Below are 56816 nucleotides of genomic sequence, written 5' to 3' on the forward strand. Positions count from 1 at the left end.
AGCCCTGGATCTGGTCGCAACCTGCAGCGCGCACCATGTCGGCCTGTTCTTCGGTCTCCACGCCTTCGGCAGTGACGCCCATTTGCATGGCGCGGGCCACCGTGATGCTCGACAGCATCATTGCCCGGCTGGCATCGTCCTCGCCTGCCTGGACGACAAGGCTGCGATCCAGCTTGAGCTTTTCGAACCGGAACTGGCGAAGGAAACCGATCGAGGCATAGCCGGTGCCGAAATCGTCGAGCGCTACGCGCACCCCGAAGCCGCGGATCACGGCCAGGCTGCGTTCCGCCACGATCGGGTCGAGCACGAGGCAAGTCTCGGTAATCTCTAGCTCCAGGCGCTCCGGATCGAAGCCGGTTTCTTCAAGAATATGGCCGAGCTGGATCGGGAATTCGGGGTTGCGCAGCTGCGCAGCCGAAATGTTGACCGACAGAGTGATGTCGTCCCACGCCAGCGCATCCTGACATGCCTTGCGAAGAACCCACAGGCCGATCGGATTGATAAGGCCGGATTCCTCGGCGACCGGGATGAAGATATTCGGACCGACGCGTTTGCCGTCTGGACGCTCCCAGCGCATCAGGCACTCGACTGCGACCACCTTGCGGGTCTGGCTGTCCACCAGCGGCTGGTAGTTCAGCCGGAACTCATCGTTGGCGAGTGCGAAACGCAGCTCGTCGTCCAGTTCCTTGAGCTGTTCGCGGCTCTGGTCGAACGCTTCGGAGAACCAGGTGCAGCGCATTTTGCCGCCACGCTTGGAGGCATACATGGCAACGTCGGCACGGCGCAGCAGTTCGCTGGAAGTGAGGCTGTCGCGCGGGATGCGGCGAACGAGGCCGATGCTGGCGCCGAGCGTCAGGCGCCGGTCCTCCACGGCCACCGGCTTCGCGAGGCGTTCGATGATGCGGCGGCAGATCCCTTCGAGCAGTGTGCCTGCGAGGTTGCCTGACATCATGATGGCGTATTCGTCCCCACCGAGCCTGTGGACCAAGGCATTGCCGTCGCACACTTCATCGAGAATGCGCCCGACCTCCTTGATCGCAGCGTCACCCACGAAATGACCATAGTGGTCGTTGAGAAGCTTGAAACCATCGAGATCGATCATCGCCAGGGCGACTTCCTGATCGTTGCGGATTTCGCGCTGAATGCTGAGGTGCAGGGCCCGACGATTGGGCAATAGCGTCAGGCTGTCGGTATTGCTGAGCGTCTCCAGGTTCTTCATGTGGCGTGCGCCCATGAGCCCGAAGACCGCCGTCGCGACCGTATAGGCGGCTGTTCCGGCGAGGAAGACGAGCGGGATGACCTCAAGCGAATTGTACATCGCCATCGTCGCGCCGATGGCGGTTGCACACACGATACCAGCGAGCACCACCATCGGTGCGAACAGCAAGAATTGCGTGCGGTGACTGGTCTTGTCACTCAGCTTTGCCACGCGGTTCGCCCCCTGAATAAGCGTTGATTCCAAATCAAGTCCTCAAGGCTTAGAGCGCAATGCCTAAGGAAGGGTAAAACAGGTGTTTACCCTGCAGGCGAACCAGGCTTTCCACGTGAGTTCTCAGCCTGTGGCGGCAGCGGGCCGCAAGATACTTTCGATCGACTTCCTCGCCGTCGCTTGCCCGATCTTCGGGCAATAGAGGGCAGAGCCATGACCCGAAGGTTCAAAACGATCGGTTTGGCCGACAACCGTCTCTCCCGCCCCCAACATCAACAACCCGTCCGACGCCAGCCCGCTGGCTAGCTTGTCGAAAGCCGACCTGCGTGTTTCCGGTGCAAAATACAGCAGGACGTTGCGGCACAGCACCAAGTCGAATCTCCCCGGCTTGGGCGGGAAATCGAGAATATTCTGGCGCTCGAAGCGCGTCATGGCCTTGATCTTGTCGCAGACCTTCCAGCCGCCCTGCGCTTCGCTGAAGAAGTTGAGCATCTGGGCGACGGAAATGCCGCGCTGGATTTCGAACTGCGAGTACACGCCGCTTTGCGCCTGCTCGATTGCCTTGCCCGAAATATCCGTGCCGACGATCTCGATCGTCCAGTCCTGCCACCGGCCTGCTTGCTCGGCGAACAGCATGGCGAGGCTCAGGACTTCCTGACCGGTTGAGCAGCCTGCCGACCATATCGTCAGCTTGCGGCTAGAGGCGCGCTTTTCGGCCAGTTCGGGCAGAACCGTGTTTGCCAGTGTGTTGAAGTAGACGTGATCGCGGAAGAAGTAGGTCTCGTTATTCAAGAGCGCTTCGACAACACGCGTCGCGAGCCGATATTCGCCTGGCCGTTCGAGCATGCAGGCGAGCTGGTCGACATTCTCGATCCCGATTTCACGGAATAATCCAGAAAGAGCTGTCGATACCCGCCACCGGCGGTTCTCGGTCAGTTGCTGCCCGGTTCGGGAGGCAAGAAGGTCGGCGATGATACGATGGGAGGCATCGTCTATCGCCATGCTTGCGCTCCTGCCTTTTCGAGGATCGATTGCGCGAGCTCCTCGGGGGGAAGGCAGGCAGTAGCGAGGCCCATTTCCGTGACGGCGCGGGGCATGCCCCAAACGGCACAACTCTGTGCATCCTGCGCGTAGATCGAACCTCCGGCCTTGACGATGATCTCTGCCCCTTCGGTTCCGTCCCGGCCCATGCCGGATAGCAGCACGCCCGTCACTTCGCCGTCATACGCTTCGGCAAGGCTTTCGAACATCGGATCGACAGACGGAGTGCAGCCGCTCTTGACCGGATGGTAAGCAAGTCCGGTCTCGTAACGCGTGCCCCTGCGCCGAACGACCATGTGGCCATGTCCGGGCGCAATGATCAGCTTGCCGCGTTCGATTTCCACGCCCTCATCGGCAAGGATCGCCTGGCGGCCGGAAGCAACTTCCATTTGCCGTGCGAACACCGGGATGAAGCTGCTTGGCAGGTGCTGGGTGATCAGCACCGGCAGCATGAAATCTTTCGGCAACTTGCGCAGGAAGAGATTAAGCGCGTGAATGCCGCCCGTGGAAGCGCCGATGGCGATGACCTGCGGCTGTTTACCTGCGCGGCGGGACACCGGCCGGGCACAAGCGCGCTTGGCAACTTCGGCAGGCAGGCCCTTCAGCGCACGGATCTTGTCCATGAGCTGGTCGCGATAGTCGTCGTCGAAACCTCCGGGGCGGGGCTTCAGCATCGTGTCGGCAGCGCCCATGCGCAGTGCTTCGACAGTATGCTCTGCCCCTTCCGCGGTAAGCGAGGAGATGACCAGGACCTTCGTCGAAGGCGACATCTCCAGGATCTTGGGAAGGGCCTCAAGGCCGCCCATGCCCGGCATTTCGAGGTCGAGCATTACGACATCGACAGTTTGTGAGCGCAGTTCGTCGAGACCGCGTTCGGCTGTGCTGGCCGTGGCGACGACGTTGAAATCGGCTTCCTTCGCGAGCATGCGCGAGAAGACGGTCCGCACGGTCAGCGAATCGTCCACGAGCATGATTTTCACCCGCTTGTCTTCGGTGACCTCAACGGGTTCTTCGGCGGTATCCCGGCGCAGAGCGGCGACCATTTTGCAGTTCCCGATTAAGCCATGCCAACAAGCTGGAGCTTGATCTGCAGCGTTTCGTGATCGAACGGTTTCATGACGTATTCGTCCGCGCCGGCGCTGATTGCTTCGCGAATGTGAGCGACATCATTTTCCGTGGTGCAGAACACCACCTTTGGCTTGTCACCACCCTCGCGCTGGCGCAGTTGGGTGATGAACTCGATGCCGGTCATCACGGGCATGTTCCAGTCGAGCAGGATGACATCAGGCATGCTTTCGGCACACTTGTCGAGGCCCTCCTTGCCGTTCTCGGCTTCTTCCACGGAGAATTCCAGCGACTCCAAAATGTGGCGCGAAACCTTCCGGATCACCCGTGAATCGTCGACGATAAGGCAGCTTTTCATGTTTACGTCCCTTGAATTTCGAGCTGCATCATAAACACAGTCGGTAACCAATCGCTTAAGCAGCGAGCGCGGGTGGTCCCGCTATGATCTTTTCGATATCGACCAGCACAACCGGCCCGGTTTCGGTTTCGACCATGCCGAGCCCGGCTCGTTGCCATCCGTCGCCAAGTCCGCCCGGAATGGCGACGAGATCGCTCCGCGCCTCGGACACGTCCTGTGCGGAATCGACCATCAATGCGTAGAGATGCCCATCGACTTCGACCACGGCAGCGCGGCGGTCGGGAGAGGAGCATGGTTCGTCGAAACCGAGCGCCAGCGCGCAGTCGACTACGGTCAGCGCCTGGCTGCGGAGCGGCGTCAGACCACAGATGAAGTCCGGCGTCCCGGGGATCGGCGTGATATCGTCGATTTCAAGGACTGTCTGGACTCGCAGCGCAGGGATCGCGGCATCGCGCCCGGCGATCGTGCACATAAGAAGCAAATCGTTCATGCCGCCCTCCCGGTGCGCACGCGCTTGAGTTCTGCCAGCAGGCTTTCACGGTCGTAACGATAGATCGAGCCGTCTCCTGCATCTTCGGGATCGGGGCGCAGGCGGATGGTTTCCTTTGCAGGGCCATGCGGAGCTGCGTTCCCGGCGATCTCGATGGCGAGATCGGCGTCGTCGTCATCCTCGTGCGCGATCCGGTAACCGGCCGCCTCGACGAGAGGTTCGAGTATCGTGCGGGCCCAGTCGCTGTCCTGCGGAATACGGCACTTGAGCGGGTGGTCGATCCGCTTCGGCGCCGAATGCTTGAAGAACAGCGTATGGCCATCGACGAGCGGCACGGGTTTGCCTTCCACCAGGGTGACGCCTTCGATCGATGCATCGTTTGCCGAGACAACCAGTTCTTCGGTCATCTCTGCCGCGTCGAGCACCTCGGACACAGTATATACCAGTTCGCTATCGCCATCGCTCAGACGAAGCAGACGGCAGCGACCTTCGGGCAGGGTGCCGTGTTCCAGACCGGCAAGCGGAAGGATGCGGCCATCGATGACTGCCTGCGCGCGCTCGCCGTCGATGTCGAACGCTTCGCAAGACACCGTGTCGATGCGCTTGACGAGTTCCAGTCTGACCGCACGGCGGCGTCCGTCGAGGCCCCGGAATAGCATCAGCGGAACGCCATCCTTGCTCTTCTTGCGGGATTGTTCCTCGGCAAGTGCAGGCTTGGAGCGCATTTCGCCGACCAGTCCGCGCATCTGTGCGATGCTTGGCAAGTCGATCAGCATCATGGGTGTGCCGTCGTCGAGGAGTGTCGTGCCGGCATAGAGCTTGGTCTGCATGATCGCCGGTGCGATCGGTTTGACCACGACATCTTCGTGGTCGTGAACGCGATCGACGGCGAGAGCGAATACGTCATCGCTTGCCAGGCGAACGAGGACGAGAGTCTTGGTTTCCCATTCGCACCGCTCGTTGTCTTCTGTGCCAAGCACGTCGGCGAGCGAGAGGCAGGGCACGCGGCGACCACGGAAGGTGATGAGGCGGCGGGCACCCGCCTGGGCGAATTCGACGCTGTTGGCGCTGCCGAAAACGATTTCTTCGATGTAGCTGCGCGGGATGGCGTAATTCTGCCCGCCGCTGGAAACCGTCAGCGTTGCGATAATCGAAAGGGTGAGAGGCAGGTGCAGATGGAAGCTCGTGCCTTCACCGGGCTTGCTCGAAACCGTGATGGAACCGCCCACGCGCTCGAGGTTCGCGCGCACGACGTCCATGCCGACCCCGCGACCGGAGACGGCGCTGACTTCATCCGCGGTCGAGAGACCGGGTTCGAAGATCAGCTGGTGCTTTTGCGCATCGGACATGCGCTCGATTTCGGACTGGGAGTAGATACCGGCCGCGACTGCTTTCTGGCCAAGCCGCTCCGTATCGATCCCGCCACCATCGTCGCTAATGAGCAGGCTGATCTGGTTGCCCGACTGGCGAGCCGCAAAACGGAGCAGGCCAATTTCGCGCTTGCCCTTCTTCAGTCGCTCCGCCGGTGTTTCCACTCCGTGGTCAATGGCGTTGCGGATGATGTGGGTGAGCGGATCGCGGATCATCTCGATCATCTCTCGGTCGAGTTCCACCTCGCCGCCTTCGAAATCCACCATGACCTGCTTGCCCAATTCGCTGGACAGGTCGCGCACCAGGCGAGGCAGGGAGGTGAAGAGGTGTTCCAGCCGCTGCATTCGCATGCGTGTGATCGAGGTGCGAACATCGGCAAGGATGGCGGAAAGGCGCTCGAACGGGCCGTCGATCGTCGGCTGCTCGCCTGCTTCGCGCAAGCGCCGGGCCAGATCGTTGCGGGCCAGGACCATGTCGGAGACGCCCTTCATGACCTCGTCAAGGAGATCGACTGGCAGGCGGATTGAGCGCTGTACCGTATTGCGCTTCGCAGCTGTCGGTGCCGCGTCGTCCTGTTCGTCGGAAACGGGTTCGACGGGAGAGACATCGCTCTGCACTTCAATGGCGGCATCGGTCTCGAGAGCAGCGATAAGCGCTATGTCGTTCTGGTCTTCGACCAGGTCTTCACCCGCTTCGATCATGTCGGCAAGCTCGCCGATACGGTCGATGATCGCGAGGACAGCAGTTACAAGGGCGGGATCTGCTTCACGGCGGCCGGCCCTGCATTCTGCAAGGGCGTCCTCGGCTGCGTGGCTCAGCTTTTCGAGCAGGGGAAAGTCGAAGAAGCCGCAATTGCCCTTAACAGTATGGACGAAACGGAAGATCGTATCGATGCGCGCCGTGTCGGAAGGATCGGCCTCCCACGCGACGAGCTCTGTGCCGCTCTGTTCGAGCATTTCGCGTGTTTCGGCGACGAAATCGGCCAGCAACTCATCCATGACGTCAACGGATCCCCTGATATTCCGCAGACGCTATGGACGATGATGGTTAACGTTTGGTTGGGATTGCTCTCAATTCTCGGGACCGCTTCTCAGGACACGCCAGACGATCAGGGATGCCAGAATGCCTCCAGCGATATTGGCAACCAGTTCCGCTCCGTAGATCGCTTCGGCACCGAGCGCGGATCGCAGCAGCCAGCCGAAGGGCAACATCACGAGGAACACGCGCGCTGCGCTCTGGGTCAGCGCTAGCCCCGCTCGGTCTACTGCGTTGAGCGCGCCATTCGCCACGATCAGCAGGCCGAAGCCGGCATATCCCCAGACCGCGATTTCCAGATAGCTTTCGAATTCGGCGACCACGGCAGGATCGTCGGTAAAGAATTGCGCGAACCAGCCGCCCGTCAAGTAAAGCAGGATCGCCGTCGCCAATCCGTACACCACGCAGAAGACCGCGGAATAAAGCATGGCGGTGCGGGAGCGGTCGGGCTGGCGTGCACCCCAGTTCTGGCCGACGATCGCGCCGATCGATCCGGACAGGGCCAGCAGGGGAACCGTCGCAAAACTCTGGAGCCTGCCTGCGGCACCGAAGCCTGCAACCGCGGCTTCGCCCTGGCTGGCGAGCAAGGCTGTGAGCACCGACAGGCCGATCGGGTTGATGGCGTTGGAAAAGGCGGCTGGTCCGGCAACGCTAATGATCGCGCGGCTGCTCTCGCCAACGTTGCAGCGTCGGATCGAAGTCGGGTTGATATGCAATTGCGCGCTTTTGATCAGGTAGAGCGCGACCAGGATGGCGATGCCGAACCCGGCGATCGAGGCGTAGGCGGCCCCTGCTATGCCGAAACCGGCAAATCCGAAAGCCCCGGTAATCAGGATCGGGTCGAGGATCCAGTTCGCGACCGAGTAGGTGATCGAGACGTAGCTCGTCTTGCGGGCTTCGCCCTGTCCGCGCAGCACCCCGTTAAGGCCCATTTGGAGCAGCAATACCGGAAGCCCCAGCGAATAGGGCTGCATGTAATCGCGGATCAGCGGCAGGAGCCCATCGCTCGCCTGCATCAGCCGGAAAAGCGGATCGAGCAGCACGAATAGCGCCAGCCCCATCACCACGCCCACGACGAGCGCAAAGACCGCGCCGAAATTGGCACGCCGTTCCGCACGCTCGACATCGCCTTCGCCCAGCGCGCGGGCGATCACGGAATTGATCCCGACCATCACCCCGACGCCGAGGCTGGAGAGCGCAATGGTGATCGGGAAGATGAAGCTGACCGCGGCGAGTTCCTGCGATCCCAGCTGGCCGATGAAATAGGCATCGATGAGGCCGACCGACATGATCGCGGCCACGCCAATGATCATCGGCGCCGTCTGCCCGACGAGATGGCCCGCTATGCTTCCGCGCGTCAGTTTGGCCGTCTCGCTCATTACCGGGCAGCGCTAGCGGGGCGGGGCGCGCAAGGGAAGCGCTCAATTGCTCAGCATAGCTTGCCCGGAAGGGGGGCACCATGCGATAGAGGTTGCAATAAGAGACCCAAGGAGAGCACGCCATGGCAACGCAGATGAAGCCTAAGTTCGAATGCAGCGAAGCGGAATGGAAGGTCCGGCAGGATTTGGCGGCCTGCTATCGCATCTTCGACCACCTCGGCTGGGGCGAGAGCATCTACAACCACATCTCCGTTGCCGTGCCGGGCGAGAAGGACACGTTCCTCATCAATCCCTTCGGCCTGCTCTACGATGAAGTGACCGCCTCGAACCTCGTCAAGATCGACGTCGAGGGCAACAATGTCGGCCAGTCGCAATACATGGTGAACAAGGCCGGCTTCACGCAGCACGCCCACTTCCACAAGCACCTTGGCGAAAAAGCGACGGCGATCTGCCATGTTCATACGACTGCGACCATGGCGGTGTGCAGTCACAAGGACGGCCTGGTGCCGACCAATTTCTACGCCTGCAATTTCCAGGGCCAGATCGGCTATCACGACTTCGAGGGCGTGACCGTGCGCGCCGAAGAGGGTGACCGCCTGGTCGAGAACCTCGGCAACCACTCGATCCTGATGCTGCGCAACCACGGCCCCGTGGTGATGGACAAGACCATCCCCGGGATGTTCGTGAAGATGTGGGCGCTCCAGCGTGCCTGCGAAATCCAGGTCGCGACCCTTTCGCAGGGTGAGGCCAACGTGATTTCGCAAGAGGTGGTCGACGTTCACCAGCGCGACCTTGCCGTGATGGCCAGCCAGGGCGGCGCAGGCGTCCTCGATTTCGAGGCGTGGAAGCGCCGCGTGTCCAAGATCGACGACAGCTGGCAGAGCTGATGGCGGCAGGGAAGACCTGCCCGAAATGCGAAGGGCGGATGGAAGAGGGCTTCACGGTCGATCGCGGTTACGGAGAGGCCCACGTGCCCGGCTGGCACAAGGGCGCCCCTGACAAGAGATGGTGGGGGCTCAAGGTCGACAAGAAGAGCCTGCTCGCTATTGAGAGCTGGCGCTGCAATCGTTGCGGCTATCTCGAACACTACGCCCGATAGGTCCCGCCACCCATGTCACGCATGACTGTGAACGATCGTCCGGTCGAATTCCTGATGGACGACGATACGCCCCTCCTGTGGGCCTTGCGTGACGCCGCCAACCTCACCGGCACCAAATACGGATGCGGCACGGGCGATTGCGGATCGTGCATGGTCCATATCGACGGCGAACCGCTGCGCTCCTGTCTCGTGACCATCGGAGAAGCGGAGGGACGCTTCGTCACGACGATCGAGGGGCTGAGCGGCGACCGCTCGCACCCCGTCCAGCAGGCACTGGTAGCGGAACAGGCAATCCAGTGCGGGTTCTGCACGCCGGGCATCGTCATGGCGGCGGCTGCCCTCATCAACCGCAATCCCGGCGCGTCGGAAGCCGACATCAAGGCTGCCGTGCCAAACCTATGCCGCTGCGGCGTCTATCCCCGACTGGTGAGTGCCATCCAGCGAGCGGGGCGCGTCGCGCGGAGGCAGGAGCGGATCAGCGCGGCACCTGCGCCGGGCATCAGCAGCGAGGACGCTGCGCGCGAAGTGCCTGCGCTTGCCGCGCCCCCGGAAGAAAGCGGGCGACCAGAGCCTGAAGACAGGTGACAAAGGCGACACCGTGTCGCCTTTGGGCGGTCATCTCAACATATTGAAATAGATGAAAAAAAGCCTGCGTATCCCCGTCCCGGGACAGGGTGACACCTCGTTCCGCAAACGCTTGATCGACCTGGAGAAAGAGCGACTTTCCCTCTGCGCAATAACGCGCGTGTAGGAAAGTCGCTCTCTATGCAGGCATTGCCCTAGATTTCGAAGCGGACGCCGATACGCGCGCTGAAGGGATCGGCCGGCTGGATATTGTTGTTGCCGTGCGCGCTCGGATAAAAATCCTCGTCGAACAGGTTCTCGATGTTGAGCTGCACGCTCAGCCTGTCGCTGACGGTGTAGTACGCAGCGGCATCGACGCGCCAGTAGCTGGGCAGGACCACCGTATTGGAGAAGCTTGCGAACTGGTCCGACTGATGGATACCGCCGAAGCCGAAGCCCAGCTGTTCGGTCACGTCGAAGCGGTTCCATGCGCTAATCGAGTGCTTGGGAAGCTGCTGCAGGCGCTGGCCGGCATCGCCGAAAGCGTTGTCGTTCAGCAATTCGCCCTCGAGATAGGTGTAGCCGAGATTGGCTTTCCAGAAATCGGCAATCTCGCCGACCGCGCTGAATTCGAAACCTTCGATACGGCTCTCGCCGGCAAGGACAGTGAGCGTCGGATCGGTGGGCGAGGGCGCCTGGATATTGGTCCGCTCGAGACGGAAGAGCGCCGCGCTCAGGAGGACCTTGTCGAGCGGTGCCCACTTTGCGCCGAGTTCGTAATTGGTGAACTTTTCCGGCTCGAACTGCGCATCGCCCTGCGACAGGATGAAGAACTGGTCGCCCGCCTGGGGCAGGAAGCTTTCCGAATAGGACGCATAGAGCGACAGATCAGGCGTCGGCTTCACGATCAGGCCGAGGCGGGGGCTGAACTTCTCGTCGACACGGTCGCCGGGCTGTCCATTGAGCACGTTCACGGTTTCGAGGTCGAAGCGGTCCCAGCGAACGCCGGCCACCAGTTCGAGATACTCGCCGATCTCGAGCTGTTCCTGGATGTAGAAGGAAAGCGTTTCGAGATTGCTGTCGCGCGAGCGGGACACGGGGTTCAGCTGGAACGGCGGAATGAACAGGACATCGGTCAGCGGCGTCTCGTTCGGCTGCAGCGCATCGGGATCGCTCGCATCCACCGCACGGGTGAAGGAAACCGTCTGGCGCTGGTTGGCCGAATCCTGGCGACCCGCTTCCATGCCGAAGAGCAGGGTGGAGGACAGGTTGTCGCCGAAGTCCGCTTCCCAGACGAGGTTCGCTTGGCCGATCCAGTTGGTGCGCTGCTGCGCATCCAGATAGCCGCCGAGCGTCACGGTCTCGCCGTCGGTGCCCGAGGGAACGATGTTGGAATAGACCTTGTCGTAATCGGCGAACTGGACCGTGGCATTGGCAGTAAGGCCGCTGTTGAAATCGTGTTCGAGGCGGACGCGGCTGATATGCACGTCGACTTCAGAGCGGTTGAACCCGGCATCGCCGAAGAAGGTGCTGTCGAAACCGGTCAGCGGACGATTGTCGAGCGAGGGTACGCCGCGGTCGGTGACGCGCTCGTCATTGTCGTAGGTGTAGCTGGCGATCAGCGTCGTGTCCGCGCCGAGGGCTGCGGTGACCGTCGGCGATACGCCGATGAAGCGACCGTTGTAGAAGTCGCGATCGTTGTCGAATTCCTCGTAGGTCGTGTTGATGCGCAGCGCGACGTCGTTGGACATGGCCTGGTTCACGTCGGCCAGCAGGGCGAACGCACCGAAGGTGTCGACGGAAGCTTCGCCGCTGGTGAAGACATCGCCCAGTTCCGCGCGCTTGGCCACGCGGTTGATCGCACCGCCGCCTGCGCCGCGACCGAAGATCAGCGCATTGGCACCCTTCAGAACTTCGACGCGGTCGATATTGTAGAGCGAGCGGTAATATTGCGCATCATCGCGCAGACCGTCGATGTAGAAGTCCGCAGTGGTCTCCTGGCCGCGAATGAATACCTCGTCGCGGTGGCCTTCGCCCGTTTCCATGCTGATGCCGGGTACATAGCGCAGTGCATCGTTGAGCTGGCGGATCGACTGGTCTTCCAGTTGGTCTTCGGTGATGAAGGATACCGCCTGCGGGACGTCGATCAGCGGCGTCGGCGTCTTGGTAGCGGTGGAGCCATCGTCGTTATCGTAACCGTCCGAACGATCGCCCGTCACGACGATGTCGGTCGGCAGGTAATCGCGTTCAGGCTGCGCCTCTTCCGCTGCAAATGCCGGAGTCGCGAGTGCTGTGGTCGCGGCAAGCAGGGTCAGGGTGGTCGGTTTCATGCAAAGCTTTCTGTTCTTGCGAGAGATTCTCAATTTCTTGACGCCCTGCTATTGCGACCTATTCGCATTAGCAACCCATAATGCCGAAATTGACGATGAAAAAATCGCAAGGGTGCCTTTCACTGATCGCAACAGGCGATTAGATGCTGCGCCAATCACTCAGGAGAACCCCCATGAAAGCGACCATCTGGCACAATCCGAAATGCGGCACTTCGCGAAAGACGCTGGCTATCCTGGAAAACCTGTCGGGGGTCGAAGTGGAGGTTATCGAATACCTTAAGGCGCCGCCCAGCGCCGACAAGCTTGCCCAGCTTTACAAGGATGCGGGCATCTCGCCTGCTGAAGGACTGCGCAAGCGCGGCACCGATGCCGAAGAGCGTGGCCTGCAGGATGCTGCGGACAACGTGGTGCTGGAGGCGATGGCTTCCGAGCCGATCCTGATCGAACGGCCGCTGGTCGAAACGGACAAGGGCGTCCGCCTATGCCGCCCGCAGGACAAGGTGCTCGAAATTCTCTAGGCGCGCTCGCGGGTCAGCTTGCTGTCGGGCTGCAGGCTGAACCACCCGTAGACGAACACGATGGCGCATAGCGCGACGATCAGGCCGAAGCCCAGCCAGTCGGAGTGACCGTACAGCCATACCCCGAGCGCTGGGGCGTAGATGTAGCTGGCACCTGCAACCGAGGCTGTCACGCCGCCCGCCTGCCCCTGTTCCGCGCGTGTCACTGCAAGGGAAGTGCCGGATGTCGATCCCGGCCTGAACAGGCCGAAGCCGAGCGAGGCGATCGCGAAGCTCAGCGCGATCGAATGAATGTCGTCGGCAACGCCCAGCAAGGCCACGCCGAAACCGGCAACGGCGATGCCCGAAAGTGTCGCACCACGTGGTCCGAGATTGAGTCGCGGGATGAGGCCCCACTGTGCAAGCAAGGTTGCGATAGCACCGGCCATCAGGACCAAGCCAACCGGGCCAGTGCCTTCCGCTGGCGTGTCGCGCAGGCCAAGCCGGTCGAGCACCAGGAAGCCGGCAATGCCGAGTACCATGGCCTGTGCATGTCCGCCTAGCAGACCCACGGTAACCCAGGGGCGCAGGCGCGGTTCGAACCAGCGCAATTTGTGCGGCTCGACCTCTTCCTCGTCCTCGTCCTCGTCTAGGTCCGCCGAGTGCGAGGCGCCCGCGTAGGGCGCATCGTAGGCGCTGCCCCTTGCTGCGAATTGCGGTTCGTCATTCGGCAACCTCAGGCGCAGAGCCATGAGAGTGATGATCCCGATGAGGGCAAAGATGATGAAGGGCCCGGTCAGCCCTACGAATGGTAGGACCATCAGGGGCGCGAGTGCAGGGCCGATCACCGTCCCCAGACCGAAGCTCGAGGCGATCAGCGACAGCGCCTGCGTTCGCTGCGCGCGCGGTGTGCGGCTGGCAACATAAGCCTGCACGGCAGGCGGCGCCGCACTGCCGAAACCGCCGTAAAGGCTGCGTGCGGCGGCAAATGCGATGAGGGCCGCCGTTCCGCTCAGCAATCCGATCAGGCCGAACCACAGGGCAAGCCCGCATAGTGCCATCGATATGATAAACCCGATCATTCCCAGGGCCATCATGGCCTTGCGGCCCCGCCGGTCGGAGCGATCGGCCCAGAACGGCGCGCAAACGACCCACAGGAGGGCGGACCAGCTATATGCGAGGCTGATCCAGACATCGTCGATTTTAAGGGCCGTGCCGATCGAGGGCATGACCGACTGCATTGCGGTGTTACCGGCAGCTGTGGTCAGCATTACCGCGAAGAGCAGCGTCATCCGCTCGCGCGAGATGGGTTTTGGTGCCTTGGCAACCGGTGACGTCACGGCGTCGGAAAGATCGGCATCTGCCATAGGCTTTGCGGGCTACGCCGAGCCGCTCTCCCTTGCAATGGCCAAGCGTGCCTGCCACAGCAAGTGCTTGTCTTTTCGATATGTGAAGGGGCCGGACTTGACCGGAGGCAACAATGTCGGCGCGCTCGAAAGGCGCTCTTTAAAACAGAAAGCAGCACGCTTCTTCGGCCAGTGGGGCGTCTTCTTTCGCGGCTTTATCGAACACCCCAAGATGGTCGGTTCGATCATTCCCTCATCGCGTTTCACTATCGAAAAGATGCTCGGCCCGGTCAAATGGGACGAATGCAAGCTGTTCGTCGAATACGGTCCGGGGGTCGGGACATTCTGCCAGGCTGTTCTCGATCGCCTGCCGCGCGATGGCGCGCTGATCGTGATCGACACCAACCCGCTCTATATCGACTACCTGCGCAAGCATTTCATCGACAGCCGCTTTACTGCCGTTCACGGGTCGGCTGCCGATGTCGAAGAGATCGTAAAGGCGCATGGGCACGATCACGCCGATTACGTGCTTTCGGGCCTTCCGTTCTCGACCCTGCCGGCAGGAGTAGGTCCGGCCATTGCCGAGGCCACTTATCGAGTGATCCGTCCCGGCGGCGCGTTTCTCGTGTACCAGTTCTCCGCCAAGGCGCGCGATTACATGGCGCCGTACTTTCAGCGGATCGAACGAGGGTTCGAAGCGCTCAACGTGTTGCCCTGCCAGCTGTTCTGGGGCTGGAAAGAACCGAAAAGCTAAGCTTCGAGGCTATCGCCGGCCACCGACAGGCGCGACAGCTGCGCGTGGATGGCGGCGAAGATACTGACCATGAATACGGAAGCCAGCGCATCTACGGCGCCGGCGAAAAGCGCCGTTCCGAAGCCGATCGTCTGCTCGCCGCCGAACGAGAAAATCAGGCCCACGATCCACCCTGCAATCAGGAACAGGATAAAAGCGGCAACGGCCAGCAGGAGATAGAAGCCGAGCAGCCGGAACGAATTGCCCCTCGTCAGCCTCCACGATCTGCGCAATGCCGCAACGGGATTACGCTCTCCCTCAAGGCCGATGACTGCTGTCGTCAGAGAGAACTTGATCATCAGGTAGATAACCAGCGGGATCATGACCAATGCCCCGACCACGGCGATCGGCGAAAGGCCAGCGAGGGCGGGCAATGCCACAAGCAGCACGTAGGGGGCCATCAACGCCAGGACCTGCAGGATATAGGCGCCGACAAAGCTTGGCAGCAGGCTGGCAGCCGTGCCGAGCGCTTCCCCGACCGTCGGCGAAGCGCGGCGGCGCATGAAGGCAAACATCGCCAATTGGGCAAGGCTGGTCAGCAGGAAGACGATAAGGAACAGCCACCAGTACTCGGCAACGAGTGTCTGCATGGCCTCTTGCAACTGGTCCATGTCGGGCTGTGCCGAATTGCCGCCGGCGATCTGCAGGCTCGCGTCGGGGAACAGGATCGCGGCGAATGCGGACGGCAGGAAGATCAGGACGCCTGCGATCGTCGCCAGCAGTCCGAAATTGCTACGGATCATGGCAATCGCCTCGCTCCAGCCCTTGTCGAAGTCGAATTTCATCGCGTTACCCTCTCTTTCGCACTTGATAAGCGCAGCGAGCATCGCCACGCAATCACGATGGACGATTTGCTCACCGATAGCGTCGAATGGCGTGCCGAAAAGGCGCGAATTCCCTATCGCGAAGCGCTTGAGCATATGGAAAGCCGCAACCGGGCGATTGCCGAGGGCGAAGCGCCAGAGCTGGTCTGGATGCTCGAGCACCCGCCGGTCTACACCGCCGGTACCAGTGCCGACGGGACGGAATTGCTCGACCCAAGGTTCGAAGTGGTCGAGGCAGGACGGGGCGGACGCTATACCTATCACGGTCCGGGCCAGCGGATCGGCTACATCATGCTCGACCTGAAGGAACGCGGGCGCGACGTGCGCTGCTTCGTCCATTCGGTGGAAGGCTGGGTGATTGCGACGCTGGGCGATCTGGGTGTCGAATGCTGGCGCTCCGAAGGGCGTATCGGCATCTGGACCCGCGATGTGGACGGTCGTGAAGCAAAGATCGGCGCCATCGGCGTGCGGGTCAGGCGGTGGGTCACGATGCACGGCTTTTCGGTCAATCTCGATCCGGACCTTTCGCATTTCACAGGGATCGTGCCGTGCGGGATCGACGAATTCGGCGTGACAAGCATGGCACAGCTAGGCCATGCCACTACGCCTGAGGCGTTCGATGAAGCGCTTAGGCAGCGGGCCGGCGATTTCCTCGCCGCGCTGTCGGGAAAGGAATGTGCGTTGCCATGAAGCGGATCGGGATCATTGTTGCTGGCGCGGTGCTGCTCGCGGCCTGCCAAGACGAGGCGAGCGAGGTTGCAACTTCAGACGAGGCTCAGACCGCTGAAGGCGAAGTGCTGGGCGGCACCATCAGCGACGACATGCTTCCGCTTGCCACGAGCACCTCGCAGCCTCCGGCATTGAGGCAACAATCGTCCAACGACAGCTCGACGCCTTCTTCCGGGTCCCCTCCGGCGGAACCTGAAGAGGAAAGCGATGAGGAAGCGCCCGCTGCAGAGCCGGCAGAGCCTGCTGGGGATGCACCCGCCGCCGACGCGGACGGCGAGGAGTCTTAAGCTTCTCCGAGCAGGGCCTTGGCACGGGCGAGTTCGGCCTGCCCAACATAGCGCCCGCGAAATGGCATGACCTCCGCTCCGGGATTGAGGGAGAAAAGGCCGATTAGTTCTCGCGCTTCGGCGGTTTCATCGGTCGAAGGTGCGAATACCCTGTTGATCGCGTCGACCTGTGAAGGGTGGACCGCAACCATTCCCGTGAAACCGTCCGCGCGGGCTGCCTTGATAGCCCGCTCCGCACCTTCTGCATCGCGATGGTCCCGGAAACCGGCCTCGATAGCCTGAAGGCCTCGGGCATGGGCGGCGAGCAGGACTTGGGCGCGCACATGCGCGAGCGGATCGATCCACAACCCGCCGGGCCCGCGCATCCTGCGTGCTCCGATAGATCGGGCAAGAGCCGCAGCATCCCAGCCATAACCTACGATTCGTGGGTGAAGTTCGTGCGCAAATGCGGCCAGATTCAGGGCAGCGGCCGGGGTCCCGCCGAGTTCTGGTACGATACGGATCGAATTGCTGCGCAGCCCCGCTTTGGCTTCGCCTTCATACAGCATGGCAGCGAATTGCTGGATATCCTCGCTGCTCGAACAGCCCGCCAGTACGATACCGTCAGGTGCACCCTCCAGCGCTGCATCGAGGTCATCGCGCCATTGCGGGCTCGAGACCGGGCCGACGCGTGCCCACCGTTCAAAGCGGCGGGCGGCGACCAGCTGCTCGCGGTGGGAAACAAGCCAGTCGCGCGCTGCAAGGCGACTGTGTTGCTTTGCATCGGCGTTGCCCGCGCGGGCCAGGTCCACGACGACAACGTCTGCGCCGCTGCCTGCAACCTGGCCCAAGGCCTTCTCTTTGTCCGCCGGGACCTGGATCCACGAGCGCATACGGCAACCCTCCTTAGCGAGCGAGACGCTCCGGAACGGTGCGAATCACTTTGCGAGAGTGTGCTCCTGTTTGGTTAGCATGGGGTAATCAATGTATCCTGCGGGTCCCGGAAGGTACCAACTTTGCGGCACATTTACATTGGGTTGCAGGTCTGCACCGAGGCGGAAACGCTCCGGCAGGTCGGGATTCGAGATGAAGTCGCGGCCCCAGCTCACTGCATCACAACGACCCGCTTCGATGTCGGCCACCGCATCTTCGGGCGAATAATCGCTGTTGAGCACCAGCGGTCCCGAATAGATCTGGCGGATCAGCGGGCTTTGCTTCGGCACGTCGGTGCTGCCGAACGTGCCTTCCGGCCCCGGCTCGCGCAATTCGAGGAAGGCGAGGCCGAGTTCTTCGACCACCTTCGCGGCGGCGCCGAAGGTTGCGGGCGGATCGCTGTCGTCGCACCCTTGCGTTTCGCCGTTGGGCGACAAGCGCACGCCGACGCGGTCGGCGCCCCACACGTCGATGAGGGCGGTAAGCACTTCGCGCAGGAAACGCGTGCGGTTTTCCGGGCTGCCGCCATATTCGTCATCGCGCTGGTTGGTGCTGTCGCGCAGGAATTGATCGACCAGATAACCATTCGCGCCGTGCAGCTGTACGCCGTCGAATCCGGCCCTTTTCGCATTCTCGGCAGCGTGACGGTAATCTTCGACAACGCGTGCGATCTCGTCCGTGCCGAGCGCGCGGGCAGGCTGGTAATCCTTGCGGCCCTCGAACGTATGGGCATGGCCGGGAGCGCAGGTGGCGCTGGCCGAGACGGGGGGCTTCCCGCCAAGGAAATCAGGATGGACGAGGCGGCCCATGTGCCAGAGCTGGAGCACGATCTTGCCGCCTTCTTCGTGCACGGCCTGCGTCACGGGCTTCCAGCCTTCGACCTGTTCATCGCTCCAGATACCGGGAGCGGCGGGCCACCCCAGCCCTTCCACGCTGATGCCGGTGGCTTCGGAAATGATCAGGCCTGCCCCTGCGCGCTGGCGGTAATAAGTCGCCATCATCTCGTTCGGGATCGAGCCGGGCTGCGTCGAACGGCCACGGGTGAGCGGGGCCATGTAGACGCGGTTCTTCGTTTCGATGGCGCCGAGAGTGAGCGGTTCGAACAGCTTTGCATGCATATGGGACAAGTCCTTTTTTGCTGACTTCCTTGTGACAGGAGAGCTAGGGGGCCGGGATGAGCGAAACAAGCGCCCCGGCCGACAAGAATGGCTTTCAGCCCGGCGCGTGGCACTTCGTCGCGTTACTCGCGGGCAACTTCGCGCTCGCCCTCGGTCCTTGGCTGGTGCGGCTGGCAGATACGGGGCCCGTCTCGTCCGCCTTCTGGCGATTGCTGCTGCCGATCCCCCTTCTTGCGATACTCGCCTGGCGCACCCGGTCACCCGAACCCCTCGACAAGCGGCTTGCGCTGCTTGCCGTTGCGGCTGGTGTGTTCTTCGCCCTCGACCTTGCCAGCTGGCACGTCGGGATCGAGCGCACGCGGCTCGGCAATGCGGTCCTGTTCGGGAACTCCGGCAGCGTGATCCTGATGATCTGGGGGCTGATTGCCCTTCGCCGCGCGCCCTCCGGCAGAGAATTTGCGGGGGTCGCCATGGCATTGGCAGGAGCGGCAATCCTGCTCGGTCGCAGCCTTGAGATTTCCCAGGCAAGCTTCGTCGGCGACCTGTTCTGCCTTGCTGCGGGCCTGTTCTACGCCTTCTACCTCTTACCCGCACAGCGCGCGCGAACGGCGTTGGGACAATGGAGCGTGCTCTTGCTGGTGTCGCTGGCCGCTTCGCCGATCCTGCTCTCCATCGCTCTGGCGAGCGGAGAGCCGATCTGGCCGGGCGCGGCAGGCTGGCAGCCGGTTGTCCTGCTGGCGCTGTCGAGCCAGATCATCGGGCAGGGTCTACTCGTATTCTCGCTTCGCCATTTCCCGCCGCTGATTATCGGCATGGCGCTGCTGCTGCAGCCGGCCATTGGCGCGACGATCGGATGGGCGGTCTTCGAGGAGATGCTCACCTTGCTGAATATCGCAGGCATGGCGCTGGTCGGGACCGCGCTCGTCATCGCCCGCAGTGCGGCGGGCAAGGTCAAGGTGCCGCGAACGCGCTGACGGTCACCAGAACGTGCGGTTGAATTCGCGGTGGTGCTGTTCGAAGCGTTCGAGGTCCGGGCCGACAAGGCTCAGCTTCACCTGTTCCGCCAGTTTGTCCGCTTCGTCCATAAGGCTGGCCTGACGCCCTTCGTGCTTGAGCGGAGTGGCCGCATTAGCAAGCGTGTCTAGCATGACCTCCGATGCGATCGGAGAGGTCGCCACCGCGCTGCGGATCGCGCCGAACCCGCGCTTTACGTAATGATCGAACCCGTCGGGAGCGGGGATCACGGGGCAGTGCTCGGCGTCTTCACCGCACACGTCCTTACGCAGGTCACGGCGTCCGACTTCTGCCGTGGCCGCGCCAAGCCAGTGTAGTGCCGTAATCGCGGTAAAAGGATCGTTGATCCCGGGCGAAAGCGCGCGCAGGCCGATTTCCACCAACTCGTCGATCAGGAATTGAGGGTCCTGTTCCGGCGTGCGCGTGGCCCCGAGCGTGAAACAGTCACGCACGCGGTCTTCGATTTTCTCCGGCTTGCACCCCTTGATGCACATGAGTTCCATTTCACGGTGGACGAAGTCGCCCGTCCGCACGACCAGCGAGAAGGTGCAGCCACACTCCCGCGCGATTTTCTCGAGATCCTCGAAATCGATGAGCTGCACATAGCCGGTGCCCCAGGCGGTAATCGGATCGCCGCCTTCGGGCTGGCGTGCATCGGCGAATTGATCTTCGACCGGATAGGTCTCGCGAATGGCTTGGAGTAGCCGGCCGCCAATCCCTTCGAGCACCTTGTTGATGCGGATGCTCGAGGGAATGTGGTTGAGGAAGAAAACAAGCACCGCAACGCACAGGCCGAGCAGGACGTAAGCGACGAGCAGCGAAAGTTGCGGCGTGAAGCCGGGCAGCGCAGTGGTCGTGGCATCGCTGATCGTGGCCGGTGTCTCGTCCTCGGCGCGGACGGCGCGAAGGACCAGGAGGGAATAGACGAAGCTGCCGATAAAGGTCGCAAGGCTCAGCTGGTTGCCGCGATCCTCCATGAAGTTCGTCAGCAGGCGCGGCCCGTAATTACCGCTGGCATAGGCGACCGCCGCAATCGTGATCGAGAACACCGTCGAAGCGACACCAATCATGCTGCCGGCCATGACGGTCAGCATGTCCGCTGCACCCTTGGGACGGGCAGGGATAACCCAGCTCACATCGTTGAGGAACTCGGCAAAGCCAGAACGATCGAGCCAGACCATTGCAAAGGCAAGAATCGCGGCAAGGATTGAGAAAAGCGCCGGATAGAACCAGTAGTTGGCGTTAAGGCGCGCCCAGAAAAAGCGGATTTCAGCGGTCATGCAGGGCTAAACGCGCATCACCGCTCTCGGTGCCTCAGACTTTGCCCAGATCGCCCTTGCCGATGGTGCCGCTGGCCATTTCGAGCATCTTGTCGAGGCTTTGCTTGGCCTTGAGTCGCAGCCCTTCCTCAATTTCGATACGCGGTTCCAGATCGCGCAGGCAGGCGTACATCTTCTCCATGGTGTTGAGCGCCATGTAAGGACAGATGTTGCAGCTGCAGTTGCCGTCCGCACCCGGTGCGCCGATGAAATTCTTCTCGGGCAGGGCCTTTTCCATCTGGTGGATGATGTGCGGTTCGGTCGCGACGATCAGCGTATCGCCCTCGAATGTCTTGGCGAATTGCAGGATGCCGCTGGTCGAGCCGACATAATCGGCATGGTCGATGATCGTCGGCGGGCACTCGGGGTGCGCGGCGACGGGTGCATCGGGATGCTGGGCCTTCAATTTGAGCAGCTCGGTTTCGCTGAAGGCCTCGTGCACGATGCAGACACCCGGCCACAGCAACATTTCGCGATTAAACTTGCGGCTCATGTAACCGCCAAGGTGACGGTCGGGGCCGAAGATGATCTTCTGGTCTTCGGGGATCTGGCTGATGATCGTTTCCGCGCTGGAGCTGGTGACGATCACGTCCGACAGCGCTTTCACCTCGGTCGAGCAGTTGATGTAGGTCAGCGCGATGTGGTCCGGGTGGGCTTCGCGGAAAGCCTTGAACTTTTCGGGCGGGCAGCTGTCCTCGAGGCTGCAACCGGCGTCCATGTCGGGGAGGACGACGATCTTTTCGGGGCTGAGGATCTTGGCCGTGTCGGCCATGAACTTCACCCCGCAGAACACGATCACATCGGCATCGGTTTCCGCTGCCTTGCGCGACAATTCCAGACTGTCACCGACGAAATCGGCAATGTCCTGGATATCGGCGGTCTGGTAGTAATGCGCCAGAATGATCGCGTTCTTTTCCTTGCGGAGGCGATCGATTTCGCTGAGCAGGTCTTCCCCGGTCGGCAGGCTGGTTTCGGCAGTCATAATCTGTCCCGTCTGATGCGTTTGATGCGCTTATAGACAGAATGGCTGGCGAGGCGAGGAGGTTCCGCGAAGTGCTACATTGTGAAGCCGGGCGGGAGAAACGCTTCCATCGGGCGTTCGGCCCCGGGCGTTCCGGCAATGACCCAATCGGTAATCGCATATCCTACAGGAGAATAGGCGAGCAGCATCGAAGCCACGAAAACACCGGCATAAATGCCGAGGCCCCACCAATAGGCCGGGTGGACATGCCCGAGCTTGCGCTTGTCGGCGATCATGCCGATCACGGGAAAGATCATCGTGACGACGGTGGTGATGACCCACGCATTGGGGATCATCAGCGGCAGGGGGAGCAGGCGCCCGACGCCCGGCCCCAGCAGTATGGCCATGGAACACAGCATCAACCGCCGGTGCCAGCCGGTGTAGCGCTGGCGAAGCAAGGCCCAAAAGGCGAGGAAGCCGAAGCACCAGACCAGCGCGAAATTGCTGATGAGGAATTCGTTCACGTCAAAGAAGAACGGGCCGCCGGTCCGCTGCGCAACGACGACCATGATCAGGGATCCGGCCGCGACCATGAGGGGGACGAGGAAGTAGGCGAATTTGCCCAGCTTGCGGTGCAGTGTCCAATTGCCGGAAGAGGCGGTGAAATGCTGGGCGAGGTAAAGTCCGATCCACGACATGAAGATGATACCATGGACGTGATAGGCCCAGGGCACGTTGAAGCTGGACCGGCCCATCGCGAGGTTAAGCGAAAAGCCTGCGACGATGATCGTCGACATGACGACAGCCATGATGGTGAAAAAGCGGGTATTGCCCCGGTCCGCAGTCGTATTCGGTTGAGCGGCAGTGGATGCCATCGTCGTTCCCTCCCCCAAGTTCACGCGACCAGTCTTGTTTTTCGTTATGGCCTCGAAAGCTATCGGGGGAGCGAAGAACCGTCAATTAGTCCGGCGGCGTTTCCCCATCGAAACGGACATTGACTGCTATGTCCTCATAGCCCGCGACTTGCAGCGGGATGGCGAGATTCTGACGCACCGCCTCTTTGGCAGCACTGCGGGCCATGGCGATGACCTGCGGGTTCTTGGCAAACTCCGCCGCCTTGCGTTCGGCCTGGCGCGAATTGTTGCGGGCAAGATCGCTGCTCGCGTCGCGGCTGACGTATGTGCCCTCGGTGAAGGTGGTCTGCGATCCTTCGTCGAGATTGGGGCGCGAAATCTTGAGCGCAGGCAGGATCACGTCGAGCGTATCGCTGGCCTCGTCCCATTCGAAGCGATCGCGATCCATGTGCGAAAGGTCGAGGCGATATTCGACCGTCGCCGGGATGACTGCCGCCTGCCTGCTTTCAAGCAGGTCGACGCCCAGGACACCGCGCTTGTCGACGCTTTCCGCCACGACTTCGAAGCGCGAGGAGAACACGGTCAGCGAATTCTGCTTCTCGAAAGCCAGCATGGCGCTGGCGACCGGGTCGCCTTCTTCCTGATGGAAGAACGCGCGCCAGCCGAGCCACGCGCAGGCGGCTATGAGGAGGATGACGATAAGCCACGGCACAGCCTGCACCCGCGCGAGCGATTGCTCCTTGCGCGGTTTCGTGACGATGTCGGTCTCTAGGGTGTCTGCTTGTTCGGTGTTGTTTGCCATACCTCTCCAGAACGCTGGACCAGTCCACGGCGTTCCAGATCGATGAGGTGGGCGGTTACCGACATCTTCGCCGCACCATGCAGGCGTGCATCAAGGCCCTTGTACATCCTGGGCACGAAATCGGCTGCTTCCAGCGGGCCTTCCTGCAGGTGTCGCAGGATCTGGTTTTCGCGCTGGCGGCGGTGGCCGATCATCCCCCGGACCATCTGGCGGGGCTTTTCGATCGCCTCACCGTGGGCCGGATAGAAGACACGGTCCTCGCGGGCGTAGAGTTTCTCGAGACTGGCCATGTAATCAGCCATGTCACCGTCGGGCGGCACTACGACGCTGGTGGACCAGCCCATGACATGGTCGCCGGTGAACAGCGCGCCGCTTTCCTCCAGCGCAAAGCACAGGTGGTTCGACACGTGACCGGGCGTCGCCACTGCGCGCAGGGTCCAGCCGGGGCCGGTCATCGCCTCTCCATCGGCCAGCACGCGGTCGGGTTCGTAAGTCCGGTCGAAAGATGCGTCGGCGCGGGGGCCGCTGTCGTCGAGGACTAGTGGGGCGCATCCGACGATCGGCGCGCCCGTACGCGCGGCAAGGGGGCGAGCGGCAGGCGAATGGTCACGGTGCGTGTGCGTGCACATGATCGCGCAGACATGCTCGTCACCGATGGCCGCATCGAGCGCGAGAAGATGTTCGGGATCGTCCGGACCCGGGTCGATCACCGCACAGCCGCCGCCGATGCCCACGACATAGGACTGCGTGCCGGTATAGGTATAGGGCGACGGATTGGGGGCGAGCACGCGCCGCACCAGCGGTTCGAGCTGCTGCGCTTCGCCCGTAGGCCATGGTTTGGGAGGAGGACCTGCCATGGGGTTGCATATGGGGGAGCTGGCGGTTCATGTCACCATCTGCCGGTGAAGAGGGAGAAATCATGGCCGAGTGCATTCTTGTTCTCGATGCGGGAACGACGTCCACCAGGGCGATGGTGTTCGACAGGCAGGGCGGGCTGGAGGCGGTGTGTCAGGCCGAACTGACGCAGCACTATCCGCGCCCAGGCTGGGTCGAACACGATGCGGCGGAAATCTGGGAGAAAACGCTTGGCTGCATGCGCGAAGCGGTGGGCGAGGATGCGGACCGGATTGCTGCCATCGGTATCACCAATCAGCGCGAAACGGTTGTCGCGTGGGACCGGAACAGCGGCGAACCTCTGGCGCGCGCCATCGTGTGGCAGGATCGCCGGACCTCCGGTTTCTGCGCGAAACTGAAGGATGAAGGGCACGAACCGTCTGTCCAGCAGCGCACCGGCCTGCTGCTCGACCCGTATTTTTCGGGCACGAAGATGCGCTGGATGCTCGACAATGACGAGGCGGTGAAAGCCGCGCACGACAAGGGGACGCTCGCCTTTGGGACGGTGGAAAGCTGGCTGGTCTTCAAGCTGTCGGGCGGGACGCATATTTCCGATGCCAGCAACGCCAGCCGGACGCTGCTGCTTGCGCTTGATGGCGAGCAGTTCGACGAGGATTTGTGCGAGCTGTTCGGCGTCCCGCGCGAAAGCCTGCCGCAGGTTGTCGACACGCATGGCGAACTGGCCGTCGCGGCGGAAGAGTGGCTGGGGCAGACGGTCCCCATTACCGGTCTCGTAGGCGACCAGCAGTCTGCCACTATCGGTCAGGGCTGCCTCTCGTTCGGCGAAACCAAGGCGACCTATGGGACGGGAGCCTTCGTCCTCACCAACAAGGGCAGCGACATTCCCCGCTCCGACCACCGCTTGCTCGGCACGGTCTTGCACCAATCCGGCGGGCAGCGGACCTATGCGATCGAGGGTGCCTGTTTCGTTGCTGGCAGTCTTATCAAGTACTTGCGCGACGAACTTGGGCTGATCGAAAGCGCCGCACAGACTGAGGAGCTGGCCCGCTCCATCGAGGACAGCGGCGAGGTGGTCATCGTGCCTGCTCTCGCCGGACTTGGCGCGCCGCACTGGATGCCCGAAGCGCGCAGCGTCATCTCGGGTCTCAGTTTCGCCAGCGGCAAAGCGCAGATCGCGCGCGCTGCGCTGGAGGCCATGGCGCACCAGACCCATGACCTCGCGCAGGCATTCGCCGCCGATGGCGCGCCCTGGGCAAGCCTCAGGATCGACGGCGGGATGAGCGCCAATGACTGGATGGCGCAGGATCTCGCCGACATTCTCGGTATCGAGGTCGAGCGTCCGGAATTCGTGGAGACGACTGCGCTAGGGGCTGCGGTGTGTGCTGCGGTGGGGGCAGGGCTATATCCCTCGCTCGACGCGGCGGCGGCGCAGATGCGCGGCAAGGCCGATACCTTCAAGCCGTCGATGGATGCGGATGTGCGCGAAGCCCGGCTCGCACGCTACGCCAAGGCGCTGTCGGCTGCCTGATCAGGCGGCGCCGAACGCGTCGGCAATACGTCCCTGGAGGCTGCCGACCGGATCGTCATTCGCCGCGTCGCGCGAACGTTGTTCACGGTCCAGCCGTGCCACGCGGCCATGCAGGCGCTCCGTGTCGCGGATCAGGGACCGCACCTTGAGCGGAAGCCGCGCCATGTTGCGCGGGTCGGAGGGGCGCTCTTCGCCGAGCGTGCCGTGCTTCTTCAACTGTTCGTGGCTCAGTTCACCGGAGAAATAGGCGCGCTGGTTGAGCAGCCATGCCAGGGAATTCATCACCCGCGTCGTCGTGCGCAGGCCTTCGATCGACATCGCGATCCGGACTTCATTAGCCTCAAGGACCGGGTCCTGCGCATCGCTCAGGTCGAAGGCGGTGCGTGCCTCGTCCGCCAGAAGCAGCGCTTCGGCGTAGAGTTCTTCGACGATCTGCTGGCTTATGGCTGTGGATGCGATCATGTGTCCGGGCCGATAGAGCAATACGCGTTGATGTGCCAATGCGGTGGCGGGCTTGTCCCGCTAAGAGACGCGCGCGTTCAGGCGATGATATCGGGAATGAGGTTGTCCTCGATCACCGATATCCTGTCTTTCAGGATCAGCTTGCGCTTCTTCAGGCGCGCGATCTGGAGCTGGTCGGTAAAGCCGCCCTGGTCGCCCGCTTCGGTCAGCGCGGCAATCGCGACGTCGAGGTCACGATGCTCGCTACGCAGCATTTCCAGGCGTTTGCGCAGCTCTTGTTCGTTCACGATCGTCTTCCCAAAAATCTCGGCCTGTCGCATGACCCTAAGGCGGGGCTTTGTAAATTCGAAATAGTATGATTTGATAATCGGTCTGCGGCTCGTTCCGCAATGGCACGAGTCGCTTCTAATGGGTCGCAAGCTCACGAAGGAGACAACCCGATGCACTCATCCCATGTCGACGCACTGAAGGCCAAGCATGCCGGGCTCGAAGCTCGCCTGCACGATGAACAGACCCGCCCGGCGCCCGACATTGCGATGATCCAGAAGATCAAGAAGCAGAAGCTTCGGATCAAGGAAGAACTGGCCGCCAATTAAGGGGGCCGCATCGAAGGCGGGGCAGGGCCTCGTGCCAGCGTCCCGCTTTCGCAACCCACCATTTTTGCTATAGCTGCGAGCCATGTCAGCAGTTGCATCCGCTCGCCAGATTCTCACGCGCCTTCACGAAGTTATGGCCGGGCGCACGCACGCCCAGCACAAGCTGGATCGCGTGGTCGAAATCATCGCCGATGCACTGTCGAGCGAAGTGTGCTCGATCTACCTCCTGCGCGAAGGGGCGCTGGAGCTCTACGCTACCCGCGGCCTCAACCCCGAAGCGGTCCACGTCACCCGCATGGGCGTCGGTGAAGGGCTGACGGGCACGATCGCCCAGAACATCGAAACGCTGAACCTTGCAGAGGCCAAGGCGCACCCGGACTTCCTCTATCGCCCTGAAACCGGGGAGGAAAAGTTCCATTCCTTCGCCGGCGTCCCCATCGTCTACCGCGAGCGCGCGGTCGGCGTGCTGTGCGTCCAGCATATGGATCCGCGCAAGTACGAGGACGTCGAGATCGAGGCCCTGCAGACCACCGCAATGGTTCTGTCGGAGCTTATCGCCCACAAGGAATTGGTCGATGACGAGGCTGATCTGGACCTTGGCGAACCGTCGACCGAAATGGAGATTTTCGACGGCCTTACCCTGGTGAAAGGCCTCGCGGCCGGCGTCGCGGTCTTCCACCAGCCCCGCATCGAGATCGACCAGGTCATGGCGGAGGACGTCGAGGCGGAACGCCAGCGGGTCTACCGTGCCTTCGACAAGATGCGCGACCAGATCGATGCGATGGGCAAGGAACCCGAATTCGGCAAGGGCGGCGAACATGTAGAGGTTCTCGAGACCTACAAGATGTTCGCCTATGACGAAGGGTGGAGCCGCCGGATCAACGAAGCGATCGACAGCGGACTGACCGCGGAAGCCGCGATCGAGCGCGTACAACAGCGCACCCGGATGCGCATGCGCGAGATCGACGATCCGCTGCTGGCGGACCGGATGCACGATCTGGAAGACCTGTCCAACAGGCTCCTGCGCATCGTGTCCGGTCAGCTCGGGACCGCCGCTTCGCAAGGCCTGAGGCGCGATACCATCCTGATCGCGCGCAATCTCGGCCCTGCCGAACTGCTCGAATACGATCGACGCCGGCTGAAGGGCGTGGTCCTCGAAGAAGGCTCGCTTACTGCCCATGTCGTGATCGTCGCGCGGGCGATGGGTATCCCCGTCCTGGGGCGCGTGCCCGGCTTCCGGTCGCGTGTCAGCGAAGGCGACGAAATCCTGGTGGATGCAGACAAGGGCACGGTTACGCTGCGCCCCACGCAGACCATGCTGGATGCGTTCGAGACGCGATTTGCGCGCAACCGCGAAAAGCAGGCGACCTATGCCGAATTGCGGGATGTCGAACCCTTCACCCGCGACGGCACGCGCGTGATGGTGATGATCAATGCCGGGCTTCGCGACGACGTCAGCGCGCTTCAGCTGACTGGCGCCGACGGCATAGGTCTGTTCCGGACCGAATTCCAGTTCCTCGTTTCGTCGACGCTTCCCCAGCGCGAACGGCAGATGCGCCTTTATCGCGACGTCCTTGATGCGGCGGACGGCAAGAAGGTCATTTTTCGCACCGTCGATATCGGCGGCGACAAGGCGGTGCCCTATCTCGACAACAATACTGCCGAGCGCGACGAGAACCCGGCCATGGGCTGGCGCGCCCTGCGCCTGTCGCTGGAACGCGAAGGGCTGCTTAAAGCGCAAGCCCGCGCCCTGCTGGAAGCGGCTGCGGGACGGCAACTTTCGGTTATGTTCCCGATGGTCAGCGAACCGTGGGAATTCGATGCGGCGAAGGCGATCTTCGAAGAACAGGCCGACTTCTTGCGGACGCGTCGCCGCCATATGCCCGAAAGCATCGAATATGGCTGCATGCTCGAAGTGCCGTCGCTGGCCGAAGTGCTCGACCTGCTCCTGCCGAAAGTGTCGTTTATTTCGGTCGGGACCAACGACCTCACCCAGTTCCTGTTTGCAGCGGACAGGGCCAACCCCAAGCTGGCCGAACGCTATGACTGGCTCAGCCCTGCAATCCTGCGCTTCATGGACCGGATTGCTAAGAATATGGTCGGCTCCAAGGTCCGCCTTGCCGTGTGCGGAGAAATGGGCGGCAGGCGCCTTGAAGCCTTGGCCCTGATGGGCCTCGGCTTTACGCGCTTTTCGATCACGCCCGCAGCGGTCGGCCCGATCAAGGAATTGGTCCGGAAGGTCTATCTGCCCGACCTGTCGGCGCAAATGCAGCGCTGGTTGCTCAACCCGCCGGGGGATATGCGGGCCGAGCTTACCCAATGGGCCGCAGACAACGCCATCGACCTCGATTGATTTCGTCGCGCAGCGCGCGCGGCTCGTCCCCAAGGCGTGATCGCGGCCCGATCAATGCTTGACAGGAAGGCCTCCTATCCCATTCTGGCGTCAACGGGAGCGGGAACACCCGCCGGGCACTAATCATTCGGGAATCGCATGGAAGAAGACGGCATCGTCGAAGAGGAGAGCGCGCGCATGGACCGCGTGGGTGACAGACTGCGCGCTGCGCGCGAGGCAAAAGGCCTCGAGCTTGAGCAGGTCGCGGCGGAAACCCGTATCCCTCAACGCCATCTTGAATCGATCGAGGCGGGCGATTTCGCATCCCTGCCATCACGCACATATGCGATCGGGTTCAGCCGCACCTATGCGCGCACGCTCGATCTGGACGAGCGCGAAGTGCTCGACCAGGTGCGTGCCGAACTTGCCGAGCACCAGGGCAACGTCGATGCGACCCCTGCCAAATTCGAACCGGGAGACCCGGCGCGCGTCCCGGGACGCGGACTTGCGTGGTTTGCCGTGTTTGCGGCAATCCTCCTGATGGGCGGAATCTACGCCTTCTACCGCAGCTATTTCGCTCCCGGTCTGGGGCCGGCACCGCTGCAGGATCCCGAAGAGCAATTCGCCGCTGCCGACAATCCGCAGGCGAGCGAGCCTGCTCCGGAGGCGCAGCCAACCGGCGGGCCGGTCGTCTTCACCAGTGAAATGGACGAGACATGGGTCAAGTTCTACGACGCTAGCGGTGAACGCCTCTACGAAGCGCAGATGAATGCCGGCGACACCTATACCGTTCCCGCCGATGCCGAGGGCCCGCAGATATGGACCGGCCGCCCCTATGCGCTGGCGATCACGATCGGCGGACGTCCGGTGCCGAAATTGTCCGAAGAGGACGAGGTGGTGCGCGACGTTCCGGTAACAGCTGAGGCCTTGCTCGCCCGACCGTCCCCGCAGGATAGGGCGGCCGATGCGCCTTCCGAGCCTGCTGCCGGGGCGGCAACGCCTGCAACCTGATCGCGGCGGAAAACCCGCTTCATCCGCTCGACAGTTTCGCGGGGGTAGGGCTAGATTCATAGTGATTTCGAATTGAGGAGAACGGGCGTGACATCGACCCGCATTGCACGTGGTTTCGGACTTGGCGCACTTGCTGCCGCACTGATGGCCACTTCCATGCCAGCGGCGGCACAGGACGATTCCCAGGCGCGCATTCGCAAGCTGGAAGCCGAAGTCCGGGCCTTGCAGCGCAAGGTCTTTCCCGGCGGCGACGGACGCTATTTCGAGCCGGAAATTTCCGGACAGCCTGCGGCCCGCCCGAGCGTGAGCACGACGACATCGACGACTGCCGTAACCGATATCCTCGCCCGCCTCGATGCGCTTGAAACCCAGCTCCAGCGCCTGACCGCCCAGTACGAGGTCGGCGGCAATGCCATGCGCCTGCTTGAAGAGCGGATTGAAGCGCTTGAGGCGGCTAACGCTCCGGCTCCTTCGCCGGCTGCAACCACTACTGCTCCGGCGAGCACTTCGTCGACTTCGGCAGCTCAGCCAGCGGCAACGCCGACGCCCACTCCGTCACCCGCGGCCACGCAGCCGAGCGCAGAGCGTGTAGCGGCAGTCCAGGCGATCGCCAAACCGCAGACCGACGATGCGGCGGACGACGAATATTCCTACGGCTTCCGCCTGTGGGACGCGGGCTTCTTCCCCGAAGCGCAGCAGCAGCTGACCCTGTTCGTGGAACGCTATCCCAGCCACTGGCGCGCGACCTATGGCCGCAACCTGCTGGGCCGCGCCTATCTTGACGATGGCAAACCGAACGACGCGGCTCCCTGGTTCCTGCGCAACTACCAGGCCGACAAGAACGCGCCGCGTGCAGGTGACAGCCTGCTCTATCTCGCCGAGGCGATGATTGCTCTCGACGATACGAAGCGCGCCTGCATCGCACTGGCCGAATTCGGCGAAACCTATCCTGCGCTGGCCGCAGGACGCCTGCAGAGCCAGTACGAACGCAATCTCGGCCGAGTGACCTGCAGCTGACGTGGCCATCGCCGGTGAATTGATCGATCGATTCCTCGGCGACCTCAATCGGTTGCGCCTCGACCATGGCGTCCTTGGCCTCGCCGTGTCCGGCGGGGCCGACAGCATGGCGATGCTGCTGCTTGCTGCCGAGGCTCTCGATACAGAAAGACTGGCAGTCGCCACGGTCGACCATGGCCTGCGACCCGAGGCGGCGCAGGAATGTGCCTTGGTGGCCGATGCGTGCCGGAAACTGAGCATCGACTGCGATATCCTCAGGGTGACAGTCGCGGAAGGCAACACGCAGGAACAGGCGCGGATTGCGCGTTACGCCGCACTGGGCGAGTGGGCGCGCGAACGCGGTATCGGGGCCATTGCGACCGCGCATCATGCGGACGATCAGGCGGAAACGCTTCTCATGCGACTCAATCGCGGCAGCGGGCTGGGCGGGCTTGCAGGTATCCGGTCGCGTACCCGGATCGATGGCGTGAACGCAGATATCCTGCGGCCGCTACTGGGTTTTCGCCGGGATGAACTTCGCGCCATCGTCGAGGCGAACGATTTCGATTTCGTCGACGATCCGAGCAATCTCGACGATCGCTATGACAGGGTCAGGATGCGCAAGGCGCTGGCGGAAGCGGACTGGCTGGACGCCGCCGCACTGGCACGCTCGGCAAAGCATCTGGAGGAGGCGGAACGTACGCTCCAGTCGCTGGCGGACATGAGCTGGGAAGGCTCTGCGGAAGTGAGCGGCAGTCAGATCCGCGTCTCCTATTCGAACCTGCTGGACACCAATGCACGCCTGGTGCGCAGGGCAATGACGACGCTGGGTGCCACGATCACTCTGGGCGAGGTTATCGACTTCCTGAAAGCCGGCCGCGAATGCGCGAATATTGCAGGCATTCTCGTCGAACGCCGCGACGATAGCTATTACTGCAGCAAGGAGCCGCCCCGGCGCGGCGATTAGATAATGGGATCGCCCACACCGATGCGCTTGCCATCGGTGATGATGACCTTGTCGCCCTTCTTCGCGATGTCGAACAGCCGCGCGGCGAGCGGATCGGGAATGGCCACGCAGCCATGGCTGGCATAGCCGTTCTCCACCTCGGAGCCGCCGTGGATGGCGATCCCGTCCCACGTCAGGCGCAGCGTCCAGGGCATGGGCGCATTGCCGTATTTCTCGGAGACATTGTGCCGTTCCTTGGTGAGGATCGGGAATGTGCCGGTGGGCGTGGGGTGTTCGTCCGTGCCCAGCATGACGGCAGCGGCACCGATTTCATACCCGTCGCGGAAGATCGAGATGGTGCGCGCCTGAAGGTCCACCGTGATGAGCAGCGGGCCTTCCGGCACGCCCTCGTCGTCCCAATGCCATTCACCGTATTTGATTGGCCCTTCGATCGGCAGGACCCGGCGGATGGTGAAGGGGCGCTTCGCATCCGCTTCGAGCTTGGCGAGGATTGCTGCTTCGGGCTGGAGCTTGACGGGCGTTACTGCTCCGCGCGCTTCCTCGACTTCGGATTGCGCGCTGCTGGTCACGCCGAACGCCAGCGCGGCGAGGCCGAGGGCCACCACCAGCGTCGTTCCACCAATCCACCTCAGAATCGCGTTCATGGGCTTGTATATAGGCGATTAGCCTGCACTTTTCCATGAACGGGGCGAGCGCAGTCCCGTTGCGGAACGGTCGTGGAGCCGGCGCTTACTTTCCCAGTTCGCAGGCCTTGCGTGCCATTTCCTCGATTGCCGCCTCGTCCACCGGGCCGCGCGGCGCGACCCAGCTTCCCCCGACGCAGAGCACCGGATCGAAGGCCAGCCATTCGCTTGCATTGGCTTCCGAGATTCCGCCGGTCGGGCAAAAGCGGCACTGGCCGAAGGGCGCCGCGAGCGCCTTGAGCGCGGGCAGCCCACCTGCAGCCATGGCAGGAAAGAATTTGAAATGGGTGAGGCCGAGGTCCAGCCCGCACATGATGTCGCCGGCATTGGCGATGCCGGGCAGGAAAGGGATGCCCTCGCGAATGGCTGCCTTGCCCAGCGGTTCGGTCAGGCCCGGCGACACGATGAATTCGCTGCCCGCCTGGATGGCATTGGCGAGGTCCTCCTGATTCGTCACCGTGCCGGCCCCGACGATCGCGCCATCGACCTGCTTCATGGCGGTAATCGCATCGAGCGCGGCAGGTGTGCGCAAGGTCACTTCGAGCACGCGCAGTCCGCCAGCGACCAGCGCACGGGCGAGGGGGACGGCATGCTCCACCTCGTCCACGACGATCACCGGGATGACCGGCGCGGTTTTCATGATGTCGGCAATGTTCATGCGTGTTCTCTCGCGAAAGCGGCTGCCGCCCCGAACAGGCCGGGTTGCGGATGGGTGATCAGTTTGACCGGGATCGAGGCCATCAATTCCTGGAAGCGGCCCTTGGCCTTGAACCGTTCGGCGAAGCCCGACTTCAGCAGGGTTTCGCGGATACGGTAGCCAAGGCCGCCGGCGATCACGACGCCGCCGAAGCCGCCCTGGGCAAGGGCAATGTCACCGGCGACGCTGCCAAGCGACATGCAGAAACGGTCCACTGCCGCGGCCGCGAGGCTGTCGCTGCCGTCCTGGCCGCGCGTCCAGATGGCGATGTCGTCTTCCTCGGCGACAGGCCGTCCCTCCATCGCTGCAAGCGTCTGATAGATGTCGGAAATGGCGGGGCCAGCGACCACGCGTTCGACTGAGACGCGCGTATGACGCTTGCGCAGGCGGGCGAGGATGGCATCGTCGATCTGGTCGAGCGGGGCGAAATCGATATGGCCGCCTTCCGTCGCCGACACGCGATAAGTCCCGTCGGGCTCGCGATATAGATGCGCCACGCCAAGTCCCGTGCCCGGACCGAGCACGCTCAGGCGACCCGTTGGCGCAAGCGGCTTGTCTGGGCCGGTCAGGTGGATGAACTGGTCTTCGCCGACGCGTGCCACGGCGTGGGCCACGGCCTCGAAGTCGTTGACGATGCAGTAGTTTTCGACGCCCAACTTCTCCTTCACGAGGCCGGGACGGATGATCCACGGATTGTTGGTGAAGCGGATCACATCGCCGCCCACCGGTCCGGCTATTGCCATGGAAACGTGCGGAGGCAGGCTGCCGCCCATGCGGCCGCGAAAATCCTCCCACGCGGTCTGGAAACTGGCGTGGTCTTCGGTGTGGAGCGTTTCGGGTTCGCTCAGCGTGATCGTGCCATCGTCATTGATGGTGGCGATGGCGAAACGGGCGTGTGTGCCGCCGATATCGACGCTGACGACTTCCATACCTTACAATCCTGCCATTGCGAGCATCGATGAAGCGCCCTGTTCCGCACCATCGGCATTGACGCGGAACATGGCGTAGAATTCGCGGCCCATGCCCATGTCTGGCGCGGGTTCTTGCGCGGCCTCCCGGCTGTCGAGATCTGCTGTGGTCGACAATGTACCGGTTTCCGCGCAGACCTTTACCAGATCGCCATCGCGAAGCTTGGCCAGCGGTCCGCCTCCCAGAGCCTCGGGCGTGCAATGGATCGCCGCGGGCACCTTCCCGCTGGCGCCGCTCATCCGGCCATCGGTGACGAGGGCCACGCGGTATCCGCGATCCTGCAGGACGCCGAGCGCCGGAGTAAGCTTGTGCAATTCGGGCATGCCGTTTGCGCGTGGCCCCTGGAAGCGGACCACGACCACCACGTCCTTGTCGAGTTCGCCTTTCTTGAAGGCCTCGTTGACCGAATGCTGGTCTTCGAAAACGCGGCAGGGTGCCTCGATGGTCCAGCGTTCGCGTTCGACGGCGGAGGACTTGAAGCATGCGCGGCCGAGATTGCCTTCGACGAGGCGCATGCCGCCGTCGGACTGGAAAGGATCGGAGGCGGGGCGCAGCATTTCCGTGTCTCCGCTCGGGCCCGGATCGCGCCATGTCAGCGCATCGCCATCCATGCCCGGTTCGCGCGAATAGGCCTCGAAACCGACGTCCCACACCGTCAGGATATCGGGGTGGGCGAGGCCTTCGTCGAGCAACGTGCCGATCACATAGCCCATGCCGCCAGCGTCGTGGAAATGGTTCACGTCGCCAGAACCGTTGGGATAGACGCGCGCGACCAGCGGTACTGCGCGCGACAGTTCGGCAAGGTCGCTCCAGTCGAAGCGGATGCCTGCGGCCCGCGCCATCGCGGGGATGTGGATCGCATGGTTGGTTGAGCCGCCTGTCGCGAGGAGGCCGATGGCAGCATTGATGATCGCCTTTTCGTCGACGACGCGGGACAGCGGGCGGAAGTCGTCCCCTTCCTTGCGGATCGCAGCGAGCCGATGCGTGGCAGAGCGCGTCAGCTCTTGGCGCAGCTTCGCGCCTGGCGGCACGAAAGCCGCGCCCGGAACGTGCAGGCCCATCATCTCCATCATCATCTGATTGGAATTTGCGGTGCCGTAGAATGTGCATGTGCCGGGCGAATGGTAACTACCCATCTCGCTCGCCAAGAGTTCGTCGCGCCCGACCTTGCCTTCCGCGTAGAGCTGGCGGGTCCGCTGCTTTTCCTTGTTGGAAATGCCGGTACCCATAGGGCCCGACGGTACGAAGATCGTCGGCAGGTGGCCGAAGCGCAGGGCGCCCATCAGCAGGCCGGGGACGATCTTGTCGCAAATGCCGAGCAGGGCGACGCCGTCATACATGGCGTGACTGAGCGCGACGATGGTGCTGAGCGCGATCGTGTCGCGGCTGAAGAGCGACAGTTCCATGCCGTCTTGCCCCTGCGTCACACCATCGCACATGGCCGGTGTGCCGCCTGCAACTTGAGCTGTCGCGCCGACCTCGCGCGCCCAGATCTTCATCCGCTCTGGATAGCGGTGGTAGGGCTGGTGGGCCGACAGCATGTCGTTATAGGCGGTCACGATTCCCAGGTTCGGACCTTGCGCCGCCTTGATCGCGTTCTGGTCGTCCTCTGCCCCGGCAAAGGCATGGGCGAGGTTCGAGCAGGAGAGCGAATGGCGATCGACCTGGCGTTCGCCCTCGCGGTCCATCAGGTCCAGATAGGCGGAACGGCTGTCGCGCGAATTGGCAATCACGCGCTCCGTAACCCGGGCAATTGTATCGTTGAGCGGTTTAGTCATCGTGCCAGGTAACCCCGTCGCGTTCGGCAAGCGCGATGGCCGCGCTGGGCCCCCAAGATCCCGATGCATAGGTCTTGGGTTTCATTTCATTCTCCGCCCAGAGCGCACGGATCTGGTCGATCCACTCCCATTGGGCTTCCACTTCGTCGCGGCGCACGAACAGCGTCTGGTCGCCTTCGATCAGGTCAAGCAGCAGGCGTTCGTAAGCGATCCGGCGCACGGTGTCCGAAAAGGCGTCCGGCATTGCGATGTCGAGCGGTACGGGGCGCAGGCGCAAACCTTCGCGGCCCAGGCCCGGCACTTTGGCCATCATCGAAAGCTGGATGTTTTCCTTCGGCTGGATCTCGATGACGAGGCGATTGGGCTGCGTTACCGCGCCGCGCCCTTCGAAGATGGAGTGCGGGATACAGCGGAACTGGATCACGATCTCGGTCACACGCTCTGGCAGGCGCTTGCCATGCCTGAGGTAGAAGGGAACGCCGCGCCAGCGCCAGTTGTCGACATGCGCCTTGACCGCGACGAAGGTTTCCGTGTCGCTGTCCTTGCCCAGTTCCTCGTCGTATCCGGGCACTGCCTCGCCAATGACGGCTCCGGCACGATACTGGCCGGTCACCACTTCGGCCTTGGACACTTCCCGCAGCGCTCGCAGGACTTTGACCTTTTCATCGCGCACGGAGGTTGCATCGAAGCTCGTCGGCGGTTCCATCGCGACCAGCGCCAGCAGTTGCAGCATGTGGTTCTGGACCATGTCGCGAAGCGCACCGCTGTCGTCGTAATAGGCGACGCGCGATTCCAGGCCGACCGTTTCCGCGACGGTGATCTGGACATGCTCGATGTAGTTGGAGTTCCAGACCGGCTCGAACAGGATGTTGGCAAAGCGCAGCGCCAGCAGGTTCTGGACGGTCTCCTTGCCGAGATAGTGGTCGATGCGGAAAATGCGGTGTTCGGGAAAGGCCTTGGCGACCGCATCGTTGATTTCGCAGCTGCTATCGAAATCGGTGCCGAGCGGCTTTTCCAGCGCGATGCGCGCATTGCCGCGGGTCAGCCCCACGCGCTCCAATCCGCTGATGGTCGGTTCGAACAGGCTCGGCGCGGTCGACAGGAAGATCGCTAGCCCATCGTAATCGCCGACCTGTTCCGCCAGCTTGTCATAGCCTTCCGGGGTGGTCGCATCGACGGGCACATAGCTGATGCGGTTGAGGAAATCGGCCATCCCGCCCCGGCGGTGCTTGGGAAGATATTTCTCCAGCGCTTCCCGCGCGAAGTTGCGGAATTCGTGCGTGCTCATTTCGGACCGGGCGGTGCAAACGATCCGCAGGTCCTGGTCGAGCAGGCCATCGGAATTGAGCGCGCAGAGCGAAGGCAGGAGCATCCGCTGCGACAGGTCGCCGGTGGCTCCGAACAGGAGGAGGCGATCGGCGGTGAAGGCTAGCTCTGGCATGTACCGTCCATTGGCGGCTGTTCTCCCCTTTATCACCTAGTCGCCTATCAGGGCACGCGTTTGCGCGCCAGACAGGTGCATTCCTATTCTTCGTCGACCCGCACAACGCTGACCGAACTGCGCTTGAAGTCGCTCATGCCAAAGGTGGTCAGAAAGCTGACGTCTGCCGCATCGCGGCCGATGCCAATCTTCACCGTTTCGGCTGGGTCGGCCATTCCGGTTGGGTCCACCAGCTGCCAGCTTCCTCCTCCGTGCAGCTCGGGATCTTCCAAAAACACCTCGGCGACTGCGTGGAAATCCTGCGGATCGACACCAGGCGCGTAGCAGGCGACGTAACGCGCAGGGATCGTGCTCGCCCGCGCCATCACGATCATCGTGTGTGCATAGTCGCGGCAGATGCCCCGCCGCTCGACAAAGCTGTCGAGCGCAGTGGTTTGCGGTCCAGAAGCTCCGGGGGAATAGGTGAAATTGGATGCGATCCAATCGCGGATTGCGGCAACGCGGGCGCCGCCGCTCGTGTGGCCGAACTCATCTTCAACGAAGGTCTGGAACCGGTCGCTAGGGCAATAGCGGCTGTCAAAGAGATATTCGACTGCCTCGCCGGGAAGTTGGTGTGGGGGGAGGGCGGCGCGCCCCTCTACCTCGGATACCTGCCGCATAATGTCCACTTCGGCATGGTAATCAACTTCGAACAGGCCTTCCGCGCGTATCCAGATACGTTCGCCGATGTCGTCCTGCGCTGCGACACGAGCCTGGTGGATGGCCGGGCTCAGCTTGGTGCCTTGGGAAAGGATACGCTGCTCCGGTATCGCTGCGGCCTCGAACTGGAGCAAAACATCGGTCTCGCATTCCAGAAAAAAGGCGAAGCTGCTTTCGATCCTTACGGGCATGAGGTGGCAACGCAGCGGGACCGACAATGTTTCGGCAGAAGTGTACGGCCATAGGGTCTACGACGAGAAAGTGTGCCCAAAACGAGAAAGGGCCCCTTGCGGAGCCCTTTCAAAATTCATTTTGGTTGCGACGGATTAGCCGCGCTTTTTCTGGCCCATAAGCCAGCCCCAGAAACTCCACATGGTTTGCCTCCTGTTGTGGTTCAACAGTTAGCAATCCATTAACTATGTCTGTTTGTAAAGCCTTAACTATGTTCCGGTTTCAGATCTTTCGTAAGATTCCTTGAATTCCAGTAGGTTAGTCAAAGAGAGCGGGCGAGCCAATGCATAGCCCTGAACGTAGCGGCAGCCGATTTCGTTAAGGATTTGAAGGGTTTTGTCGTCCTCGGCCCCTTCGGCAACCACGGTGATTCGCGCGGCCTTGCCCATGTCTACAATACTCGATGCGATCGCCCTGGCTTTCGTACTTCTTGCAATACTGTCCACGAATAGCCGATCGATTTTCAATTCATCGAACGGGAGACCGAAGAAGGTTTCGAAATTTGCCGCGCCTACGCCGAAGTCGTCCATGGAAATCTTCACGCCCAGCGACTTCAATTCTTCAAGGATACTGGCTGCTCTTTCGAGGTCGCCGATCCGCGCGGTTTCGGTAATCTCGAGAATCAGGGCTCGCGGATCGAAGCCGGTCGCCTGCAAGGTGTTCCGCACGATGCCGACGATACGCATATCATTGAGCAGGGTGGCGGAAATATTGACCGACATGGATACGGTCGATCCGCGGAAATGCATCAAGCGGCCAGCATTACAAGCGGTCTGCAGCACATAACGGGTCAAATGCTCCATCCGCCCGGCCTTTTCACACTGGGCGATGAATTTGATCGGCGAGATGAAGCCGCGCTCCGGGTCGTGCCAGCGAACCAACGCTTCGACTCCAGTCAACGAGCCGGAGAACATGTCGATCTTCGGCTGGTACACGCAATAGATTTCGCCCGCTTCCATGGCCGCATCGATGCGTGCACGCAGTGAGATATCCCACAGTTCATCGTGGCGGGAGGCGGCCTTGGCGATCTTGATCGGTTCGTGAGCTTCCGAGGTTTCTTCCGCAACTGCGGCTGCTGCCGCTACCGAGTTGCGACCGCTTTCGGCAATCGCGGCGACACCGAAGGTGATCCCCACATCGACACTTTCCGTGCCCACTACGATCGGCGCGGCAAAGATTGCGCGCAGGCCTTCGAGATGTTCGATCAACCTCGCCGTTTCGGCCTCTGTCGTGTACCAGGCAAGGAAATGGCCATCGATATAGACGGCCAGATCGCGATCCGCGGCCCGCAAGCGGTCTACCAGGCGCAAGATGTAGCTGGAGCGTTCCGCAGATCCGAGGGTCTTGAGAACCTGCTCCAGTCCCTGGAGTCTTGCTACGACGATGTGACCCGATTTTAGCAGGTTTTGCGATACGGCACGTTCGAGCACGCGCAGCTTTTCCAGGCCCGTTTCGTTATCTATGTTTGCAACGCGAAGTCGCCACCGCGCACGCGACCGCTGTAGGCCATACACTAGCAATAGCATCGCCGCGTAAGCGAGCTCCGTGCGTACACCCAAATACGCGCCCGCAAAGAGGCAGCCCGGAAGAGCCAGCGCGATGGCGCCGTATGCCAGGCGTCGTGCGCTCTTGGTGCGTGTGAGCAGGATTGCCGCAGCCAGCGCTGCAACAAAGGCCAGCGTCAGTTCCAGTCCGGCTAGAAATCCGCTGCGACCAGACTTGAAGGTCTCTGCCGCATAGATCGAAGGATAGCTTTGCGGCGGGTTGTATCGGCCTGGTATCGAGAGGTCGAGCGTCGATAGCGATGCAGAGGGGCCGATGACGACCGATTTGCCAGTGAGATCGGGCTCTTTCGCTCCTGCATCCACTAATTGCTGAAGGCTGTACGCCGGAATGGAATCCGGGTCGAAACCGTAGTCGATGAGGATCTTGTCCCTGGGATATTCATCGACGCCGGCCAGGGCAGCAGAGAACAGCGGCGTGCTGGCATAGGCCTCATGCGTCAGGCGCCTTTCCCAGGCATAACCCAGCCAGTTGGCCCACCGCTCAGTGGCTACGCGACCGCCCGGACCTTCGAAAATCGCATCGGAACGCGCCAGTTCTTCCTTGCCGTCGAGCGACGGTTTGATCTGGTCCACCAAGCTGAGGTCGGTGCCAAATGCCTTGATTGCGCTGGCCAGTTCGGCGTCTGCCGATGCATCATCACCCTTGGTCAGAACGAAATCGATATATACTTTCGATGCCCCGGCTTGCCTGATTTCATCCAGGGCCCTTGCGAGTTGCCTGCGTTCTGCCGACCGCGAAGGCCCCTCGACATCGAGGCTCGACCCGACAAAAACGATCTCGCCGGAAGGTTGCTGATTGGCGACGCGTGACTGGATCAGCCAGAGAAAGTTGTCGACCGGCTCCAGCATAAGCATCGCAAGCATGACGAACGCCACCGCACCTGACCAAAGCAGGTGTTGCAAGCGCTTCAGAAGGCCTGACGAACGGGGCTTCCGTTCGCGGTGTTCGGGCGCTGGGGCGAGGGCGGTTTTCTCGTCCATCGCCTGCCCCTATGGCGCGATTAATCTTAAGAATGTTTCAACGTCACAGCGGATTTCTGCGGGTGACGCAGGGAAACTGCCCGTTTCGATGGTTAAGACCGCTTAAGGGGCTAGCGTTAACGAATGCGCCGCTTGCCAGCCTGAGCGTCACGCGCGCGAGTTAAAAAAGTTACGCAAATCCGGTGGTTTGCAATGGAATCTGTCGGGCGGCTAAAATCTTAAATTCCGGCACTCAAGCGCGGCGCGGGATTTACGAAATGACGCCGAAAAGATCGTGCTCGTCCGCATCCTCGATTTTTGCGGATACGATTGCGCCGGGCGCCAGGTTCTGCGGGACATTGCGCAGATAGACCGCGCCATCGATTTCCGGAGCATCGGCTTGGCTGCGACCGGTTGCTCCGACATCGCCGTCTTCGTCGGGCAAGCCCACCTCATCGATGATGACTGGAAGCGTGCGCCCGACCTTGGCCTGGAGCTTTTCCGCACTGATGCGGGCGGTCACTTCCATGATCCGCGCATAACGCTCTTCTTTCACTTCCTCGGGCACGGGGTCGGGGAGGGCATTGGCCTGCGCACCTTCCACCGGTTCGAAACGAAACGCCCCGACACGGTCGAGCTGCGCCTCTTCGAGCCAGTCCAGCAGGTACTGGAAATCCTCCTCGGTCTCGCCGGGGAAGCCCACGACGAAGCTGGAACGCACCGCGATGTCGGGACAGATCGAACGCCAGTTCTTCAAGCGATCAAGTACCTTCGCCTCATTCGCCGGCCGCTTCATGGCGCGTAGCACCTTCGGGCTCGCGTGCTGGAAGGGAATGTCGAGATAGGGCGTCAAAAGCCCCTCGGCCATCAGCGGGATGACCGCGTCGACGTGCGGGTAGGGGTAGACGTAGTGCAAGCGGACCCACGGGGGCATCCCGCCGCCGATATCGAGCTTGCCGAGTTCGCGCGCCAGGTCGGTCATGTGCGCACGGACGGGATTGCCCTTCCACTGGCGCTCTTCATGGCGTGTGTCGACGCCATAGGCAGAGGTGTCCTGGCTTATGACCAGCAGTTCCTTCGTGCCCGCTGCAACCAGCTTTTCGGCTTCGCGCAGCACGGCATCGATCCGGCGGCTGGCCAGCTTTCCGCGCAGATCCGGGATGATGCAGAAGGCGCAGGAGTGGTTGCAGCCCTCGGAGATCTTCAGATAGCTGTAATGGCGCGGCGTAAGTTTGACATCGGGCTGCGGGATCAGGTCGACGAACGGCCCCTGGCTCGGCGGTGCGTGTTCGTGCACGGCCTCGACGACCTGCTCGTACTGGTGCGCGCCGGTTACGGCGAGCACACTGGGATGTGCAGCGCGGATGACATCGGCTTCTTCGCCCATGCATCCGGTCACGATCACGCGGCCATTCTCGGAAATTGCTTCGCCAATGGCCTGCAGGCTCTCTTCCTTGGCGCTGTCGAGGAAGCCGCAGGTGTTCACCAGCACCACGTCGGCGCCGGCGTAATCGGGGCTCATTGCATAGCCGTCGGCGCGCAGGCGCGTGAGGATGCGCTCGCTGTCGACAAGGGCCTTGGGACATCCGAGGGAAACCATGCCGACCTTTTTCTGGTCGGGGATCGAAGAAGTTGTGCTGGTCATGATTGGGCGCGCCTCTACACCCGATTGAGATATTGCGCTAGCTTGCTGTGGGGCAGGGTCCCGACGGGAGGTAAAGATGAATATCTTCGACGTGAACTGGCTGGCCGTGGTGCTGGCGGCGCTGGCGGGATTTGTCGTCGGCGGAATCTGGTACGGGCCGATCATGGGCAAGACCTGGATGGGCGCGCTCGGTAAGACCGAAGAAGATCTGAAGAATGTCAATCCGGCCAAGCTTTACGGGGCGACTTTCCTGCTGGCGCTGCTGGCCAGCTGGACGCTGGCTCACACCTTCGCGACCTACGCGACCGAGCTCTCGTTCCTGGTGAAGGTGCTCACCGCGTTCGGGGTCGCGCTCGGATTTATCCTTCCGGCGCTGTGGACCAATTACCTGTTCCAGGATGCGAAAAAGCCGCTCTACTGGATCGATGGCGGATACTGGTTGTTGTTCTACACGGCGATGGGTGTGGTGCACGCAGCCTTGGGCTGATCAGGCTTCGGCGCGTTTGCGATCGTCGGCCACGTGGCCGTCGCCCTTTTTCTCGCCATTGGGCGTGGCAATGATCTCGACGATGATGTCGCCCTTTTGCAGGTTCTGGCACTCGTCTTCCCAGAAGCCGATCGCGCGTCCGTTGCGATAGACACGTAGGCCGCGCCCGCCGGTCGTGAGATCGCCGATCGCACAGCCGCATTCCTCTTCGGTCACTTCGCGTTCGACCAGCTGCACGCGGCCCGAAACGGAGGCGAGGTCGGCGAGATATTCCGCGATGTGTTCACCCTTGGCCGAGCCTGCCAGCAGCAGGCCTGTAAAGCGAACCGGGTTGATGACGTTATTCGCGCCTGCCTGCCGCGCGAGCGATTCGTTATCGTCAGCGCGTACGACGACGCTAATGGGCACATTCGGCGCAAGCGCGCGAACGGTCAGCACGATCAGGATCGAGGTGTCGTCGCGCCCTGCGGAAACGAGAACGTTCTGCGCTTCCGATATGCGCACCGCCTTTAGCGTTGTGTCGCGCGTGGCGTCGGCAGCCATGATGTTGCAGCCGAGCGCTTCCGCATCGGCGAGACGTTCCTCGCTCGGGTCGATGACGACGATGCAGGAGGGGTCCGTGCCGCGCTCGATCAGCTCGGTGACTGATTCGGAGCCGGAAATGCCATAGCCCAGGACCACGATGTGGTCCGAAAGCTGTTCCTGGATGCGGGCCATGCGCCATTTCTCCCAGCTGCGCTTGATGATGAAGTTGTAGGCGGTGCCCACGAAAATGAAAAACACTGCAAAGCGGATCGGCGTCACGATAACGGCCTCCACCAGTCGCGCCCGGTCCGAGATTGGCGCGATATCGCCAAAGCCCGTCGTCGTGATCGAGATCATCGTGAAGTAGATCACGTCGAGGAAGCTGACTTCCCCGTCGAGATTGTCGACCAGTCCTTCGCGGTCCCACCAGTGGACCATGATGACGATGAAGATGAGGAAGAGCGCAAGGCCGAGCCGGATGCCGAGATCGCCCCAGACCGGGATCTTCACTGCGCGGCGCAGCGGCTTGAAGCGCGGCCCCCGATAACTGCGGGGGCGTTTATCCGGCATGATCCGGTCGATCTGCTTTTGCCTGCTCATTCAAAACAGTAGGTGGGCGAGCGCGGCGGGACGGTCAAGACCGCTTAGCTTTCATAGCGTTCGCCCAGCGCGCCGAGCGAGGCATGGTGGGTGAGGTCGAGATGCAGCGGCGTAACCGAAACGAAGCCTTCCTCGATGGCTTCGAGATCGGTGCCGTGGTCCAGCGTATGCTCGATCGGGTCGAGGCCGAACCAGAAATATTCGAAGCCGCGCGGATCGCGACCTTCGACCACGGTGCCGCGCGAATAGTCGTGAAAACCCTGCCGTGTCGCGCGGATGCCGCGCACTTCGCTGCCCGGGCGCGGCGGGAAGTTGATGTTGACCAGCGTACGCTTGGGCAGGGGCGTGTCGAGCAGGGGGGCAAGGACCCGTTCACCCCATTCCACGGCTGCTCCGAACTGGACGCCATTGCCGAGACCTTCCTTGGCATAAACCTGGCTGAGCGCGATGGAGCGGATGCCGGCCAGCGCGCCTTCGATGGCCGCGGATACCGTACCCGAATAAGTGATGTCATCGCCAAGGTTCGCCCCGCGATTGACGCCGGACAGGATCAGGTCGGGCGGTCCGTCCATGACCTTACGCAGGCCCATGGTGACGGAATCGGTCGGCGTGCCGGTCACGGAAAAGCGCCGGTCGTCGTGCTTGAGCAGCCGCACGGGCCGCGTCAGCGTGAGCGCGTGGCCCATGCCCGACTGTTCCTCGTCGGGCGCGCAGATCCAGATGTCGTCGGAGAACTTGCGCGCAATACCTTCCAGCACTTCGAGGCCCGGAGCGCGGATGCCGTCATCATTGGTGAGGAGGATCCTCATGCCGCAGGCTCCAGCTTCGTAACGCCGCCCATGTAGGGGGCAAGGGCTTCGGGCACGGTCACGCTGCCGTCCTCGTTCTGGTAATTCTCCATCACTGCCACCAACGTGCGACCGACTGCGAGGCCGGAGCCGTTGAGGGTATGGAGGAAGTGCGTCTTCTTTTCGCCTTCAGGGCGATAGCGCGCATTCATGCGGCGCGCCTGGAACTCGCCCGTATTCGAGCAGGAGGAAATCTCGCGATAAGCGCCCTGTCCGGGCAACCAGACTTCGAGATCGAAAGTCTTGCGCGCACCGAAGCCCATGTCGCCGACGCATAGCAGCATCTTGCGATAGGGAAGCTCCAGCGCCTCCAGGATACCTTCCGCACACTTGGTCATGCGCTCATGCTCAGCCTCGCTGTCTTCCGGGCGGCAGATGCTGACCATCTCGACCTTTTCGAACTGGTGCTGGCGGATGAAGCCGCGCGTGTCCTTGCCGGCAGAGCCCGCTTCGCTGCGAAAGCAGAGTGTGTGGGCGGTAAGGCGGATGGGTTCGACCGGTTCGGGAATGATCTGGTCCGCGACCGAGGCGGTCAGCGGGACTTCCGAGGTTGGAACCAGCCAGCGGCCGTCGGTGGTCTGGAAGCTGTCTTCCGCAAACTTGGGCAGCTTGTCGGTGCCGTACATGGCATCGTCGTTGACCAGTACCGGCGGATTGCATTCGGTATAGCCGTTCTCGCGCGTCTGCTTGTCCAGCATGAACTGCGCAAGCGCGCGGTGGAGGCGGGCCATGTCGCCGCGCAGGAAGGTGAAGCGCGCACCCGACAGCTTCGCGCCGGTTTCGAAATCCATGCCGAGCGCCGGGCCGATATCGGCGTGTTCCTTCGGCTCGAAAGCGAAGTCGCGCTTGTCGCCCCAGCGCGACACTTCGACGTTGTCTTCCTCGCCTTCGCCTTCGGGCACATCGTCGGCGGGGAGATTGGGGAGGCGCGCCAAGAGGTCGTCGAGCTCGGCTCCGGCCTCGCGCTCGGCCTCTTCCCATTCGGGCATCGAAGCCTTGATCTCGGCCACTTCGGCCTTCAGCGCCTCGGCCTTGTCCTTCTCACCCTGGCCCATCGCCTGGCCGATTGCCTTGGAGGCTTCGTTGCGGCGGCTCTGCGCTTCCTGGACGCGGGTCTGCGCCTCGCGCTTGCGGGCGTCGAGGGCGAGGATGCGGTCGGATACGGCTTCCCCGCCGCGCCTCGTCATGGCGGCATCGAAGTCGGACGGATTGGCTCTGATAAAGGCGATGTCGTGCATGGTGCGCGCTATGCCGCCTGCGCGCCGCCTTGGCCAGTGGGGAAAAGAGCGGGCACCCATCCTGATCTCGTTCATTGAAGCATCTATGGCCGCTCCCGATGCGCCCATGCCGAAAGAGAGGCCGAGACACTTGCAAAACCAGCCGCTTACGCCGCCCCGCCGAACACGTTTCATCGACATTGCCGACGCAGCGATCAGGGCTGGACGCAAGGTCGGCTTGGTCGATCCTGCGCGGCTGGAGCCGGATTTCCTGATCGAACAGGTGAGCGAGGCCTACGGTTCGGACGATTTCGGCGATCGCTGGTTTGAAGGCGCGCTGGAGGTGCTGCTCGATTCGACAAAAGCCGAGGCAAGGCTGAACGCGGCCGGCGACTTTTCGGCCATGAAGACGATCCACCACCTGTTGCGCGACCGGCTCTATGCGCAGCAATGGTTCGACCGGCACCCCGAAATACTGGCGCGGCCGATCAGGAACCCGGTCGTTATCGTCGGCCCGATGCGTTCGGGCACCACGCGGATGCACCGCCTGCTGGCAAGCGACCAGAGGTTCGCGCACTTGCGCAGTTTCGAGACGATCAGTCCGGTGCCGCGTCCGGGTTTCGAGGAGGTCATGGCAGGAGAGGCGGAGGACTTCCGCCCCAAGCTTGCCGCGCGCATCATGAAGGTCGCCCGGCTCGCCAATCCACGCACCTTGTCGATCCATCCCACCGGCCCGTTCGAGCCGGAAGAGGAACTCGGCCTGATTGCCGCGAGCATGTACGGCATGAAGTTCGAAGCGCAGTGGCGCATCCCGACCTTTGCGAAGTGGAGCGAGGCGGAATCGGCGGTCCCGGCCTACCGGCACATGGCGAACCTGTTGCGCCTCATCGGATGGTCGCAGCAGGAAAGCTCGCTCCGGCCGTGGATCCTCAAGACCCCGCAGCACATGCTGGACCTGCCCGCCTTGCTGGAGGTTTTCCCCGACGCCAGGCTCATTTTCACGCACCGCGACCCGCAATCGATCGTTGGCAGCGCCGCTTCGCTCGCGTGGAACCAGACGATCATATATTCGGACGATGTTTCGCCGAATGAGATCGGGCGCGAATGGCTGCGCAAGACCGAACTGATGATTTCCCGTATGCGCGACGCGCGCGATGCCATCCCGCGCGAACGCATGATCGACGTCCACTTCGATGCCATGGACCGCGACTGGCGCGGCACGATGGAGCGGGTCTACGATTTCCTCGATCTCGACATGACGCCCGCGGTGCCGGGCATGGAAGCCTTTCTCGCCCGTTCGGCTGCGCAAAAGAGAACGCCGCACCAGTATTCGCTTGCCGAGTTCGGCCTGGATGCGGGTGAAGTATTCGAACGGCTTGGCGATTATGTGCGCACCTACGGCATCGCGGTCGACAACCCTCTCGGAGCAACCGGTTCCGCCATCGCCGCAGGATAAAGAAAGGCGGCGATCCGGTGTCCCGGTCGCCGCCTTCCTTGGAGAGCTTTTTACTTAGGCTCAGTATTCGAAGGTGAGCGTCGCGAATATCTGGCGAGGATTGCCATAGAAGGCCGTCAGCGTTCCGTCGGGACCCAAGGTGGGGATCGGGAAACCGTTGGTGCCATTCTGGATTTCGCCGGTTACCGGATCGGTCAGCACGAAGGTGTAACCGCTCGTCTTGTATTCCTTGTCGAGCAGGTTCTTGCCGTAGAGCCCGATGCTCCAGTTGCCGCCCGGCGCGGTCCATTTCACGCTGGCATCGAGCAGGGCGTAGCCATCCTGGTCGAGGTAGGGGTTCGGAATTTCGAATTGGCTCACCTTGCTGCGATAGGACAGCGTCGCGCCCAGATAGAGATCGCCGCTGCCCAGATCGGCATCGTAGCTCGCGGTCAGGCTGCCGGTGAACTCGGGAGTGTTCTGGACGACGCGGAAGTCGGCAACATCGGTGGGTGTTCCGCCGATATCGGTGATATATTCGTCGTATTCCGCATCGATGTAGCCGAGCGAGCCTGACAGGCCGAAGCCGCCGCCGAAGCGCGCATTGGCTTCCAGTTCAAGGCCCTTGAAAGTGGCCTTGCCCGCGTTCGAGACGACACCGCAGAAGCTCGGCAGGCCGCCGACTTCGCAGGCGACCGAGCCCGGGATCTGCACATCGGTGTAGTCCGCATAGAATGCGGCGGCCGCGATGTTCAGAATGCCGAGGCTACCCTTGTAGCCCACTTCGTAGCTGTCGACCTCTTCGGGAGCAAAGCTGAGGAAGTCGGCGACTTCGGCATCGGTCGGTGCACCGGTAATGGCCGCCGGAGCATTCGCCCCGACGCCGCGGGGATCGAAACCGCCGCCTTTGAAGCCCTTGGAATAGCTGGCATAAATGTTGTGATCGGGCGTCGGCATGAAGCTGATCGAGGCGCGCGGGGTGAATTTCTTGAACTCCCTGCTGCCGTCGAAATCGGTCGAGGGACCGCCGAACGGTACGCCTGCGCCGCCGAAGATCGGCGAGCCGCCACCAAGATAGTTCTGGCGCAGGATGCTGGCGCTACGCTCGTCCCAGGTATAGCGGCCACCCAGCGACAGGCTGAGCTGCTCGGTGAAGTCGAAGGTGAAGTCGCCGAAGATCGCATAGGTCTCGGTGTCGACTTCCGCCTGCGTGTAAGCGGTCAGGCCCGGGAAGGTGGTGAAGATGCGCACGTCGAACAGCGTGTCGGCCTTGGCATCCAGGTAATAGAAGCCGAGCAGGCCGGACAGCGCTCCGCCATCGTCCCACAGGAGCTGGAATTCCTGGCTCAGCTGCTCGTTGAGATAGGCGCCGGGCACGTCGAGATCGACCACCGGGAGCGCATCGAAATCGATCGGCGTGTAGCTGTCGTCCTTGCGCCATGCGGAGATCGAACGAAGCGTCAGCGCATCGGACAGTTCCATCTCTGCATGAAGCGCAATGCCGTAGCTTTCAACGTCCTGTTCCGGATCGTTCAAGGCGCCGCGCGTGTCGAATACATCGTCGAGGATCGGCGCGCCCGAAGCGAGGCCGGGAATGAGGCGCGTACCACCGCGGGGGAGGGACTTGTCCTTGGTGTAATCGCCCTGAAGGCGAATGAAGCCGGGCTCGTCATAGCCGCCTACTTCAAGGCTTAGCCGTCCTGCCCAAATGTCCTTGTTGTAATTCTCCAGCCCCGTGGTGAGGTTATCGCCGAACCCGCCGCGCGACAGGCGTGCGAGCGAGCCGCCGACACGGACCATGTCGCCCATCGGAACGGAAGCGGTCACCACGCCTTCTGCTTGGTCATACGTGCCGTAGGTGGCGCGCGCCTTGAACGAAGGTTCGAGCGGCAGGCGCTTGGTCACATATTTGACCGCGCCGCCGATGGTGTTGCGTCCGTAAAGCGTTCCCTGCGGTCCGCGCAGGACCTCGATCCGCTCGACGTCGTAGATATCAAGCACTGCAGCCTGCGGACGGTTCAGATAGACATCGTCGAGATAGATGCCGACGCCCTGTTCGAAGCCGGAGACGGGGTCCTGCTGGCCGATGCCGCGAATGAATGCGGACAGGGTGGAGTTGGTCGCGCGGCTGGCTTCCAGCGTTACGTTAGGGACCGCCTGCGCGATGTCGGTGATGTCCAGTGCGCCGCGCTCTTCAAGCGCCTCGCCCGAAAAGGCCGACACCGCGACCGGCACGTCGATCAGGCGTTCTTCGCGGCGACGGGCGGTGACGACGATCACGTCTTCGCTTTCGTCGATTTCCGCAACTGCGTCCGTTTCGGACTGGGCCGCAGCGGGCGTGGCCAATGCCGCGCAGGCGACGCCGGTCATCAAAGCAGCCGTCAGGCGCACGGGGTGAAAATGCATATTGAAACCTCCCTCAAAATCTCTCGAACGCCGGGATATTGAAAACTGAACCACCTTTCAAGTTTTATCTTGCGCTGTCCTTATTCTAAGGGGTAGCGGTGTCAGCGGGAGGAAGTCGGGATGGACAGCGAAACGATCGAGAACCCTAAGGTTCCGCGCACCGAAAGGGGGCGCAAGACCCAGCGCAAGCTGCTGGATGCAGCAGCGATCGAATTCGGCGAACGGGGTTTCCACGAGGCGTCGATCAGCTCAATCACGCGTCGGGCGGGTGTGGCGCTTGGATCGTTCTACACCTACTTCGACAGCAAGGATGCGATCTTCCGCGCACTAGTGCTCGACATGAGCGATGCGGTGAAATCGGCCGCTCGCGATGCCATTGCGGACGAGACCGATCCGCTCGCGATCGAACGTGCAGCGCTCGGCGGGTTCCTGCGCTTCGCCAGCGAGCATAAGGAAATCTACCGGATTATCGACGAGGCGGAATTCGTCGATCCGGAAAGCTACCGCGCACATTATGAAACGATCGGAGAACGTATCGCCCTGCGCCTCAGAGATGGTGCCGAGGCTGGCGTCATGCGGTCGGATCTCGGCGAGGTCGAGGCCTGGGCCTTGATGGGAATGAACGTTTTCCTGGGATTGCGCTACGCCATCTGGAACAGGGACGGCGACCCCGCGCCCGAAGCCGTGGCCAAGGCTGCCAACACCTTGCTTGCAAAGGGAATAGAGGCCTGAGCCGCCGGAACGCGTGCCGCCTCTGACCGTTGTAAGGGCAAAGGAGACACGAATATGATTGGGAAGGTTATCGGCGCCTATATGGGCGACAGGCTCGCAAAGAAGACTTCCACCGGTATTGGCGGTGCGGGCGGCGCAGCCCTCGGCGTGATCGCAGCAGCCGCGCTGCGCAGGCTGAGCCTGCCGGCAATGATCGCTCTGGGCGCAGGTGGTTACCTCGCCAAGAAGCTGTCGGAAAAGAACACCGGTACCGGCGATGCCGAACCGCAGACTACCAAGCCTGCGAAGGTGAAGAAGCCTGCCAAGGCAGCCTGAACGGCCTGAACAACAGACAAAGGAACGCCGTCCCGCTTGGGGCGGCGTTTTTCGTTGGGGTCAGCCCGGTAGGGTAATGGGCCGCGTTTCATATTGCTGCTGCCACTGGTGGACATCCGACAGCATGATGTCGCTAAGCCTCCTGATCCTGTCGACGAGGCGCGTGTAGCCCAGATCGTCCCGCTCGAAAGAGGCTTCGAGCTTGCGCAGGCGCCGGGCAAGGGCGGTCGAACGTTCTGCCGTCGCAGCGAAATCGCCCTGCATCCGTATGCCGTAAAGAGCCGCGGCAAGAGCCGGGAAGAAGGCGGTCGCAAAGGTGGTGACGGCTGCCAGGCTGACACCGGAAATATATCCCATCTTGTCGGAGAAGATGGGCGTCGAAAGATACAGCGCGCAGAATAGGATTGTGCCAACGAACAGCCAGTCGCCCGCCTGGTGCAACCTGTGGTTGGTGTGTTCCATCAGATGCGCATTGCCGTCGTGATAGGCGATCTGGTCACGGATCAGCCTGATGGCCGTCTCCCGGACGCGCGCGAGATAATTACGGTCCAGCTGACCCGGCGGCATGTCCAGCTCGCGCGCAGTGGCGCGGGCATACCAGGTTACCCAACCGGGATGCGTGGTCCCGTCTTCCACATCGCGAAGCTCCAGCCTGCCGAGTGTGGACGACATTGCGAGCAATCTGAGGCGTTCCGCAAGATGGCGCCTGTCGATCCACATCGTATGGAAATCCGACCTGCGCGCACTTCGGGTGTTGAGGATGATGAGGGCGATTACCAGCAGTTCGGCCGCTATCAGGAAGGACTTACCCGCGGGCCAGAACAGGCCCGACAGGGCGAGAAGGACGGCGAGGGCGGCCAGCGTGAAATTGGTCACGAAACTGCTTCTGAACCGCAAGGCGAAATAGCTCGCCGCCATGTCCGCTCGCGCAAACCGGTCCGCTACTTCATCGTTCAATCTGCGCCCTAATGCGCCAAGCCCTGCGAAGGGTTCGACCATCGGCATGAAATATTTACGCGCTTCGGCCACGGAGGGCATCTTGAAGCGTGTCTTGGCTAGGCTCTTCGTGCCGCAAGCGAGCAGCAACAGGGGCCAGGCCATGGTGAACTGCTTGCGCCTGGGAGCAGGGGCGTAAAAGGTTTGCAGGCATTTTGCGTCTTCGCCTTCCGGCGGTGCGCAAAGGGCCTCGAGCAATTGGGGTAGGGCTTTCGCCAACTCGACGCGTTCGACCCCGTCGATGGACGGGCGGTCGGGTATCTCGTCGTGCAAACCGCTCCACAGCAATTGGGGAGGATGCACTTCGTCCGGCCAGACGTGGATGACGGGCATATGGCTTGCCACGGCTTGGGCGACGACTTCCGTCGTACCGCCGCGACCCCGAGCTGCGTCGCCGTCCCAGACTGCGATGAGAATATCGGACTGGGCGAGCACGAGGCGACCGACCGCCTCGTAGGCCCCCGGATCGCCTGACTGGTGGTCGACGAGTTCAACGGTGCTTTCCGCGGCCTCGATCAGGGCCTGCGTCTGTGCCCATTCGGAAGGCTCGAAATCGCGCGCATAGTCATCCTTGCGAAAGGGCAGGCACGCAGACAGCGGCAAGCCCTGCGTTAGTGCCGCCTCAGCGGCGACGGTGTCGGCACCGGTCGCCATCGCGGAAACCAGCCGGACCACTGGCGCGTCATCGGAAAACACGTCGCGATTGCGCTCGTAGATGTCCTGGAGTGCAGTTTTCGCGCGGGCGAAGATGTCCTCGCAGCCATGTCGCACGGCCTCGTTGCGTTCGCGCGGGAGCCTCGGCGGTCTGTGACCGGTAATTCCGATCCGCAGGGTCAGGCGCGGTTTCAGGTCGAGCCGTTCCGACATTTAGCCTGGTGCCCCTTCCGCATCCCAGTGTTCCCGCGCCCAGTCGCACATCTGATCGCAGTGCTCCAGTTGCCCGAACCAGCGTTGCAGTCTGAGCTGGAGGAGGTCGAGCGTCACCTGCGGATCATGCTCCCTCATCTTGGCCAGATTGTCAGCTGCCTGCTCGTGATTGCCCTCGTGCTTGTCGACAAGAAAGAGGCCGAGATATGCTGCGGCGCTCGTGTGGTTCAGCCGCAGGGCGCGGTCGTATTGCCTGCGCGCTTCGGCAAGCTTGCCGTCACGCAAATGCACGCTGCCTTTCCAGACATAGGTGGCGAATTGGGTATGCGCGCCGGGTGCCTGGACGATCTCGAGATCGAATTGCTCCAAAGCTTCGTCCGCGTTGTGCAGCAGCGCATGGGCGATCCCCGCATTGTAATGCGCGAGCCCGAAATTGGGGCTCTTCTCGAGGGCCCGCTGTGCGTAGATCAGCGCGTCCTCGGGTTGGCCGATATAGTTATACGCCTCGGCGACATGGGCCAGGACCATCGGATTGTCCGGATCGAGCGACAGGGCGCGGCCGATCTCCGCATTGATCTTCTCGATGGCGCCCGGATCGTCGGGCGAGGCGTGCATGTAGATCGTCGCATTCGCATCGGCGAGCATGGCGTGGGCCAAGCCATAGGACGGCGCGATTTCGACTGCCTTCTGGGCATCCTGCAAGGCGAGGAGGAGTGTCTCTCCGGTTATCTGGCGATAATTGGCAACTGCCCGTGTGACCAATTCCCATGCCGTCAGGTTTTCGGGTTTTTTGAGCGCGCGCTCCATCTCGAGCCGGTTGACCTGCGAATTGAGATGGGCGGCGACTTCTAGGACCAGTTCCTCTTCCAGCTCGGCGAGTTCGTCGAGCGGACGTTCGAACTTCTGCGTCCAGAGGATCGTGCCGCTTCGCGCGTCGAGCAACTGGGCGGTGACGCGCAGCGATTTCATCCTGCGCCGCACATTGCCTTCGAGGATGTATCGCACCCCCAGGCTTCGCGCCATCGCCTCGATGTCGGCGATCTCGCCATCGCGGTACCGCGCGACTGCGCTGCTGGAAATGACCCGCAATTCCGCCGCCTGCGACAAGGCGTCGATGACATCCTCGACGAGGCCAATCGCAAATACGTCGTCATCCTCGAGGCCAGAGCGGTTTTTGAACGGGAGCACTGCTAACGAGGGCAATTCGCCCTCAACCCCTTCCTGTGGCGGGAGCGGGGGAGGGGCATGCGCCGTAGCCTGCGGCCTGATGACTTCGGTGTCCGCCCCATCCTTGGACTTGCGCCGTTCGACTACTTCCCGGATGTCGGAAACGAACGCCTGCCAGCGCGGATCGGACCGGTCGCCGTTCCAACCGGTGAGGTCGGCCGTCTGGGTTAGCTCGAACATGATCGGCCGCTCGCATGGCGAGATCATGGCCGGGACCAACGCGCCGTGACGGTCGCCAATGGTGGCTTCGGAACGCACCCAGCGCGACTGGACCGAGGATGCCGACCAGAGAACCACGACCGCTGGCGCCTGTCTCAGAGCCTTTTCGATTACTTCGTCGTAAGTATCGCCCGAACGCAGCGTTTCATCCCACCATACCGAAAAGCCTTCGCCCTGCAGGGTCGAGGCGAAGAGGCGGGCGATATCTTCGTCCGCGCGGCCGTAGGATATGAACAGGTCGTGCAACGCTTCCCCCGTTCGACTGCCGCAAAATTGCGGTAGTGAGCGTTCCCATTAATCTGATTTGTGCCCGTTGGCCATGGCGGGCATATTCAGGCCTGCCAGAGCACCTTGCCCGGTAGAATTGTCATGTCGTATTTCAGTCGCACTCCGTGCACGCGCTGTTGCGGAGCTATTCCGAAATCCTTGGCGACCGGAGAGCTGTCGAGATGCTCGAGCGTCATGTCGAAAGTGGTCAATCTGGGGAAGGCATCGAACCTTGTGACCTCTCCGATTGCTTCCGTAATTGCCTGGTAGCAGGCTCTATCCCCGTCATGCACGTCGCGGAATTGCTTGAGGAAGAGCTGCGGCACGCGCCGGTGCAGCGCATCGCCCAATATCTCGAAGTCCAGCTTAAGGCTGTTGTGCCAGCCATCCCCGCTCTTGCCGACGTGGTGGTAGAGAGACTTTACCGCATCACCAAAGCCGGAGATGCCGGATAGGGCAGCGCTCTCCTTCTCGCCCTTGTGGCCAAGCGTCAGGAGGCGATGCCGTGCCTGTTCGGAGGTTTTGCCGAAAGACTTCGTAGCGAAGAGATCCACGTTGAGGTCGCGCGCCGAATTCCCCTCGTCGTCCGGCAGGGTGATCCAGCCCTTCTGTTTGGCATAGCCAAAAATTTCCCTGCCCGAGGCGATGGCCACCGGATTGTCGAGCACCAGGTAGGGCATGACCATGTCGAAATGCGTGGCAACCTCCTTGCCGCCGCGTTCTTCGACCCGCACTGCGGGAATCCAGAAGGTGAGTTCCCGCTCGGGCGACCAGCCCATTCCCGGCTCGTCGACGAAGCGGCCGGTGCCGATGTCGACGATGGTCATCATCATTTTCGACGTCATCGGGCGCACGCGGACTTCGCCCCCGCTGGGTTCGTCGAACATCCTGCGACAATATCCAGCCATGAGATCGTAGTCGGCATCGAGCAGGAACGCCCACATCGTCGTGTTGTCGAGCGTGATGCGCCCCGGGAATGTCACCATCCCCGGATGCTTCACGAAGGCGCCCCGCGCCTGCGAAGGCCTTGCCGGATATTCCGCCTGGGTCAGCGCCTCGGCATCGACGCCTCGAATATCCGTCGGAAACTTCGAGATCGCATGACTTGCAAGCATACCGGAAATGGTGCTCGCTTCGAACGAGCCCAGGTTCTGCCCGTTCTGTATCCAGTCGCCCGTGAGGTAAAGATTGGAATAGGTCGATCCGCTCGCGGTCATGCGGTGCCGCGTCGAATTGCGGACTGTGAGGGTGTAGCGTTCGCTCGGATCAATATTGGCGCGCACATAGGTGCTGCGGATGGCGCCGCCCTTGGGCGCACCGGGACCGAAGCCGCCTGGCCAGAAGCGCTCGCCCTGCTGCTCCAGGAATTGCTCGGCGAATTCATCGACTTTCCTCTGCTCTCGCACGGGAAAATCGTGATCGGACGAGGGTGGAAGCGTGTCCTTGCAAGGCAGCGGACCGCACATGATCTGCTCGGTGCAAATGCCGGAATCCTTTGGCCATTCCTCGGTTCCGAGCACTTCGGAGATGTCGCACCAGGTGTTCAGATTGACCTTGTCGAACGCGCCGACGAGGGTGGGCAGTGTCCAGCCTAGGCCGACCTCGTCCTGATCCATCCAGGTTTGCAGGTTCTGCGTTGCCGT

Annotated in this window: 52 protein-coding genes (2 of these 52 running past the window's edge); 18 read left to right on the plus strand and 34 right to left on the minus strand. The window is 62.3% G+C overall.

The window, feature by feature from the left end:
* The 7 genes from GRI34_RS00485 to GRI34_RS00515 all read right to left on the minus strand — a co-directional run.
* Positions 1-1429, minus strand: the 5' portion of a protein-coding gene (locus GRI34_RS00485) for a putative bifunctional diguanylate cyclase/phosphodiesterase (RefSeq protein ID WP_325065163.1). The gene continues 104 nt to the left of window position 1, outside the view; only the first 1429 of its 1533 coding nucleotides appear in the window; it begins with the start codon at positions 1427-1429; the stop codon falls past the left edge of the window.
* 123 nt (positions 1430-1552) lie between these two features.
* The gene (locus GRI34_RS00490) at positions 1553-2431 is read right to left on the minus strand and encodes a CheR family methyltransferase (RefSeq protein WP_160594264.1); all 879 of its coding nucleotides are present in this window, start codon (positions 2429-2431) and stop codon (positions 1553-1555) included.
* Positions 2422-3513, minus strand: coding sequence for a chemotaxis-specific protein-glutamate methyltransferase CheB (gene cheB, locus GRI34_RS00495; protein WP_234028104.1), 1092 nt, complete (start codon positions 3511-3513; stop codon positions 2422-2424). The genes GRI34_RS00490 and cheB overlap by 10 nt, the downstream gene beginning before the upstream one ends.
* Before the next feature lie 14 nt (positions 3514-3527).
* A complete protein-coding gene (locus GRI34_RS00500; protein WP_090477983.1) occupies positions 3528-3893 on the minus strand; it encodes a response regulator in 366 nt (121 codons plus the stop codon).
* Positions 3894-3948: 55 nt separating this feature from the next.
* Entirely contained in the window at positions 3949-4383 is a 435-nt protein-coding gene (locus tag GRI34_RS00505; RefSeq protein WP_160594265.1) for a chemotaxis protein CheW, read from the minus strand.
* Entirely contained in the window at positions 4380-6752 is a 2373-nt protein-coding gene (locus GRI34_RS00510; RefSeq protein ID WP_160594266.1) for a chemotaxis protein CheA, read from the minus strand. The genes GRI34_RS00505 and GRI34_RS00510 overlap by 4 nt, the downstream gene beginning before the upstream one ends.
* Before the next feature lie 72 nt (positions 6753-6824).
* Complete coding sequence (locus GRI34_RS00515) at positions 6825-8168, minus strand: MATE family efflux transporter (RefSeq protein ID WP_160594267.1); 1344 nt, start codon at positions 8166-8168, stop codon at positions 6825-6827.
* A 122-nt stretch (positions 8169-8290) separates the two neighbouring features.
* Here GRI34_RS00515 and GRI34_RS00520 point away from each other — a divergent pair, with 122 nt between their 5' ends.
* From GRI34_RS00520 to GRI34_RS00530, 3 genes are read left to right on the plus strand one after another with little or no spacing between them, the layout of a single operon-like run.
* Positions 8291-9055 (plus strand): class II aldolase/adducin family protein, encoded by a 765-nt coding sequence (locus tag GRI34_RS00520; protein WP_160594268.1) that lies wholly within the window; start codon positions 8291-8293, stop codon positions 9053-9055.
* Positions 9055-9267, plus strand: coding sequence for a hypothetical protein (locus GRI34_RS00525; RefSeq protein WP_160594269.1), 213 nt, complete (start codon positions 9055-9057; stop codon positions 9265-9267). The genes GRI34_RS00520 and GRI34_RS00525 overlap by 1 nt, the downstream gene beginning before the upstream one ends.
* Before the next feature lie 12 nt (positions 9268-9279).
* Complete coding sequence (locus GRI34_RS00530) at positions 9280-9852, plus strand: (2Fe-2S)-binding protein (protein WP_160594270.1); 573 nt, start codon at positions 9280-9282, stop codon at positions 9850-9852.
* Between the two features lie 194 nt (positions 9853-10046).
* Here the strand turns inward: GRI34_RS00530 and GRI34_RS00535 are convergent, their stop codons facing one another.
* Positions 10047-12161 carry a TonB-dependent receptor gene (locus GRI34_RS00535; RefSeq protein WP_160594271.1) on the minus strand — a complete coding sequence of 705 codons (2115 nt, stop codon included), beginning with the start codon at positions 12159-12161 and terminating at the stop codon, positions 10047-10049.
* A gap of 173 nt (positions 12162-12334) precedes the next feature.
* Between GRI34_RS00535 and arsC the strand changes: the two genes are divergently transcribed.
* Positions 12335-12679 (plus strand): arsenate reductase (glutaredoxin), encoded by a 345-nt coding sequence (gene arsC, locus GRI34_RS00540; protein ID WP_160594272.1) that lies wholly within the window; start codon positions 12335-12337, stop codon positions 12677-12679.
* Here arsC and GRI34_RS00545 read toward each other — a convergent pair.
* On the minus strand, positions 12676-14025 hold the full coding sequence (locus tag GRI34_RS00545; RefSeq protein ID WP_160594273.1) for an MFS transporter: 1350 nt from the start codon (positions 14023-14025) through the stop codon (positions 12676-12678). The genes arsC and GRI34_RS00545 overlap by 4 nt on opposite strands.
* A gap of 97 nt (positions 14026-14122) precedes the next feature.
* Between GRI34_RS00545 and GRI34_RS00550 the strand changes: the two genes are divergently transcribed.
* Positions 14123-14758: a class I SAM-dependent methyltransferase gene (locus GRI34_RS00550; RefSeq protein ID WP_234028105.1), complete on the plus strand. Its 636-nt coding sequence runs from the start codon at positions 14123-14125 to the stop codon at positions 14756-14758.
* Here GRI34_RS00550 and GRI34_RS00555 read toward each other — a convergent pair.
* Positions 14755-15582, minus strand: coding sequence for a glycerophosphoryl diester phosphodiesterase membrane domain-containing protein (locus GRI34_RS00555; protein ID WP_160594275.1), 828 nt, complete (start codon positions 15580-15582; stop codon positions 14755-14757). The two genes, GRI34_RS00550 and GRI34_RS00555, sit on opposite strands and share 4 nt — an antisense overlap.
* A gap of 57 nt (positions 15583-15639) precedes the next feature.
* Between GRI34_RS00555 and lipB the strand changes: the two genes are divergently transcribed.
* The gene (gene lipB / locus GRI34_RS00560; RefSeq protein WP_160594276.1) at positions 15640-16311 is read left to right on the plus strand and encodes a lipoyl(octanoyl) transferase LipB; all 672 of its coding nucleotides are present in this window, start codon (positions 15640-15642) and stop codon (positions 16309-16311) included.
* Positions 16308-16637 (plus strand): hypothetical protein, encoded by a 330-nt coding sequence (locus GRI34_RS13160; protein ID WP_199800086.1) that lies wholly within the window; start codon positions 16308-16310, stop codon positions 16635-16637. The genes lipB and GRI34_RS13160 overlap by 4 nt, the downstream gene beginning before the upstream one ends.
* On the opposite strand, the gene GRI34_RS00565 is transcribed toward GRI34_RS13160, so the two are convergent.
* Positions 16634-17509 (minus strand): HpcH/HpaI aldolase/citrate lyase family protein, encoded by an 876-nt coding sequence (locus GRI34_RS00565; protein WP_160594277.1) that lies wholly within the window; start codon positions 17507-17509, stop codon positions 16634-16636. The two genes, GRI34_RS13160 and GRI34_RS00565, sit on opposite strands and share 4 nt — an antisense overlap.
* A gap of 45 nt (positions 17510-17554) precedes the next feature.
* Entirely contained in the window at positions 17555-18667 is a 1113-nt protein-coding gene (locus GRI34_RS00570; protein ID WP_160594278.1) for an alkene reductase, read from the minus strand.
* A gap of 56 nt (positions 18668-18723) precedes the next feature.
* Here GRI34_RS00570 and GRI34_RS00575 point away from each other — a divergent pair, with 56 nt between their 5' ends.
* Positions 18724-19641, plus strand: coding sequence for a DMT family transporter (locus GRI34_RS00575; RefSeq protein WP_160594279.1), 918 nt, complete (start codon positions 18724-18726; stop codon positions 19639-19641).
* Positions 19642-19644: 3 nt separating this feature from the next.
* Here GRI34_RS00575 and GRI34_RS00580 read toward each other — a convergent pair whose 3' ends face one another.
* The 5 genes from GRI34_RS00580 to GRI34_RS00600 all read right to left on the minus strand — a co-directional run bounded on the left by GRI34_RS00580 (position 19645) and on the right by GRI34_RS00600 (position 24474).
* Complete coding sequence (locus GRI34_RS00580) at positions 19645-20961, minus strand: DUF2254 domain-containing protein (protein WP_160594280.1); 1317 nt, start codon at positions 20959-20961, stop codon at positions 19645-19647.
* 34 nt (positions 20962-20995) lie between these two features.
* Entirely contained in the window at positions 20996-21982 is a 987-nt protein-coding gene (nadA, locus tag GRI34_RS00585) for a quinolinate synthase NadA (RefSeq protein WP_160594281.1), read from the minus strand.
* Positions 21983-22056: 74 nt separating this feature from the next.
* Entirely contained in the window at positions 22057-22836 is a 780-nt protein-coding gene (locus tag GRI34_RS00590) for a hypothetical protein (protein ID WP_160594282.1), read from the minus strand.
* Between the two features lie 85 nt (positions 22837-22921).
* Positions 22922-23617 (minus strand): DUF4230 domain-containing protein, encoded by a 696-nt coding sequence (locus tag GRI34_RS00595; RefSeq protein WP_160594283.1) that lies wholly within the window; start codon positions 23615-23617, stop codon positions 22922-22924.
* Entirely contained in the window at positions 23584-24474 is an 891-nt protein-coding gene (locus tag GRI34_RS00600; RefSeq protein ID WP_160594284.1) for an MBL fold metallo-hydrolase, read from the minus strand. The genes GRI34_RS00595 and GRI34_RS00600 overlap by 34 nt, the downstream gene beginning before the upstream one ends.
* Before the next feature lie 62 nt (positions 24475-24536).
* Between GRI34_RS00600 and GRI34_RS00605 the strand changes: the two genes are divergently transcribed.
* Positions 24537-26000 (plus strand): glycerol kinase, encoded by a 1464-nt coding sequence (locus GRI34_RS00605; RefSeq protein ID WP_160596331.1) that lies wholly within the window; start codon positions 24537-24539, stop codon positions 25998-26000.
* Here the strand turns inward: GRI34_RS00605 and GRI34_RS00610 are convergent, their stop codons facing one another.
* Together GRI34_RS00610 and GRI34_RS00615 are read right to left on the minus strand one after the other, a co-directional pair.
* Entirely contained in the window at positions 26001-26462 is a 462-nt protein-coding gene (locus GRI34_RS00610; protein WP_160594285.1) for a DUF1465 family protein, read from the minus strand.
* Positions 26463-26539: 77 nt separating this feature from the next.
* On the minus strand, positions 26540-26749 hold the full coding sequence (locus GRI34_RS00615; RefSeq protein WP_090478056.1) for a YdcH family protein: 210 nt from the start codon (positions 26747-26749) through the stop codon (positions 26540-26542).
* 153 nt (positions 26750-26902) lie between these two features.
* Between GRI34_RS00615 and GRI34_RS00620 the strand changes: the two genes are divergently transcribed.
* The 5 genes from GRI34_RS00620 to tilS all read left to right on the plus strand — a co-directional run bounded on the left by GRI34_RS00620 (position 26903) and on the right by tilS (position 32364).
* Positions 26903-27058 (plus strand): YdcH family protein, encoded by a 156-nt coding sequence (locus GRI34_RS00620; RefSeq protein ID WP_160594286.1) that lies wholly within the window; start codon positions 26903-26905, stop codon positions 27056-27058.
* Positions 27059-27140: 82 nt separating this feature from the next.
* Positions 27141-29411, plus strand: a complete 2271-nt coding sequence (ptsP, locus tag GRI34_RS00625; RefSeq protein ID WP_160594287.1) for a phosphoenolpyruvate--protein phosphotransferase — start codon at positions 27141-27143, stop codon at positions 29409-29411.
* A 138-nt stretch (positions 29412-29549) separates the two neighbouring features.
* Positions 29550-30401 (plus strand): helix-turn-helix domain-containing protein, encoded by an 852-nt coding sequence (locus tag GRI34_RS00630; RefSeq protein WP_160594288.1) that lies wholly within the window; start codon positions 29550-29552, stop codon positions 30399-30401.
* A gap of 144 nt (positions 30402-30545) precedes the next feature.
* Positions 30546-31418 carry a tetratricopeptide repeat protein gene (locus tag GRI34_RS00635; RefSeq protein ID WP_160596332.1) on the plus strand — a complete coding sequence of 291 codons (873 nt, stop codon included), beginning with the start codon at positions 30546-30548 and terminating at the stop codon, positions 31416-31418.
* Between the two features lies 1 nt (position 31419).
* Complete coding sequence (gene tilS, locus GRI34_RS00640) at positions 31420-32364, plus strand: tRNA lysidine(34) synthetase TilS (RefSeq protein ID WP_160594289.1); 945 nt, start codon at positions 31420-31422, stop codon at positions 32362-32364.
* Here tilS and GRI34_RS00645 read toward each other — a convergent pair.
* The 8 genes from GRI34_RS00645 to rimO form a co-directional block, all read right to left on the minus strand.
* Positions 32361-33008 (minus strand): L,D-transpeptidase family protein, encoded by a 648-nt coding sequence (locus tag GRI34_RS00645; protein ID WP_160594290.1) that lies wholly within the window; start codon positions 33006-33008, stop codon positions 32361-32363. The genes tilS and GRI34_RS00645 overlap by 4 nt on opposite strands.
* 85 nt (positions 33009-33093) lie before the next feature.
* The gene (gene eda / locus GRI34_RS00650) at positions 33094-33705 is read right to left on the minus strand and encodes a bifunctional 4-hydroxy-2-oxoglutarate aldolase/2-dehydro-3-deoxy-phosphogluconate aldolase (protein ID WP_160594291.1); all 612 of its coding nucleotides are present in this window, start codon (positions 33703-33705) and stop codon (positions 33094-33096) included.
* On the minus strand, positions 33702-34673 hold the full coding sequence (glk, locus tag GRI34_RS00655) for a glucokinase (protein WP_160594292.1): 972 nt from the start codon (positions 34671-34673) through the stop codon (positions 33702-33704). The genes eda and glk overlap by 4 nt, the downstream gene beginning before the upstream one ends.
* Before the next feature lie 3 nt (positions 34674-34676).
* A complete protein-coding gene (edd, locus tag GRI34_RS00660) occupies positions 34677-36491 on the minus strand; it encodes a phosphogluconate dehydratase (RefSeq protein WP_160594293.1) in 1815 nt (604 codons plus the stop codon).
* On the minus strand, positions 36484-37932 hold the full coding sequence (gene zwf, locus GRI34_RS00665) for a glucose-6-phosphate dehydrogenase (protein WP_160594294.1): 1449 nt from the start codon (positions 37930-37932) through the stop codon (positions 36484-36486). Before zwf ends, edd begins: the two co-directional genes overlap by 8 nt.
* A gap of 83 nt (positions 37933-38015) precedes the next feature.
* The gene (locus GRI34_RS00670) at positions 38016-38822 is read right to left on the minus strand and encodes a transglutaminase-like domain-containing protein (RefSeq protein WP_160594295.1); all 807 of its coding nucleotides are present in this window, start codon (positions 38820-38822) and stop codon (positions 38016-38018) included.
* A 249-nt stretch (positions 38823-39071) separates the two neighbouring features.
* Positions 39072-41408 (minus strand): EAL domain-containing protein, encoded by a 2337-nt coding sequence (locus GRI34_RS00675; protein ID WP_234028106.1) that lies wholly within the window; start codon positions 41406-41408, stop codon positions 39072-39074.
* A 250-nt stretch (positions 41409-41658) separates the two neighbouring features.
* On the minus strand, positions 41659-43032 hold the full coding sequence (rimO, locus tag GRI34_RS00680; protein WP_160594297.1) for a 30S ribosomal protein S12 methylthiotransferase RimO: 1374 nt from the start codon (positions 43030-43032) through the stop codon (positions 41659-41661).
* Positions 43033-43108: 76 nt separating this feature from the next.
* On the opposite strand from rimO, the gene GRI34_RS00685 reads away from it, so the two are divergent.
* Positions 43109-43519 (plus strand): DUF1761 domain-containing protein, encoded by a 411-nt coding sequence (locus tag GRI34_RS00685; protein WP_160594298.1) that lies wholly within the window; start codon positions 43109-43111, stop codon positions 43517-43519.
* On the opposite strand, the gene GRI34_RS00690 is transcribed toward GRI34_RS00685, so the two are convergent.
* The 3 genes from GRI34_RS00690 to serS form a co-directional block, all read right to left on the minus strand.
* Positions 43520-44614 carry a potassium channel family protein gene (locus GRI34_RS00690; protein ID WP_234028235.1) on the minus strand — a complete coding sequence of 365 codons (1095 nt, stop codon included), beginning with the start codon at positions 44612-44614 and terminating at the stop codon, positions 43520-43522.
* A gap of 74 nt (positions 44615-44688) precedes the next feature.
* On the minus strand, positions 44689-45453 hold the full coding sequence (gene surE, locus GRI34_RS00695; protein ID WP_160594300.1) for a 5'/3'-nucleotidase SurE: 765 nt from the start codon (positions 45451-45453) through the stop codon (positions 44689-44691).
* Positions 45450-46730, minus strand: coding sequence for a serine--tRNA ligase (gene serS, locus GRI34_RS00700; RefSeq protein ID WP_160594301.1), 1281 nt, complete (start codon positions 46728-46730; stop codon positions 45450-45452). The genes surE and serS overlap by 4 nt, the downstream gene beginning before the upstream one ends.
* A gap of 130 nt (positions 46731-46860) precedes the next feature.
* On the opposite strand from serS, the gene GRI34_RS00705 reads away from it, so the two are divergent.
* Complete coding sequence (locus GRI34_RS00705; protein WP_234028107.1) at positions 46861-48165, plus strand: sulfotransferase family protein; 1305 nt, start codon at positions 46861-46863, stop codon at positions 48163-48165.
* A gap of 60 nt (positions 48166-48225) precedes the next feature.
* On the opposite strand, the gene GRI34_RS00710 is transcribed toward GRI34_RS00705, so the two are convergent.
* Positions 48226-50550, minus strand: coding sequence for a TonB-dependent receptor (locus tag GRI34_RS00710; RefSeq protein ID WP_234028108.1), 2325 nt, complete (start codon positions 50548-50550; stop codon positions 48226-48228).
* Positions 50551-50670: 120 nt separating this feature from the next.
* Here GRI34_RS00710 and GRI34_RS00715 point away from each other — a divergent pair, with 120 nt between their 5' ends.
* Entirely contained in the window at positions 50671-51282 is a 612-nt protein-coding gene (locus tag GRI34_RS00715) for a TetR/AcrR family transcriptional regulator (protein ID WP_160594302.1), read from the plus strand.
* A gap of 54 nt (positions 51283-51336) precedes the next feature.
* A complete protein-coding gene (locus GRI34_RS00720; RefSeq protein WP_160594303.1) occupies positions 51337-51597 on the plus strand; it encodes a hypothetical protein in 261 nt (86 codons plus the stop codon).
* Positions 51598-51657: 60 nt separating this feature from the next.
* Here the strand turns inward: GRI34_RS00720 and GRI34_RS00725 are convergent, their stop codons facing one another.
* The 3 genes from GRI34_RS00725 to GRI34_RS00735 form a co-directional block, all read right to left on the minus strand.
* Complete coding sequence (locus GRI34_RS00725; RefSeq protein WP_160594304.1) at positions 51658-53460, minus strand: magnesium transporter CorA family protein; 1803 nt, start codon at positions 53458-53460, stop codon at positions 51658-51660.
* Entirely contained in the window at positions 53461-55152 is a 1692-nt protein-coding gene (locus GRI34_RS00730) for a TIR domain-containing protein (RefSeq protein ID WP_160594305.1), read from the minus strand.
* Positions 55153-55238: 86 nt separating this feature from the next.
* On the minus strand, positions 55239-56816 hold the 3' portion of the coding sequence (locus GRI34_RS00735) for an NAD(P)-binding protein (protein ID WP_160594306.1). The gene runs 1476 nt beyond the window's last position; only the last 1578 of its 3054 coding nucleotides appear in the window; its start codon lies beyond the right edge, outside the window — the gene reads right to left on this strand; its stop codon occupies positions 55239-55241.

It is taken from the genome of Qipengyuania aquimaris, from assembly GCF_009827445.1.
GTDB classification, from domain to species: domain Bacteria; phylum Pseudomonadota; class Alphaproteobacteria; order Sphingomonadales; family Sphingomonadaceae; genus Qipengyuania; species Qipengyuania aquimaris.

What these genes read in the sequence shown, in the direction of transcription:
- GRI34_RS00595 (WP_160594283.1), bottom strand. Translation starts at nt 23,617, where the DNA reads ATGGCAAACAACACCGAACAAGCAGACACCCTAGAGACCGACATCGTC.
- GRI34_RS00630 (WP_160594288.1), top strand. Translation starts at nt 29,550, where the DNA reads ATGGAAGAAGACGGCATCGTCGAAGAGGAGAGCGCGCGCATGGACCGC.
- GRI34_RS00610 (WP_160594285.1), bottom strand. Translation starts at nt 26,462, where the DNA reads ATGATCGCATCCACAGCCATAAGCCAGCAGATCGTCGAAGAACTCTAC.
- GRI34_RS00555 (WP_160594275.1), bottom strand. Translation starts at nt 15,582, where the DNA reads ATGAAATTCGACTTCGACAAGGGCTGGAGCGAGGCGATTGCCATGATC.
- GRI34_RS00515 (WP_160594267.1), bottom strand. Translation starts at nt 8,168, where the DNA reads ATGAGCGAGACGGCCAAACTGACGCGCGGAAGCATAGCGGGCCATCTC.
- GRI34_RS00580 (WP_160594280.1), bottom strand. Translation starts at nt 20,961, where the DNA reads ATGACCGCTGAAATCCGCTTTTTCTGGGCGCGCCTTAACGCCAACTAC.
- surE (WP_160594300.1), bottom strand. Translation starts at nt 45,453, where the DNA reads ATGAGGATCCTCCTCACCAATGATGACGGCATCCGCGCTCCGGGCCTC.
- eda (WP_160594291.1), bottom strand. Translation starts at nt 33,705, where the DNA reads ATGAACATTGCCGACATCATGAAAACCGCGCCGGTCATCCCGGTGATC.
- GRI34_RS00535 (WP_160594271.1), bottom strand. Translation starts at nt 12,161, where the DNA reads ATGAAACCGACCACCCTGACCCTGCTTGCCGCGACCACAGCACTCGCG.
- arsC (WP_160594272.1), top strand. Translation starts at nt 12,335, where the DNA reads ATGAAAGCGACCATCTGGCACAATCCGAAATGCGGCACTTCGCGAAAG.
- GRI34_RS00720 (WP_160594303.1), top strand. Translation starts at nt 51,337, where the DNA reads ATGATTGGGAAGGTTATCGGCGCCTATATGGGCGACAGGCTCGCAAAG.
- GRI34_RS00590 (WP_160594282.1), bottom strand. Translation starts at nt 22,836, where the DNA reads ATGGCATCCACTGCCGCTCAACCGAATACGACTGCGGACCGGGGCAAT.
- GRI34_RS00520 (WP_160594268.1), top strand. Translation starts at nt 8,291, where the DNA reads ATGGCAACGCAGATGAAGCCTAAGTTCGAATGCAGCGAAGCGGAATGG.
- GRI34_RS00600 (WP_160594284.1), bottom strand. Translation starts at nt 24,474, where the DNA reads ATGGCAGGTCCTCCTCCCAAACCATGGCCTACGGGCGAAGCGCAGCAG.
- glk (WP_160594292.1), bottom strand. Translation starts at nt 34,673, where the DNA reads ATGGAAGTCGTCAGCGTCGATATCGGCGGCACACACGCCCGTTTCGCC.
- rimO (WP_160594297.1), bottom strand. Translation starts at nt 43,032, where the DNA reads ATGACCAGCACAACTTCTTCGATCCCCGACCAGAAAAAGGTCGGCATG.
- GRI34_RS00710 (WP_234028108.1), bottom strand. Translation starts at nt 50,550, where the DNA reads ATGCATTTTCACCCCGTGCGCCTGACGGCTGCTTTGATGACCGGCGTC.
- GRI34_RS00530 (WP_160594270.1), top strand. Translation starts at nt 9,280, where the DNA reads ATGTCACGCATGACTGTGAACGATCGTCCGGTCGAATTCCTGATGGAC.
- GRI34_RS00685 (WP_160594298.1), top strand. Translation starts at nt 43,109, where the DNA reads ATGAATATCTTCGACGTGAACTGGCTGGCCGTGGTGCTGGCGGCGCTG.
- GRI34_RS00670 (WP_160594295.1), bottom strand. Translation starts at nt 38,822, where the DNA reads ATGCCCGTAAGGATCGAAAGCAGCTTCGCCTTTTTTCTGGAATGCGAG.
- GRI34_RS00565 (WP_160594277.1), bottom strand. Translation starts at nt 17,509, where the DNA reads ATGCGCTCGTGGATCCAGGTCCCGGCGGACAAAGAGAAGGCCTTGGGC.
- GRI34_RS00645 (WP_160594290.1), bottom strand. Translation starts at nt 33,008, where the DNA reads ATGAACGCGATTCTGAGGTGGATTGGTGGAACGACGCTGGTGGTGGCC.
- GRI34_RS00510 (WP_160594266.1), bottom strand. Translation starts at nt 6,752, where the DNA reads ATGGATGAGTTGCTGGCCGATTTCGTCGCCGAAACACGCGAAATGCTC.
- GRI34_RS00715 (WP_160594302.1), top strand. Translation starts at nt 50,671, where the DNA reads ATGGACAGCGAAACGATCGAGAACCCTAAGGTTCCGCGCACCGAAAGG.
- GRI34_RS00575 (WP_160594279.1), top strand. Translation starts at nt 18,724, where the DNA reads ATGAGCGAAACAAGCGCCCCGGCCGACAAGAATGGCTTTCAGCCCGGC.
- GRI34_RS13160 (WP_199800086.1), top strand. Translation starts at nt 16,308, where the DNA reads ATGAAGCGGATCGGGATCATTGTTGCTGGCGCGGTGCTGCTCGCGGCC.
- GRI34_RS00570 (WP_160594278.1), bottom strand. Translation starts at nt 18,667, where the DNA reads ATGCATGCAAAGCTGTTCGAACCGCTCACTCTCGGCGCCATCGAAACG.
- GRI34_RS00545 (WP_160594273.1), bottom strand. Translation starts at nt 14,025, where the DNA reads ATGGCAGATGCCGATCTTTCCGACGCCGTGACGTCACCGGTTGCCAAG.
- edd (WP_160594293.1), bottom strand. Translation starts at nt 36,491, where the DNA reads ATGACTAAACCGCTCAACGATACAATTGCCCGGGTTACGGAGCGCGTG.
- nadA (WP_160594281.1), bottom strand. Translation starts at nt 21,982, where the DNA reads ATGACTGCCGAAACCAGCCTGCCGACCGGGGAAGACCTGCTCAGCGAA.
- GRI34_RS00525 (WP_160594269.1), top strand. Translation starts at nt 9,055, where the DNA reads ATGGCGGCAGGGAAGACCTGCCCGAAATGCGAAGGGCGGATGGAAGAG.
- zwf (WP_160594294.1), bottom strand. Translation starts at nt 37,932, where the DNA reads ATGCCAGAGCTAGCCTTCACCGCCGATCGCCTCCTCCTGTTCGGAGCC.
- ptsP (WP_160594287.1), top strand. Translation starts at nt 27,141, where the DNA reads ATGTCAGCAGTTGCATCCGCTCGCCAGATTCTCACGCGCCTTCACGAA.
- GRI34_RS00505 (WP_160594265.1), bottom strand. Translation starts at nt 4,383, where the DNA reads ATGAACGATTTGCTTCTTATGTGCACGATCGCCGGGCGCGATGCCGCG.
- GRI34_RS00725 (WP_160594304.1), bottom strand. Translation starts at nt 53,460, where the DNA reads ATGTCGGAACGGCTCGACCTGAAACCGCGCCTGACCCTGCGGATCGGA.
- GRI34_RS00675 (WP_234028106.1), bottom strand. Translation starts at nt 41,408, where the DNA reads ATGGACGAGAAAACCGCCCTCGCCCCAGCGCCCGAACACCGCGAACGG.
- GRI34_RS00690 (WP_234028235.1), bottom strand. Translation starts at nt 44,614, where the DNA reads ATGCCGGATAAACGCCCCCGCAGTTATCGGGGGCCGCGCTTCAAGCCG.
- cheB (WP_234028104.1), bottom strand. Translation starts at nt 3,513, where the DNA reads ATGGTCGCCGCTCTGCGCCGGGATACCGCCGAAGAACCCGTTGAGGTC.
- GRI34_RS00605 (WP_160596331.1), top strand. Translation starts at nt 24,537, where the DNA reads ATGGCCGAGTGCATTCTTGTTCTCGATGCGGGAACGACGTCCACCAGG.
- GRI34_RS00490 (WP_160594264.1), bottom strand. Translation starts at nt 2,431, where the DNA reads ATGGCGATAGACGATGCCTCCCATCGTATCATCGCCGACCTTCTTGCC.
- GRI34_RS00500 (WP_090477983.1), bottom strand. Translation starts at nt 3,893, where the DNA reads ATGAAAAGCTGCCTTATCGTCGACGATTCACGGGTGATCCGGAAGGTT.
- GRI34_RS00620 (WP_160594286.1), top strand. Translation starts at nt 26,903, where the DNA reads ATGCACTCATCCCATGTCGACGCACTGAAGGCCAAGCATGCCGGGCTC.
- serS (WP_160594301.1), bottom strand. Translation starts at nt 46,730, where the DNA reads ATGCACGACATCGCCTTTATCAGAGCCAATCCGTCCGACTTCGATGCC.
- lipB (WP_160594276.1), top strand. Translation starts at nt 15,640, where the DNA reads ATGGACGATTTGCTCACCGATAGCGTCGAATGGCGTGCCGAAAAGGCG.
- GRI34_RS00635 (WP_160596332.1), top strand. Translation starts at nt 30,546, where the DNA reads ATGGCCACTTCCATGCCAGCGGCGGCACAGGACGATTCCCAGGCGCGC.